Origin of the sequence: Vibrio sp. A11, from assembly GCF_013048705.1 — a bacterium.
In the GTDB taxonomy this organism is placed as follows: Bacteria; Pseudomonadota; Gammaproteobacteria; order Enterobacterales; family Vibrionaceae; genus Vibrio; species Vibrio metschnikovii.
Genome location: NZ_VHSI01000004.1, coordinates 230,687 through 275,382, shown reverse-complemented (window position 1 = coordinate 275,382; position 44,696 = coordinate 230,687). Strand labels below are relative to the sequence as shown.

General features: G+C 43.2%; 43 protein-coding genes and 1 tRNA gene (1 of these 44 cut by a window edge). 18 read left to right on the top strand and 26 right to left on the bottom strand.

The annotated features are described in order from the left end of the window. Positions 1-503: 503 nt before the first annotated feature. The gene (locus FKQ60_RS06775) at positions 504-953 is read left to right on the top strand and encodes a hypothetical protein (protein ID WP_170906203.1); all 450 of its coding nucleotides are present in this window, start codon (positions 504-506) and stop codon (positions 951-953) included. 85 nt (positions 954-1,038) lie between these two features. Here the strand turns inward: FKQ60_RS06775 and FKQ60_RS06770 are convergent, their stop codons facing one another. The 3 genes from FKQ60_RS06770 to FKQ60_RS06760 form a co-directional block, all read right to left on the bottom strand. Next, positions 1,039-1,194 carry an AlpA family transcriptional regulator gene (locus tag FKQ60_RS06770; protein WP_170905074.1) on the bottom strand — a complete coding sequence of 52 codons (156 nt, stop codon included), beginning with the start codon at positions 1,192-1,194 and terminating at the stop codon, positions 1,039-1,041. Positions 1,195-1,272: 78 nt separating this feature from the next. Further along, on the bottom strand, positions 1,273-2,508 hold the full coding sequence (locus FKQ60_RS06765; protein WP_170906202.1) for a tyrosine-type recombinase/integrase: 1,236 nt from the start codon (positions 2,506-2,508) through the stop codon (positions 1,273-1,275). Between the two features lie 313 nt (positions 2,509-2,821). Beyond that, positions 2,822-2,909 (bottom strand) — tRNA-Ser (locus tag FKQ60_RS06760). 218 nt (positions 2,910-3,127) lie between these two features. On the opposite strand from FKQ60_RS06760, the gene FKQ60_RS06755 reads away from it, so the two are divergent. Next, positions 3,128-3,703, top strand: a complete 576-nt coding sequence (locus FKQ60_RS06755; RefSeq protein WP_158143734.1) for a UPF0149 family protein — start codon at positions 3,128-3,130, stop codon at positions 3,701-3,703. Between the two features lie 72 nt (positions 3,704-3,775). Here FKQ60_RS06755 and nadA read toward each other — a convergent pair whose 3' ends face one another. The 16 genes from nadA to cysS all read right to left on the bottom strand — a co-directional run bounded on the left by nadA (position 3,776) and on the right by cysS (position 18,436). After that, on the bottom strand, positions 3,776-4,837 hold the full coding sequence (gene nadA / locus FKQ60_RS06750; RefSeq protein ID WP_040904210.1) for a quinolinate synthase NadA: 1,062 nt from the start codon (positions 4,835-4,837) through the stop codon (positions 3,776-3,778). A gap of 272 nt (positions 4,838-5,109) precedes the next feature. Beyond that, entirely contained in the window at positions 5,110-5,892 is a 783-nt protein-coding gene (gene ybgF / locus FKQ60_RS06745) for a tol-pal system protein YbgF (protein WP_170905075.1), read from the bottom strand. Positions 5,893-5,906: 14 nt separating this feature from the next. Then, positions 5,907-6,446, bottom strand: a complete 540-nt coding sequence (pal, locus tag FKQ60_RS06740; RefSeq protein WP_004394967.1) for a peptidoglycan-associated lipoprotein Pal — start codon at positions 6,444-6,446, stop codon at positions 5,907-5,909. Positions 6,447-6,493: 47 nt separating this feature from the next. Next, complete coding sequence (gene tolB / locus FKQ60_RS06735; protein WP_004394966.1) at positions 6,494-7,846, bottom strand: Tol-Pal system beta propeller repeat protein TolB; 1,353 nt, start codon at positions 7,844-7,846, stop codon at positions 6,494-6,496. Between the two features lie 12 nt (positions 7,847-7,858). Then, positions 7,859-8,938: a cell envelope integrity protein TolA gene (tolA, locus tag FKQ60_RS06730; protein ID WP_004394965.1), complete on the bottom strand. Its 1,080-nt coding sequence runs from the start codon at positions 8,936-8,938 to the stop codon at positions 7,859-7,861. Between the two features lie 17 nt (positions 8,939-8,955). Next, a complete protein-coding gene (locus tag FKQ60_RS06725) occupies positions 8,956-9,396 on the bottom strand; it encodes an ExbD/TolR family protein (RefSeq protein WP_004394964.1) in 441 nt (146 codons plus the stop codon). A gap of 3 nt (positions 9,397-9,399) precedes the next feature. Next, a complete protein-coding gene (tolQ, locus tag FKQ60_RS06720) occupies positions 9,400-10,083 on the bottom strand; it encodes a protein TolQ (protein ID WP_004394963.1) in 684 nt (227 codons plus the stop codon). Further along, positions 10,073-10,483, bottom strand: a complete 411-nt coding sequence (gene ybgC / locus FKQ60_RS06715; RefSeq protein ID WP_004394962.1) for a tol-pal system-associated acyl-CoA thioesterase — start codon at positions 10,481-10,483, stop codon at positions 10,073-10,075. The genes tolQ and ybgC overlap by 11 nt, the downstream gene beginning before the upstream one ends. Before the next feature lie 175 nt (positions 10,484-10,658). Continuing rightward, a complete protein-coding gene (ybgE, locus tag FKQ60_RS06710; protein ID WP_050782709.1) occupies positions 10,659-10,970 on the bottom strand; it encodes a cyd operon protein YbgE in 312 nt (103 codons plus the stop codon). Beyond that, on the bottom strand, positions 10,963-11,070 hold the full coding sequence (gene cydX, locus FKQ60_RS06705) for a cytochrome bd-I oxidase subunit CydX (RefSeq protein WP_010319196.1): 108 nt from the start codon (positions 11,068-11,070) through the stop codon (positions 10,963-10,965). The genes ybgE and cydX overlap by 8 nt, the downstream gene beginning before the upstream one ends. Before the next feature lie 11 nt (positions 11,071-11,081). Beyond that, on the bottom strand, positions 11,082-12,218 hold the full coding sequence (gene cydB / locus FKQ60_RS06700; RefSeq protein ID WP_004394961.1) for a cytochrome d ubiquinol oxidase subunit II: 1,137 nt from the start codon (positions 12,216-12,218) through the stop codon (positions 11,082-11,084). Between the two features lie 16 nt (positions 12,219-12,234). Beyond that, on the bottom strand, positions 12,235-13,821 hold the full coding sequence (gene cydA / locus FKQ60_RS06695; protein WP_170905076.1) for a cytochrome ubiquinol oxidase subunit I: 1,587 nt from the start codon (positions 13,819-13,821) through the stop codon (positions 12,235-12,237). A 704-nt stretch (positions 13,822-14,525) separates the two neighbouring features. Continuing rightward, on the bottom strand, positions 14,526-15,530 hold the full coding sequence (gene ruvB / locus FKQ60_RS06690; protein WP_115152648.1) for a Holliday junction branch migration DNA helicase RuvB: 1,005 nt from the start codon (positions 15,528-15,530) through the stop codon (positions 14,526-14,528). A gap of 111 nt (positions 15,531-15,641) precedes the next feature. Next, positions 15,642-16,259 carry a Holliday junction branch migration protein RuvA gene (gene ruvA, locus FKQ60_RS06685; RefSeq protein WP_004394958.1) on the bottom strand — a complete coding sequence of 206 codons (618 nt, stop codon included), beginning with the start codon at positions 16,257-16,259 and terminating at the stop codon, positions 15,642-15,644. A 75-nt stretch (positions 16,260-16,334) separates the two neighbouring features. Beyond that, positions 16,335-16,856, bottom strand: a complete 522-nt coding sequence (gene ruvC / locus FKQ60_RS06680; protein ID WP_004394957.1) for a crossover junction endodeoxyribonuclease RuvC — start codon at positions 16,854-16,856, stop codon at positions 16,335-16,337. 197 nt (positions 16,857-17,053) lie between these two features. Next, on the bottom strand, positions 17,054-18,436 hold the full coding sequence (gene cysS / locus FKQ60_RS06675) for a cysteine--tRNA ligase (RefSeq protein ID WP_154167712.1): 1,383 nt from the start codon (positions 18,434-18,436) through the stop codon (positions 17,054-17,056). Positions 18,437-18,582: 146 nt separating this feature from the next. Here cysS and FKQ60_RS06670 point away from each other — a divergent pair, with 146 nt between their 5' ends. The 4 genes from FKQ60_RS06670 (at position 18,583) to FKQ60_RS06655 (ending at position 21,703) form a co-directional block, all read left to right on the top strand. After that, a complete protein-coding gene (locus tag FKQ60_RS06670) occupies positions 18,583-19,077 on the top strand; it encodes a peptidylprolyl isomerase (RefSeq protein ID WP_004394955.1) in 495 nt (164 codons plus the stop codon). Positions 19,078-19,116: 39 nt separating this feature from the next. Beyond that, a complete protein-coding gene (gene lpxH / locus FKQ60_RS06665; RefSeq protein ID WP_154170623.1) occupies positions 19,117-19,851 on the top strand; it encodes a UDP-2,3-diacylglucosamine diphosphatase in 735 nt (244 codons plus the stop codon). Between the two features lie 122 nt (positions 19,852-19,973). Continuing rightward, complete coding sequence (locus FKQ60_RS06660) at positions 19,974-21,185, top strand: HDOD domain-containing protein (RefSeq protein WP_154167709.1); 1,212 nt, start codon at positions 19,974-19,976, stop codon at positions 21,183-21,185. A gap of 59 nt (positions 21,186-21,244) precedes the next feature. Beyond that, on the top strand, positions 21,245-21,703 hold the full coding sequence (locus FKQ60_RS06655) for a YchJ family protein (RefSeq protein ID WP_083797744.1): 459 nt from the start codon (positions 21,245-21,247) through the stop codon (positions 21,701-21,703). 21 nt (positions 21,704-21,724) lie between these two features. Here FKQ60_RS06655 and FKQ60_RS06650 read toward each other — a convergent pair whose 3' ends face one another. Beyond that, on the bottom strand, positions 21,725-22,393 hold the full coding sequence (locus tag FKQ60_RS06650) for a DUF2057 family protein (RefSeq protein WP_004394952.1): 669 nt from the start codon (positions 22,391-22,393) through the stop codon (positions 21,725-21,727). Between the two features lie 74 nt (positions 22,394-22,467). Next, positions 22,468-23,427 (bottom strand): porin, encoded by a 960-nt coding sequence (locus tag FKQ60_RS06645; protein WP_115152649.1) that lies wholly within the window; start codon positions 23,425-23,427, stop codon positions 22,468-22,470. 549 nt (positions 23,428-23,976) lie between these two features. Between FKQ60_RS06645 and dinG the strand changes: the two genes are divergently transcribed. The 4 genes from dinG to xthA are packed head-to-tail and all read left to right on the top strand — an operon-like array spanning position 23,977 to position 27,672. Then, a complete protein-coding gene (gene dinG / locus FKQ60_RS06640) occupies positions 23,977-26,049 on the top strand; it encodes an ATP-dependent DNA helicase DinG (protein WP_004394950.1) in 2,073 nt (690 codons plus the stop codon). A gap of 2 nt (positions 26,050-26,051) precedes the next feature. Next, complete coding sequence (priC, locus tag FKQ60_RS06635; RefSeq protein ID WP_004394949.1) at positions 26,052-26,684, top strand: primosomal replication protein PriC; 633 nt, start codon at positions 26,052-26,054, stop codon at positions 26,682-26,684. Between the two features lie 17 nt (positions 26,685-26,701). Further along, positions 26,702-26,863, top strand: a complete 162-nt coding sequence (rsmS, locus tag FKQ60_RS06630) for a pleiotropic regulatory protein RsmS (protein WP_040904204.1) — start codon at positions 26,702-26,704, stop codon at positions 26,861-26,863. Beyond that, complete coding sequence (gene xthA / locus FKQ60_RS06625; protein WP_004394947.1) at positions 26,860-27,672, top strand: exodeoxyribonuclease III; 813 nt, start codon at positions 26,860-26,862, stop codon at positions 27,670-27,672. Before rsmS ends, xthA begins: the two co-directional genes overlap by 4 nt. A gap of 109 nt (positions 27,673-27,781) precedes the next feature. On the opposite strand, the gene FKQ60_RS06620 is transcribed toward xthA, so the two are convergent. The 4 genes from FKQ60_RS06620 to FKQ60_RS06605 form a co-directional block, all read right to left on the bottom strand. After that, the gene (locus FKQ60_RS06620) at positions 27,782-28,459 is read right to left on the bottom strand and encodes an ABC transporter permease (RefSeq protein WP_004394946.1); all 678 of its coding nucleotides are present in this window, start codon (positions 28,457-28,459) and stop codon (positions 27,782-27,784) included. A 2-nt stretch (positions 28,460-28,461) separates the two neighbouring features. After that, on the bottom strand, positions 28,462-29,202 hold the full coding sequence (locus FKQ60_RS06615; protein WP_004394945.1) for an ABC transporter permease: 741 nt from the start codon (positions 29,200-29,202) through the stop codon (positions 28,462-28,464). A gap of 62 nt (positions 29,203-29,264) precedes the next feature. Beyond that, positions 29,265-30,041: an ABC transporter substrate-binding protein gene (locus FKQ60_RS06610; RefSeq protein ID WP_004394944.1), complete on the bottom strand. Its 777-nt coding sequence runs from the start codon at positions 30,039-30,041 to the stop codon at positions 29,265-29,267. Positions 30,042-30,189: 148 nt separating this feature from the next. After that, entirely contained in the window at positions 30,190-30,960 is a 771-nt protein-coding gene (locus FKQ60_RS06605) for an ATP-binding cassette domain-containing protein (protein WP_004394943.1), read from the bottom strand. Positions 30,961-31,621: 661 nt separating this feature from the next. On the opposite strand from FKQ60_RS06605, the gene FKQ60_RS06600 reads away from it, so the two are divergent. The 5 genes from FKQ60_RS06600 to FKQ60_RS06580 all read left to right on the top strand — a co-directional run bounded on the left by FKQ60_RS06600 (position 31,622) and on the right by FKQ60_RS06580 (position 38,678). Beyond that, the gene (locus FKQ60_RS06600; RefSeq protein WP_004394942.1) at positions 31,622-33,166 is read left to right on the top strand and encodes a DUF3360 family protein; all 1,545 of its coding nucleotides are present in this window, start codon (positions 31,622-31,624) and stop codon (positions 33,164-33,166) included. 313 nt (positions 33,167-33,479) lie between these two features. After that, on the top strand, positions 33,480-35,756 hold the full coding sequence (gene pflB, locus FKQ60_RS06595; RefSeq protein WP_004394941.1) for a formate C-acetyltransferase: 2,277 nt from the start codon (positions 33,480-33,482) through the stop codon (positions 35,754-35,756). A 223-nt stretch (positions 35,757-35,979) separates the two neighbouring features. Further along, complete coding sequence (locus tag FKQ60_RS06590; protein WP_004394940.1) at positions 35,980-36,972, top strand: lipid A-modifier LpxR family protein; 993 nt, start codon at positions 35,980-35,982, stop codon at positions 36,970-36,972. Positions 36,973-37,162: 190 nt separating this feature from the next. Then, positions 37,163-37,903, top strand: a complete 741-nt coding sequence (gene pflA, locus FKQ60_RS06585; RefSeq protein ID WP_004394939.1) for a pyruvate formate lyase 1-activating protein — start codon at positions 37,163-37,165, stop codon at positions 37,901-37,903. A 274-nt stretch (positions 37,904-38,177) separates the two neighbouring features. Then, a complete protein-coding gene (locus FKQ60_RS06580) occupies positions 38,178-38,678 on the top strand; it encodes a YfbU family protein (RefSeq protein ID WP_004394938.1) in 501 nt (166 codons plus the stop codon). Positions 38,679-38,836: 158 nt separating this feature from the next. Here FKQ60_RS06580 and FKQ60_RS06575 read toward each other — a convergent pair whose 3' ends face one another. Next, complete coding sequence (locus tag FKQ60_RS06575; protein WP_237665945.1) at positions 38,837-39,520, bottom strand: MipA/OmpV family protein; 684 nt, start codon at positions 39,518-39,520, stop codon at positions 38,837-38,839. Positions 39,521-39,892: 372 nt separating this feature from the next. Between FKQ60_RS06575 and FKQ60_RS06570 the strand changes: the two genes are divergently transcribed. From FKQ60_RS06570 to FKQ60_RS06560, 3 genes are all read left to right on the top strand, one after another. Next, positions 39,893-41,827, top strand: coding sequence for a PrkA family serine protein kinase (locus FKQ60_RS06570; protein ID WP_004394936.1), 1,935 nt, complete (start codon positions 39,893-39,895; stop codon positions 41,825-41,827). A gap of 107 nt (positions 41,828-41,934) precedes the next feature. Continuing rightward, positions 41,935-43,203 (top strand): YeaH/YhbH family protein, encoded by a 1,269-nt coding sequence (locus FKQ60_RS06565; protein WP_040904203.1) that lies wholly within the window; start codon positions 41,935-41,937, stop codon positions 43,201-43,203. 12 nt (positions 43,204-43,215) lie between these two features. After that, positions 43,216-44,696, top strand: partial view of a SpoVR family protein gene (locus tag FKQ60_RS06560; protein WP_115152650.1) — the 5' portion only. Its footprint extends 52 nt past the window's final position; only the first 1,481 of its 1,533 coding nucleotides appear in the window; the start codon lies at positions 43,216-43,218; its stop codon lies beyond the right edge, outside the window.

Genomic DNA, 44,696 nt, shown 5'->3' with positions numbered 1-44,696 from the left:
GTTTTGCCATTTGCTTCCTTCAGATTTCACCTCACGATGAACACCCTTGCATAGGCTAACGGTTCCCGCTCGACTGAGCCCGTAGAGGACTTTCACCTCCTAGATCAACGCCATGCTCGGCGCACAATGATGTTAAATTTATTTCATCAAATTTAATTTCTTCATCAATCAACATAGAGTCAATTATAGAAAAATTAAACAACACCGGTGTAATTAAAAGTGATTTACTTTGGATTGACAGTTCTAATATTAGACAATGTTACTATTTAGCATCATGCTTATATCTTTCTAATATTTTTCATCAAATCACAAATGAAATTATACCTCTTGAAGAAAAAGATTTTGACTTTGAACACTTGGTTATCAATAGATCAAATGAATTTGAAAATACAAGTTCCATTAATTTATCCACATTTTCATTTAAAGAACACTTAACCTTAAATATAGAAAGCAGTCCTAATATTATGTATGATCACATCCTACTTGATATAATAGTCAATAGTATGTTGCTAAATAAAAACTATCAACAACAATTAAAAGTTTTTTGGTTAAATGCTAATACAATAAAGTATCAATGGTTAGATGTAAAAAATAAACAACAGGTTGATTGGGCTTATTGCTATCTTAAAAAAAACCATATATCTGGTTGGTTTTTACCAGAGGCAGACAGAGAAGATTATATCCATAAGTATTACTCATCCATCGTGCTATTAGATCTTTGGCCGGCATCACAGAAAATTAACGGGTTAGGAAATAAGTTTGAATTCATAGAAAAAATGAAAAGGTCTTGGTCTCAGCAAAAAAGTCGATTAAAAAATAAAAATAAAAAAACATTCACTTTTTCGATGGAAAGTAATGTTGAACCAAAAATAGAAAAACTCTGTAAAGATAACCATATTAATAAGAGCAAGCTAATAGAGAAACTAATAAATGACGCTTTTGATTCCTTGTAAATCGTATCATAATTTTGCAGGTCAAAATCAACCCGTAAACATGAGTTTAAAGTTCTCTATTAGAAACTCGCTTTCGAATCTAATCCTATACTTCGCTCTCTACCCAAGCCACAGCTCGTCCACCGAGCTGAACTTGGGTAGGGAAGTCATTTTGTTCGATGAAACGGTACATACTCGAACAAGATAAACCAGTTAAAGCCAGCACTTCTCGAGAACGGATCAAGCGAATATTGTTTGGCATATATCACCTCTTGCGCTGGTTAATTTCAAAAAGATGACATATGTCTAATTTTATTTATATTTGATACAAAATAGTTACTTAAGCTTTTACCAAATGTAAATGCTCCATACCAGTAACACTGTAACTTCCATAACTTGATTTCTCAATATGTTCACTCCACCAGCTCATTAGCTTACGGCGAGAGTCTAAATAGTCAGTACGGTTATAAGCCTTACGTATTTGGTTTTTATCCGTATGGGCAAGCGCAGCCTCAATAACATCTGCATCAAAGCCCTGTTCATTAAGTGTTGTACTGGCCAAAGCACGAAGACCGTGAGCTGTCGTCCTATCTTTAAACCCCATCCGCCCTAGTGCTTTATTTGCTGTTTCTGAATCGGTTGGGACTTTCGGGTTACGGCTCGAAGGAAATATATAGTCTCGATGTCCGCTAATTGGCTTGATCGCTTCAAGGAGCGCTAGAGTCTGGGGCGTTAGAGGAACAACATGCTCGCGGTTCATCTTCATTCGCTCTTTCGGGATAATCCATAGCTGGTTTGCCATGTCTATTTCTTCCCAGCGAGCGCCTGACGCTTCATTAGGGCGAACCATGGTATGAAGCTGCCATTCAATCAGAAAGCGCGTCACATGCTGAATATTGGCGGTTGCTACCGTTCGAATAAGCTCATGCATCTCATGAGGCTGTAGCGCTTTCATGTGCACTACTTTGTGCTTCTTGAATACGTCACGGATACCAGATAATGGATTAGAATGAATCACACCGCTGTTTACAGCATAATTCATGATCTCGTTCATCAGTTGGGCGGTACGTTTTACGGTTTCTAGTAAGCCTTGTGTTTCAACGGGACGCAACGCCGCAATAGCGATAGGCGCCGTGATTTTGCTAACGGGTATCGTGCCTAGCTTGGGAAAAGCATAGAGCTCCAGTTTGCGCCAGTTACCATTGAGAGTCTTCTCTTTTATCTGCCCTTCCTTCGTTGCCTTCCACTGCTCAGCGACAAACTTGAACGTCGCATTTTGCTCGACAATAACTTTGGCCTTTTGCTCTTCTTTGGCCAGTTGAGGATCAATACCATCCGCAAGCATCTTTCGGGCCTCTAGCGCTTTCTCTCGCGCTTCTGCCAAGGACATGTCTGGATAAGTACCAAAGGAAAGATAAGTGATTTTGTCCTGACCAGGTCGTTTATAACGAAACTGCCAAGAACGTGAATTGCTTGTACGCACACAGAAGTAGAGATTGCCGCCATCAGATAAGCGATAGAGCTTATCTTTGGGCTTTGCCGTTTGGATTTGCCTAGCCGTAAGATTATTCGCCATTTTGATCCCTCAAGTAATACCTGAACAAAGCTCAATTTTCGAAAAAATCTAGGTATTACTTTTGGTCGATAACTGCTTAACTTACATCAAGTTAAAGATCGAACTGATAGAGAAAATGACAACAAAGTAATACCTGATTTAGTGCTCAAAAGTAATACTAGCATCAAGTAGGAATACTGGGTATTACTTTAGGTATTACTCTAGACAAGCGCTTTTACGACACTTTATGGAACGCCACGAAACCGTAACTCATTGATTTTGATAATTTTTAGATAAGAAAAAAGACGTCCTGAGACGTCTTTAAACTTGAATGTGGCGGTGAGTGAGAGATTCGAACTCTCGGTACGTTGCCGTACACACACTTTCCAGGCGTGCTCCTTCAGCCACTCGGACAACTCACCGTAATGGGCTAGCATCTTGTGCTAACGAGGCGTTAATTTAGTGATATTCATTAATAGGGTCAAGCAGAAATCTTAAAAAAACTCACATCTTGGCTTGTTTGGCTAATTATTACCTCATTTGTTCAAAAAACCTTCATCAGTTCCCTGGATGCTCGCATTGATCGTACGTTTAGAGTTAAGATAACTTCACTTTTTGCTGTTGACTATGAGGCTTTACTTTGACCTTAAACGATATTCTAAGCGCTGCAGATTTAGAAGATAAACTTCTTAATGAAGCGAAAACCCAGGGCTTTATTACTGCCATGGCCCTCGCGCCGAATGTTCTTCCTCCTTCAGAATGGTTGCCATTTTTGTGGGGTGGTGATGATACGGCTCCCTTTAGTGATGCAAAGCAGATGGAAAGCTATTTTGGGTTGATTATCCGTTTATGGAATGAATATCGCCCTGCTCTTTTAGACGGCAGTTGGTCTTGGCCTGAAGGATGTGAACTGGATGAAGAAGATATCGTCACACAGAATACTCGTGATTTCTGTGAAGGGGTTTTACAGGGCTGGCAATTAACGCGTGATGATTGGGAAGTGCTGATGCCAGAAAATAGTCAAGAGAATGCCCTGATGGGGGGGGTGTTGTTATCGTTGAGCATGTTGTACGATCCAGAAACGTCTTTGGCCACCTTAGCTGAACAAGGTATGAACGATTTAGATCAGTTTACTGAAATCTATAACGCGATTCCTGTGATGCTATGTGGTTTGACTCAGCGTGCCGCCGATTTAGCGGAGTCTGATTCTCAATAACCACGCCAGCGATCACAACCATCTAAAGCATCAACTCAAAAAAACCGTCAGTCGCAACTGACGGTTTTTTCATTAAGCGTTCCCTTGTACTTGGCGATTGAGCTGCTCAGCAAAATCCAACATGCGATTTAAAGGCACCAAGGATTTCACTCGTGTCGCTTCATCAACAAACACCTCATGCTCTTCACCGCCATCGCGGAGTGCTTGTTCTATGGCTTTCAATCCATTCATTGCCATCCACGGGCAATGAGCACAGCTGCGGCAGGTGGCTCCTGCACCAGCCGTGGGCGCTTCAATTAATTGTTTCTCTGGCACCATTTGCTGCATTTTAAAGAAAATGCCTTTGTCCGTTGCCACAATCATGGTTGATTGAGGGAGTGTTTTTGCTGCCTTGATTAATTGACTGGTCGAGCCAACCGCATCAGCCAGTTCAACCACACTGGCCGGAGATTCAGGGTGAACGAGAATCGCAGCATCTGGATACAACCCTTTCATTTTGCGTAAGGCATCGGCAGAAAACTCATCATGTACTACGCACTCTCCTTGCCACAAGAGCATTTCTGCTCCGGTCTTTTTGGCAATATAAGCGCCAAGGTGACGGTCTGGTCCCCAGATAATCTTTTTATCTTGTGAATCAAGATGCTCAACAATATCTAAGGCAATGCTTGAGGTAACTACCCAATCTGCGCGCGCTTTAACTGCGGCTGAAGTATTGGCATAAACAACAACGGTGTGCTCGGGATGGGCATCACAAAATTCGGTGAACTTATCAGCAGGACAACCTAAATCAAGCGAACACTCGGCTTTTAAGGTTGGCATCAGAATCCGCTTTTCTGGAGTCAGTATTTTCGCTGATTCCCCCATAAAACGTACACCAGCAATAATTAGTGTGGTTGCAGAATGACGATTACCAAATTTAGCCATTTCTAGTGAATCGCCGACAAAGCCGCCCGTCTCTTCAGCTAAGGCTTGAATTTCTGGGTCAGTATAGTAGTGGGCGATCAGTACAGCATCTTTCTCTTTTAGTAACCGCTTAGTGCTTGCTAAATAGGTAGTTTTCTCCATCTCACTAAGAGGAATAGGCTTAGCTGGGAAAGGGTAAACGGTGTCTATTTTATCCAGTATGTGACTCATTGCTCTGCTCTATGGATCATTATAATAATTCGCATATTGTACACTGTATCGGTCATCGTACACAAAAAAACCAGACTTAAATCAACATACCCTCCCCATTTGAAGCTGCAGCGGTGTTGGCTCCGTTCGTTCACTCCAATCGCATAGTTTCTATGCTCATGGGAATTCACTCATTTGCCGCTTACTTGCAACTCAACGTAGTTGAGGTATAGAGCACTTAATAAAAAGCCACTCATAAGAGTGGCTCAGCATTATCCATTTATATCAATTCGTTACTTTAATTTATCCTGAGCGGCTTTCGCCGAAGCACTATTCGGATATTCATTAATTACTTGCTGATAATATTTCTTTGCTTGCGCCGCATTATTATTACGCGCAGCGATATCACCGAGCTTGACTAAAGCATCGGCGCGTTTATTCGAATCGGAATAACTTAATACCGCCGCAAAGCTTTTCGCTGACTGCTGATCTTGTCGCTTAGCGAAATGTAACTGACCAAGCCAGTAGTGGGCATTTGCCGCAAAACTAGAATCCGGATAATCAGCTTGGAATTTTTCAAATGCTGCTATCGCACCAGCGTAATCACGCTTTTTTAAAATTAAATCCACGGCATTCTGATAAGCCGCTTGCTCGTTTACATCACTACTAAAAGTGCCGAGTGGTAACTCATCACTTTGATTGCTAGCTGTGACATCTGCTACAGATGGCGATTGTTTAGCTGCACTACGTAGATTATCGAGTTCAACAAACAGTTCACGCTGGCGCTGCAACATTTGCTGCATATCGTAGGTATTTCTTTCTAGTTGGCCACGGAGCTCATTAATTTCTAGTGCCATTTCATCGAGTTGCTGCTGCATTTGCAACTGCATACGGTTGCGATTTTCAAGCAATCGTTCTAAACGGGCAACATCACCTTCATTTGACACGCCGCGGTTAGCCGACGTTGAGACTGAACGCTGACTAAGATCGGATACTGGAGCTGGTGCAGCGAGCGTAATGCTCGCTGCACTTGCCAGTAACGTAAGCGTAAAAACTTGCTTTAAGTTACTGAACATGAGGGATACCTCAATTAGTAAACAAGAACAGCTCGGCGGTTCTTCGCGTAAGCTTCTTCAGTTTGACCTAGAACCAGTGGTTTTTCTTCACCATAGCTCACGATCGAAATTTGATTGGCTTGTACACCCAGAGCCTCTAAATATTTGGCTACAGCGTTAGCACGACGCTCACCAAGCGCAATGTTGTACTCTGGCGTACCGCGCTCATCAGCGTGGCCTTCTACTGTCACTTTTAGACTCGGGTTTTTGCTTAGGTAAGCAGCATGGGCAGCAAGCATTTCTTCGTAACTACGTGCGATAGTGGCATTGTCAAATGCAAAGTAAATGGTTTGCGTTTCACGAAGTGCTTGCTCTTTAAGCTCTTGCTCTGACAACTGGCCATATTCACCGATTGGAGAAACAACGGTAGTATCAACACCACCCGCGCTACCAGACGTAGTTTGGTTAGTCTGTGAACCTGACGCTGATGCGGCGTCATCACTTGAGCTACATGCAGTAATAGCTAAAACAGGTAGCGCAATTAGGAGTCCCTTGAGAACTTTATTAAGTTGCATCTTATTTTCCTTACTATGAAATAGTTAGTTGCTAAATTATATGTTGGCTATAAAAACGGAGACCACGCTGGCGATCTAACTCGTCCATTGGTTGCCGGTAACCTTGCTTTAAATCGCCCATCAATAGAAACCATCGATAAGACGTTGGCCTGATTATACATCGAACTATAAATAACCATGCCACCATTTGGAGCAATACTTGGAGACTCATCTAACAAAGTTTGTGTTAATACTTGTAATGCACCGGTCTCAAGATCTTGTTTGGCTATATGAAAGCCTGAATTACTTCGATTCACCATGATCATGAATCGGCCATCCGGGGTAATCTGCCCACCGAGATTCTGCCGTCCTTGCCATGTCAATCGGTCCACCGCCTGATTTGCCAAATTTACTCGATAAATCTGCGGGTTACCACCCCTATCTGAGGTAAATATGAGCGACTTACCATCAGGATGCCAAAATGGTTCGGTATTATTTGAACGGCCATGGGTGATTTGTGTGAGTTTACGAGAAGCTAAATCAAGCGTATAGACTTGCAGCGTCCCAGTTTTCGACAGAACTAATGCCAGTGTTTTACCATCTGGAGAAAACCTCGGTGCACCATTATGTCTTGGATATGAGGTTAATTTTTCACGTTCCCCAGTGTAGATATCCATAATAAATATCTCAGCTTGGCCATTTTGAAAACTGACATAAGCCAACTGACGACCGTCTGGTGACCACGCTGGAGACATCAATGGCTGTTTAGAACGCAGCACCAAGCGCTCATTATAACCATCGTAGTCAGCAACACGTAATTGATAAGGGAAAGAGTCTTTATCATTAACGACAACATAAGCGATACGCGTTAAAAAAGCCCCCTTTTCACCCGTTAACTCTTCATAAACCAGATCAGAGATACGATGCGCATATTCACGCATCCGTGGCGCAGGTATCGTAGCGACTTTGTTAAATAACACATGATCTTTAGACAGCACGAGCTGCCCATCAGCACTTAACGCTCGGCTTTGCCCTTGGGTCAACTGACCACGAACCACGTCAACCAACTGATAATTAATAACATAATTACCTTGTTGATTGAGAGTAATTGAACCGGTCAGTAATGCATCAACGCCAATTCGAGTCCATGCATCAAACGTAACCTCAGTTTCACTGTAAGGCGTTTGTGGCATTCTATCGGTGGCAATGGGACTAAACTTGCCACTGCGTTGTAAATCGGAAGCAATCACCGCCGAAATATCTTCCGGTAGTGGTGTTTTTCCTTCCCATTTAAAAGGAACAATGGCAATTGGACGAGCAGAATTAATACCGTCGGTAATCACCAACTCTAGTGCCCCATAGGCAAGTTGCATACTACTGGTGAAAACCAGTAACCATCCTATTATTAATCGCTTTAACACAAACGGTTCCTTTTACTCAGGTGCTACAGTTAAATTAATGTTTTTCAGCCTTTCAATAAGATCCTTTTCATCGGCGGTAGGAAGAGGGAAACTACCAACTTTTGCTACCGCTCTCTTAGTCGCTGCGCATAGCCGATTATCGCCATTGAGTACTTGAACGTCACCTACTATAGCATCTGTGCCAGTAGGGATGAGACGTAAATTAACTCGACACTGTCGTCCTCGAAAACTATCCTCAAGCAGCAAGTTTTGTTGGATCATTTGGGTATAGATAGCTCCCCAACGCTGCGCTTCATTGGCAAGATGCTGTGATCGCGCTGCGGAAATGCTTTGCGCTTCACTTTCCAGACCAGAAAAAATGCTGTTCATCGCCGCTTCTTGCTCTTTGCGCTCACGCTCTAGTCGAGCCAAACGTTGCTGCTCTTGTCGAGCTTTTTCTGCCGCCTCTTTAGCGGCTTTTTCTTTGGCAATTCGTTCTTGTTCAGCGCGCTTTGCTGCTTCTTGTTCTTGACGCGCCTTTTCTTGCGCGGCCTGAGCTGCTTTCTCACGAGCAATACGCTCTTGTTCTGCTTTCGCTGCCGCGGCTTCTCTTGCTACTCGCTCCGCTTCGGCTTTTTTGGCTGCTTGCTCTGTAGCTTTACGTTGCGCTTCAGCTTTTGCAGCACGTTCTTGCTCTTGACGCGCTTTTTCTTCAGCCACTTGACGCTGTTGTTCTTGCTGTTGACGAACCCGCTCAGCTTCTCGAGCCGCTTGTGCCTCTCGCGCTTGCTGCTCTTTCAGTTGACGAATGCGCTCTTCTTCGGCTTTTCGGTTACGTTCGAGCTGTTCGGTTTCACGACGCAGCTTATCTAATCGCTCTTGCTCTTGTTTTGCCGCAGCCTCACGCTGATTACGTATCTGCTGTGCTTGTTGTTGAATCAAGCTAGGATCAATCACGACCGCTTGCATCATCGCTCCAGCAGAAGGCGTTTCTGGTTTTGACTGTGTAAAATCCGCACCCCAAAAAAGCACCACAACTAAAAGAACATGAAGGGCAACCGAAATCAACCATGGTTTATTATCGGCACGTTGCAATGTTTTTTTTGCTTTCATTAGCAATGGCAAACCTATTATTTTATGTCTGTTAATAGACCGACTTTTGCAACACCGGCTCGACTCAATTCATCTAAAACTAAGACAATTTCCGCATATGGTGTCGCAGCATCTCCCCCAACGGCAACGGGTGAATCCGGTTTTAATGATAACTCAGCTTTTACTCGAACAATCAAATCTTGCAATGAGAGTCCACGTTGCATCTCTTCATCATTGACGCTTAGTCCTAAGTTACCCGCTTGATCAACCTCAACAATGATAAAGCTTGCTTCACTGTCTCCAGCAAGCTCTGCCGTTGATTGAGCGATGGTCGTTCTCGGCAACTCAACCTCTACCCCTTGAGTAATGAAAGGTGAGGTCACCATAAAGATGATCAACAACACCAACATGACATCGATATAGGGTACGACATTGATCTCTGCTGTCATCTTCCGTTTCTTCGGTTGATAGCCAGTCATGCGTTATTCCCTACCCGCCATCGCTTGGCGGTGTAAAATACTATGAAACTCTTCGGAAAAAGTAGCGTAAATATGTTCTAGCTTAGTCACTTTACTGCTGAATCGATTATAAGCAATGACGGCTGGAATGGCAGCAAACAGACCCATTGCTGTTGCGACCAAAGCTTCGGCAATACCAGGAGCTACCATGGCTAACGTCGCCTGCTTAACAGCACCTAAGGCGATAAAGGCATGCATAATCCCCCAGACCGTTCCAAATAGGCCGATATATGGAGTAATTGAGCCAACTGTCGCTAAAAAAGGCAAATGCGCTTCTAGCTCATCAACTTCACGAGCGACGGTCACTCTCATCGTCCGCCCGGTACCTTCCATAATATAATCTGGTGCATTGGCGTTACTTTTGTGTAAACGAGCAAACTCGGTAAAACCGCTGTAGAAAATCTCTTCGGTACCTTCTAGCGTATCTTTACGCTTTTTGACCTCTTGATACAAAATAGACAGGTCGGTGCCTGACCAAAATTTATCTTCAAATTCTTCGGCTTGACGTTCCGCTTGTGCCAATGCTTTATGACGTTTAATAATCACTGCCCAAGAAGCAACTGACATAGCTAAAAGAATTAACATCACCAATTTAACCAGTAAACTGGCTTGTAAAAATAGATCGAGCATTGAAATATCAGCAGTCACTATGAGTAAACTCCAAAATCATTGATTGAGGCAATCCAATCGGCCTCATTTTCTGGTTATCGATACATGCTACCTTAACTAAGGCTTTACACAATAGCTGTCCGTTAGGATTGACCAGCTCTTGACAGAAAGTTAAAGAGACTTTTTTAAGTTCAACGACCGAGGTTTTCACGGTTAATTGATCATCCAAACGTGCAGCACGGATGAAATCAACACTCGCACTTCGGACCACGAAACCGATATTTTGTTCCAATAATTGCTGTTGAGAAAAACCCAACGAACGCAATATTTCGGTACGCGCACGTTCAAAGAACTTCAGATAATTGGCATGATAAACCACACCACCCGCGTCGGTGTCTTCATAATAGACCGTTATCGGCCAATCAAAAATTTGCCCCATAATGCCAAGTCGCCTCAGTCATGGTTAAGATGAGTTGATTACTATACCGCATCTCGGCAGCGCGAGTACAAGAAGAAGCGTAAGATTTTGTTGGAATGTGCTAAAAAAATAGCGCTATCTGATTAAAAGATAGCGCTATCGTTACTTTGCTGTCGTGTCAGTCTTATGAATGACTTTACGATACTCCTGAAAAACGCAAGAACAAGAACCCAACGAGGATTGGCAGTGAAAAGTAAGGACTAAAAACGCCTTGCCATAACCAATAACGTGGCTTGAAACCAACCCCGTAAACCATACTTGAACACATTGCCCAAATCAGTAATGGACCAATAATGGCATTGAACCCACCAATACTCACTGCATAGGCTTCAGGATCCCACATGACCATTGCAACATGGTAAAACCCTAACACCATAACTAATGCTCTAAGAGCACCTTTATCTAATGGTTGATGCAGTCTAGTGAGTCGTTCAGACCAATCACTCACGGTCTTTATCCATCATTTCAGAGTGCTCTAACCAAAGAGCATTGATGATGCCAAACGCACAAGCCAGCAATACACCAAGAATCCATGCAAAATACCACATTGTTTCGCTCCTTAGTAAAGTGAGTTGTTGTTATCTTCGATGTACTTGTTATCCAAGCGACCGAACATTTTATAGTAAGACCATACCGTGTAACTCAAGATAATAGGGACCATAACAAAAGCTACCCCAGTCATTAAGTTCAGAGTTAACTCACTCGATGTTGCATCCCACATGGTTAGGCTATGACTTGGTACTAAGTCTGAAGGCATGACAAATGGGAACATCGCAAAACCAGCGGTTAAGATGATCCCAGCATTACCAAGACTTGATACTAAAAACGCCAAAGCGCATTTTTCAAAACGTGACGCTAAAACAGCCAGTAGCGGCATAACCACCCCAAGCGCAGGAGCCAACCACAAGATAGGATACTGTTGGAAATTATGCATCCAAGCACCCGCTTCACGAATTACTTCTTTATTTAGCGGATTAGAGGCAGCCGAAGTATCAATTGCACTGACAATCACATAACCATCAATATGTTGAATCCAAAAACCACCCAACACAAACAAGACAAAGGTTAACAAACCGGCTAATTGTGCGGTATTGCGTGCACGAGTATGCAAATCGCTGGTGGTTTTCATTTGTAACCACGTGGCACCTTGCATCAAGATCATAAACAAGCTAACTAATCCGCACACTAAAGCAAAAGGATTGAGCAAACCAAAGAATGAACCGTGATAACTTGGCATCATCAGTTCGTTCAATTGGAAAGGAACGCCCTGTAACAAGTTACCAAACGCGACACCGAAAATGATTGGTGGCACAAAACCACTGATCGAGATACAAATGTCCCAGGTATTACGCCATTTTGGATCTTCTATCTTAGAGCGATAGTCTAAGCCCAGAGGGCGTAACCAAAGCGCAGCAAGAGTGACCATCATCGCCAGATAAAATCCAGAGAATGATGTGGCATAAACCAAAGGCCAAGCGGCAAATAGTGCACCACCAGCGGTAATGAGCCACACCTGGTTACCATCCCAGTGAGGGGCAATCGAGTTAATCATCACTCGACGCTCAGAGTCGTTTTTACCCAAAATAGGGACTAATGCTCCAACCCCCATATCAAAGCCATCGGTGATGGCAAAACCGATAAGTAGGACACCAATCAGTACCCACCAAATCAGTCGTAAGATCTCGTAATCAAACATATTGCTTTCTCCTTGCCTAGGCTTCGACTTGACGGTTGACTTTGTCTTCCAACGAGCTGCCATTTTGTTCGAAATGGTAGCGGCCAGTTTTCAAGCTACTTGGGCCTTTACGAATGAACTTCAGCATTAAATACACTTCAGCAATAAGGAATAACGTATACAGCGCTAAGATCGCAATCAGTGATGTCCAAATTTGTCCCGCCGTCAATGCGGATGCCGCAACGTTAACCGGAAGTATTTCACCGACCGCCCAAGGCTGACGACCGTATTCAGCGACAAACCAACCCGCCTCAGCAGCAATCCATGGTAATGGAATACTCCATAGTGCCGCTTTGAGTACCCACTTTTTCTGCTCGATTTTTTGGCGACAAGTTTGAACAAACGCCGCGCCGAACACAAACAACATAATAAAGCCACAGACCACCATGATACGGAAAGACCAGAATAGCGGCCATACCGTAGGGATAGAATCGTCTGCTGCGGCTTGGATTTGCGCCTCTGTGGCATCAACAACATTCTCAGTGTATCGTTTTAGCAGTAAGCCATAACCGAGATCTTGCTTAACCTCATTAAAGGCCAGCATGTTCTCTGCCGATTTATCACCGGCACGAAGTTGCTGTAATAGGTCGTAGGCATACATACCATTACGGATACGATCTAAATGCTCTTCACGTAGATCACGTAAACCGGTGACTTCTTTATCTAATGAACGAGTCGCGATAATCCCCATCAGATAAGGAATTTTGACCGCATAATCCGTTTGCATCGTTTCTTGGTTAGGAATACCAAATAGGGTAAACGCAGCAGGAGCAGGTTCAGTGTGCCACTCAGACTCGATAGCCGCTAGTTTTACCTTTTGTACATCACCCAGCTCATAACCTGATTCATCACCAAGTACAATTACAGACAGGACTGCGGCAATACCAAAAGAGGCAGCGATAGCAAATGAGCGACGAGCGAACGCAACATCACGTCCCTTCAGTAGGTAGTAAGCGCTGATACCAAGAATAAACATCGCCCCGGTGGTGTAGCCAGCAGCCACTGTATGAACAAATTTAACTTGTGCGACCGGGTTGAGTACCACATCAGCAAAGCTAACCATCTCCATACGCATGGTTTCAAAATTGAACTCAGCACCTACAGGGTTTTGCATCCAACCGTTAGCAACAAGAATCCACAAGGCAGAGAAACTAGAGCCTAAAGCAACCAGCCAAGTTACGGTAAGGTGTTGGCGTTTAGAAAGCCTATCCCATCCAAAGAAGAACAAACCGACAAAGGTTGATTCTAAAAAGAAAGCGACCAGCGCTTCAATGGCGAGCGGCGCACCAAAAATATCGCCGACGTAGTGGGAATAGTAAGACCAGTTAGTTCCGAACTGGAACTCCATGGTCAAGCCAGTCGCCACACCCAGTGCAAAGTTAATCCCGAAAAGCTTACCCCAGAACTTTGTCATGTCCTTATAGATTTGCTTATCGGTCATTACATAAAGTGACTCCATAATGGCGAGTAAAAACGCCATGCCCAAAGTCAATGGAACGAATAAGAAGTGATACATCGCTGTCAGTGCAAACTGCAACCGCGATAGCTCCACTACATCAATCATGGTAACTCCTTTGTGTCGGCTGAATGACACTTATGACATAACGCCCAACGTATACGTGAATTAAACGTAAGATCACCGCTTAATTTCTTGTAATGAATTGTTGCAATTATGTGCCGTTGTGGTTAGTAAATCGTTAAGCTCTAGCTAATATAGCTGCGACTAATACTACTGCCAAAGACCCTGAGTTTCAAAGGGTTTGTTTGGGAAAGCGCTTTGATTTAAATCAATTTCCGTGATACATCAATGCGCAAAAAAACAACAAAATGATACAAATCAAGAAAAGGTCAGATTGGGTGTTTTAATAAGGTAAAAAAAAGCAGAGTGGATACGGATATTAAACACAATCAGTTAACAATAAACTCAATTAGTCTATTTTTCGTCATTTTAAGTAATGTGTAAAAATGTGACCGAAATAAAAATATTTTGAGCTTATTCCGCTTTTTCTATCGTGGAGTATTAAGCACTCTCCTCACGTCGGTTCATGTCGCCACTCAATAGCCAGCTAGGCTCTGACATAAACACACATAAATCATACAGAGCACGTATGACATGGTCATAAAGGAATCACAGGAGATATTTTGCAGATAAGGTAACCTCAATACTGCCGATAGTTGAAGCGTTCGACAGTATTGAGTTTATTGATCAGAAAAGCGAAGCTTTACCTCGATTGATGATGAAATAGCGTATCGAATTGAAATCAGAGACTACTTTTCTATTCCAAAATGCAGATAAGCTCGATCGGTTGCAATACGTCCACGAGGGGTACGCTGCAAATAACCTTGCTGAATAAGGAAAGGTTCTAATACATCCTCAATGGTATCTTTCTCTTCGCCAATCGCCGCGGCCAAGTTATCAAGCCCAACGGGACCACCAGAGAATTTTTCCATGATCGCCAACAGTAGCTTTCTGTCCATATAATCAAAACCGAGATGATCGACATCAAGCATATCGAGCGCTTTACCCGCCGTATCCAGACAGATATGTCCATTTCCTTTCACTTCTGCATAATCTCGCACTCGGCGCAATAAGCGGTTAGCAATCCGTGGTGTACCTCGCGCGCGGCGCGCGACCTCTAATGCCCCATCCGCATCCATTGATAGTCCAAGGCATTGCGCGCTGCGCTGCACAATATTCTGTAAATCAGCGACATTGTAATATTCTAGACGTTGGACAATACCAAAGCGGTCGCGTAATGGTGAAGTGAGCGATCCAGCGCGGGTGGTAGCTCCAATCAGGGTAAAAGGCGGCAAATCGATTTTAATTGACCGAGCAGCAGGACCTTCACCGATCATAATATCTAATTGGTAATCTTCCATGGCAGGATAGAGTACTTCTTCGATCATTGGACTCAGACGATGAATTTCATCAATAAATAGGACATCATTTTCATCCAAATTGGTCAGCAACGCGGCAAGATCACCGGCTTTTTCCAATACTGGACCTGAGGTAGTACGAATATTCACGTCCATTTCGTTAGCGACAATATTAGCTAACGTAGTTTTACCCAGTCCAGGAGGACCAAAAATTAATAAGTGATCGAGAGGTTCACTGCGTTTTTGTGCCGCTTGGATAAAAATTTCCATTTGATCACGAACATGATCTTGTCCTTGATAGTCGGCAAGTTTTTTCGGTCGAATAGCCCGATCTATCACTTCTTCCTCTTTAAAAGCAGGACTGATTGGGGCAATAAGGCGATCGGCTTCGATCATAACAGAGATTCCCATGGTGTAATGATAAGGGCGACAGAGTCAGTATTAATTAGCATAGTTTAAGGTGGTAAGTGAGACGCTGCAGCCAAGCAGACAATAAACCTATCATCATCAGACCATTGATTTTAATGCTTCTCTAATTAATTGCTCACTGGTCATTCCCGGTTTTGCCATTTGAGAAACCACTTTAGAGGCTTGGACGGGTTTATAACCTAAAGAAAGTAAGGCACTGATCGCCTCTTCTTGAGCATTTTGCTCTGCAGTTACAGGGGAATGATCTAATGGTGCAGCATCCGTCGCTGGGGTAAATAAGTCGCCGCTTCCCCAGCCTTTAAGACGGTCTTTCATCTCAACTAATAATCGTTCGGCGGTTTTTTTACCTACTCCAGGCAGTTTAATCAAGGTTGAGATATCCTCACGTTCAACGCAAGCCACAAACTGGCTTGCCGTCATACCGGATAAAATCCCCAGTCCCATCTTCGGACCAACCCCATTGGCTTTGATCACTTCTCGAAATAAAGCCCGCTCGCTCACCGTATTAAAACCATACAAAAGTTGGGCATCTTCGCGGACCACAAAATGCGTGTAGATGATCGCTTCTTCATTAATGTTCGGCAGTTCATAAAAACAACTCATCGGCATTTGTACTTCATAACCAACGCCATTGACTTCAATCACGATTTGCGGAGGTTGTTTTTCTATTAATAGGCCACGCAGACGTCCAATCACTGGAATTTCCTTGCTGATAACTAGGAGAGAATGAGTTAGATAATAATAAATAACTGGATGGATAGCCAGTTAAACTCAGCGATAACGTCCACGCCGAGCATGGGTGGCTTTACCAGCTAAAGCCAATAACGTTTTATTGGTGTTGGCATGGCAGATAGCAACCCCTAACGCATCCGCGGCATCCGCTTGAGGCTTTGCTGGTAATTTTAACATTTGTTGCACCATATGCTGGACCTGAGTTTTATCCGCCCCCCCTGTCCCAACTACCGCTTGTTTAATCAAGCGCGCCGCGTATTCATAAACGGGTAAATCAGCATTCACGGCGGCGACAATGGCACTACCACGAGCTTGACCCAGTTTTAACGCTGAATCGGCATTTTTCGCCATAAATACTTGTTCAATAGCAAAAGCATCTGGCTGAAATTGAGTGATGATTTCACTCACTCCAGCGTAAATTTGTTTGAGTCGTAAAGGAAACTCCTGCTCTGAGGTACGAATACAACCACTACCAAGATAAATAAGCTGACGGCCTTGTTGACGAATAACGCCATAACCAGTAATGCGTGATCCGGGATCGATGCCCAGAATTATTGACATGTTTTATTCCTAGTTGAACGACTTAAACAACGTGTGATTATCACTAGTCCGTGAAGATAAACCATTAACATAGCTAAAAATATCGTGGACAAGGCATAAAGTGTCATTCATCACTCGCCACGTTAGATAAAAAGATAATACTCAGCAGAAAAGAATACAGCGGGCCATAAACCCGCTGTGTCGTAGACATGGTTCGCTTATTTGCGTCGCCAAGTGGTTCCGTTCGGACCATCCTCTAAAATAATGCCCATCTCTGTCAGCTTGTGACGAGCAAGATCCGCATTAGCCCAATCTTTATTCGCGCGTGAGTCATTACGCAGTTTGATCAACGCTTCGATTTCCTCGGCTTGGTCATCATTTGCAACCGAACTTTGCAAAAAGCGTTCTGGCTCTTGGTATAGAATACCAATCACATCCGCTAACTCGCGCATTAATGCCCCTAAAGCACTCGCCTGAAGCATATCTTCTGTTTTAAGTCGGTTAACTTCACGTGCCATATCAAATAAGACCGAGTAGGCCTCTGGGGTATTAAAATCATCATTCATCGCGCTGGTAAAGCGGCTGACATACTCTTCACCACCAGCCGCTGCGACCGTCATATCCAAACCACGCAAGGCAGTATAGAGACGCTCTAAAGACGCTCGAGCTTGAGTGAGGTTTTCTTCACTGTAATTTAATTGGCTACGATAATGCCCAGACATTAAGAAATAACGTACGGTTTCTGGATCATAATGTTGCAACACATCACGAATGGTAAAGAAATTACCCAGCGATTTTGACATTTTTTCTCTGTCTACCATCACCATGCCACTGTGCATCCAAGTATTCACATACTGGGTATCATGAGCGCAGCAAGATTGGGCAATTTCATTTTCATGATGAGGAAACTGTAGATCCGAGCCACCACCATGGATATCAAAGTGATTACCCAAGATAGAAGAATTCATCGCTGAACACTCAATATGCCAACCAGGACGTCCAGGCCCCCATGGGGATTGCCACGTGGGTTCACCCGGCTTAGACATCTTCCATAATACAAAATCGAGTGGGCTACGTTTTGCAGTCTCAATATCAACGCGAGCACCGGCCTGCAGTTGGGTTAAATCTTGCTTGGAGAGTCGGCCATACTCTTTAAATTTGCTGACTTCAAACATAACATCGCCATTGTCTGCAACATAAGCAAAACCGCGATCAATTAGCCGTTCTACCAAAGCAATGATTTCTTCAATATAAGCCGTGGCACGTGGTTCTACATCAGGACGCAATATATTGAGCGCATCAAAATCGGTGTACATCTCTTGAATAAGTCGTTCCGTCAACGAGTCACAAGATTCTTCATTCTCAGCGGCACGTTTAATGATTTTGTCATCAATATCAGTAATGTTGCGCACGAAAGTTAAATCATAACCCAAATAGCGTAAGTAGCGTGATACCACATCAAAAGAGACAAAGGTACGACCGTGACCAATATGACAGAGATCGTATATGGTGACTCCACAGACATACATGCCAACTTTTCCGGCTGTAATGGGTTTGAATTCCTCTTTCTGTCTTGTGAGTGAGTTATAAATCTTCAGCATGATCTCTATCTACTTACCGTTAATTACTAAAATGATGAACGAGTATAACAACTCTATTATCACTAGGTCATCCATTTGGTGTTTTGAATGCGCAAAAAGTTAGGCTAAAATCAGCCATTCATACAAAACAAGTAAAGGTAATAGCTATGATCACCCTACATACCAATTTTGGTGACGTAAAAATTCAACTGAATACCGAGAAAGCCCCTGAAACCAGTGCTAACTTTTTGCAATACTGTCGTGATGGTTTTTACGATAACACGCTTTTTCATCGTGTGATTGATGGCTTTATGATCCAAGGTGGTGGTATGACTTCTGGTCTCCGAGAAAAAGCCACTCGTGCGCCAATCCGTAATGAAGCAAACAATGGGTTAAGCAATAAAACAGGCACACTGGCAATGGCACGTACCATGGATCCACATTCAGCCAGCTCGCAATTCTTTATCAACGTCAATGACAACACTTTCCTTGATTTTAAATCTGAAAGTCGTGACGGCTGGGGATACTGCGTCTTTGGTGAAGTGATTGAAGGTATGGATATTGTTAATAAGATCAAAACCGTTAGTACCGGTTCTTATGGCATGCATCAAGACGTCCCACTGGATGAAGTAGTGATTACTCATACCACTATCGCAGAATAATCAATGGATGGAGCGCGGCTGCGCTCCATTAACGGCCTTATGCACACACTGTTTATCTCAGATCTTCATCTGACCCCTTCGCGCCCCGATATTACGGATTGTTTCATTCAGTTTATGCGCAAGGACGCCATACAAGCCGATGCTCTCTACGTATTGGGGGATTTATTCGACTTTTGGATCGGAGATGATGATCCCACCCCTTTTAGTCAGCAAATTAAACAAGAGTTTCAACAACTGACGTCTGCTGGTGTACCGTGTTACTTCATCCATGGTAATCGCGACTTTTTAGTGGGTAAACGTTTTGCTAAAGACACTGGCGTGACCTTACTTGAGCAAGAGGCACGGATCAACTTGTACGGCACATCCGCGGTGGTATTACATGGTGATACCTTATGCACCGAAGATGTTCGTTATTTAGCCTACCGTGAAAAAGTCCATCAACCTTGGCTACAATGGGTATTTAACCGACTCCCTTATTGCTTAAAAAAACGTATTGTTCGCCGTGTACAAACCGATATTCGCAGCGATAAAGTTCATAAAGCCATGGAGATCATGGATGTCACCCCTAGCGAGGTGGTCAATGTAATGAACAAACATCAAGTGGCGCTGATGATCCATGGTCATACCCATCGACCAGCCATTCATCATATCGATAAAGATGGGACAAAAATCCGGATCGTTCTTGGCGATTGGCATCATCAAGGATCGGTACTGCGCTATTCTCCACAAGGCTACGCTTTAGAAACGCTCCCTTTCATCACAAGGGTTGATTAGCTTTCAATAATCAAAGACTCTTTTCAAGAGCATCCATTGGGTTAGCTTAACAGACGTACTACTATTAATGGTGGTACGTTAAGACGATAGACAACGGATAGATAATAAAGAAGGGCACGCTATTGAAGTATTCCTATATTGCTAGGCAACCGATTTTAGATCGAGATCGTAACACCGTCGGTTATGAACTACTGTTTCGTGATGGTCCTAACAATACCTTCCCACAAATCGATGCTGAACTTGCCACCAGCCGATTGTTATCAGACCACTTTTGGTCAGTACAATATCGTGCCGGGAAATTATGGGAATTTGTTAATTTTCCTTATCAAAGCTTAATTAACCTCGTACCAACCCTATTTCCTTCCAGTAACTTAGTTATCGAGGTACTGGAAGGCTGTACACCCACCGAGGAACTCCTTAATGCGATCATTGAGCTCAAAAAGCTCGGTTATACTATTGCCCTCGATGATTTTGTACCCAGTAAAGAGTGGGCAGCTTTTTTACCTCATGTCCACATTATAAAATTTGATATTCATACTGTTCCTATTGAAAAAGCACGCCTATTTATTAAAAAAAATCAAAAATATAATATTCAATTTTTAGCCGAGAAAGTTGAAACTTATCAAGAGTTTGAGCTAGCAAAACAAGCAGGGTTTTGTTACTTCCAAGGTTATTTCTTTAGTCAGCCAGCGTTAATTCAACGAAAAGCACTGGAACCCGCATTTTTAACCATCGTGCAACTATGCAAAGAAATTGCCAAGGAAGAGATTAACTATCAAGAGTTAGGAAGATTAATCAGTAAAGATTTGACGCTCTCGTATAAATTGCTGACCTTTGTCAATTCTTCGGTCATGGTGAGCTCAAAAATACGCTCCTTTAAACAAGCCCTAGTTTATCTGGGTGAGACAAGATTACGTCGCTTTGTCTCTTTAGTCGCGATTGCCTCCACTCATAAAGATAAGCCTGATGCACTGTATGGTTTATCCATTCAGCGAGCTCGTTATTGTGAATTATTGTCTCTCAATATTGCCAATGCCGACCAATCAGGTAATGCTTTCCTAACAGGAATGTTTTCACTGATTGATGGCTTACTCGATCAACCCTTGGCAGATATTATTGAAGAGATGCCGATTGAACAGCAAGTCAAAGACGCGATTGTTTCAGGGTCAGGTCAGTTAGGTAAGGTATTGCAACTGATTAAAGCGTATGAACAAGCCGAATGGCAAACCGTGAACGACCTTGCTCACCAGCTCTCATTACCTGAACAAACCATCAGTGATTGTTATCATCAAGCCGTTCATTGGACTGCAGATTTGTTCAATAGCCATCAGTAGACAGCTATCTCCATTATCCTTAAACTTCGTTGATTATTTTTCTATGATGGTTTTATTTTATGGATATCTGCTATTGTCAACGCCAAGTTGAATATGCCAAATGCTGCCAACCGATTCATTCTGATCCTACTAATGCACAGACTCCAGAGCAATTAATGCGAGCTCGCTATAGTGCCCATGTATTAGGTTTAGTCGATTTTGTCATCAATACTTATCACCCCTCTTGTGACGCCGAGCTTCAGCGAGATGCCATCGCAGATTCAATCAATAGCCAATGGACAGGATTAGACGTCGTACGAACGTGGTTGGGGAATAATCCCAACGAAGGCTTTGTACACTTTAAAGCCTTCTTTATTGATCAGCAGCAAACGCTTTGCCTAGAAGAACAATCACGTTTTGTGAGGGAAAAGAAGCAGTGGTTCTACATTGACGGCATCTTTCCAAAGCACAATAAAGTCGGACGTAATGAGCCATGTCCCTGTGGGAGCGGTAAAAAACTCAAGCAATGCTGTGGGTAAATTGTTTTTCAGTCTTCCCAATTACTCTTGCTGACTGATCCATTGACGAAAGACGGCTTTCTGCTGCTGATTCGCTTGCAAATAGAGCTGTTGCAGTTGACTGACAAGAGAGTCTTCATCGGCAGTCGGAAGCGGCTGAGAGTGACTAGGTATCGATTTAGCGTGATTATCCACCGTCAGATAGCTCATGCTAATTGACGCTTTGCCGGATTGTTTATTGTATTCTATCACATTATCAATAAAATTTTGTCCGAGTACAAAGCCGCTGATGGCGATAATGTCACTGGTCTGTTCAACTGGCCGTTGGTTGGTAGTATCAATCAATTGCCAAGTAAAGTGATCAATCTCTCTTCGCGCTTGCTGGGCGTTGCGATAATCGGGTAACTGAAAAGTTAGCTTTTGATTTTCAGCATTAAACTTCAATATGACTAATTCACTGCTGACCGCCTCTACCGTATCGCGATTCACAAATGGCTGGGAGTAACGAAAAGCGATTTGATGCGTCCCATTAGGCAAAATCAGCGTTTTATTGCTGCTAAATAGCCCACCTTCGAGCCGCGGTTTTTCTAAATTAACTACGGATAAGTTAATCGCCTCAGGCACCACCAATTGCACTTGCGCATGAGCCAGACTAACCATACTGCAAACCAGTAAGCATCCCCGCCAGATTAGATTGATATAAATCGTCATTACAATCGTTTCTCCCATAAAAACATTAAAAAAGCCCAGCTATGCTGGGCTTATAGTAACGATAACGTTATGAATTACCAGTAAACACGAGCACCGATAGCAAGGCTGCTTACGTTTTTCTCGTTGTCAGTATCGTTGAAACCGTATTCAACATAAGTACGTGCCCATTTAGCAAACATATACTCAGCACCTAGGTATAGGTTAGTAATGTCAGCCGCATCATTCTTACCGTCGATAAATTGTGCGCCGCCGTAAAGCGACGTTTTTGGAGCAACTTCGTACTTAGCACCTAGGTGGAAACCATTAGATTTCACTTTACCATCAGTCAGCTTGTTCTTATCTTCGTTATAAGCATAAGTAAAACCAACTTTACCTTTACCTAGTAGATACTCAGCTGTCGCTTCAAAGTAAGTTGACTCAACATTTTTCACGCCAACTTTGTCAGTCATTGAAGCGCCACCAATATGTAGAGCCCATGAATCATAAGTGGTACCAGCATAGATCTCGAACAACTCAGCATTGGTGTTGTTCTCAGCTAGGTTGTATTGTGCTTTCACCCAGCTATTGTCTAGATCCAATTGGTATTTAATTGCACTGCTTTGCCAAAAGTTTTCTTTAGTATCCAGACCACCACGATATGGCGCCAAACCATAATGGTACGAATATTCCGCACCGTAAACATCATCATAGATTGGGATCTGTTTACCGTAGGTCATTACACCGTACTCTGAACTCATACCGATGTAGTGCTGACGCAATTCCCAGCTTTCACCAACACGGTACTCAACTTTAGCAACAACGTCCAAACCTTCTTCAAGAGCTTTGTAAGTTAGGTTTACCCCAACACGTGAAGAGCCTTGCTCGATTTTAGGATCAACACTGTTACCGTTTGCATCTTTTTTGTTTGTAAACTCAACGTGCTGACGAAGTTGACCGTAGAAATCAACAGTCACGTCGTCCGATTTATAGATATCTGCTGCGTTTACTGACGTTGCTGCTGAGGCAACCAGTAGTGCGACTAGAGTTTTTTTCATAATAATCCACTGCCTTTTCTTAGTATGGGAATTCCGTTTCGGTTCCCTTAGTTTTAGAAGATGGTCGGCTAACTCTGCGGTTAGTTACCATCGCCACTAAATTCGAGCTTTAGATTGCAAAAGAATACGGCACATGTCAAATATGAAAAAAAATATTTATAAAAACAACATAAATAATTAAATAACAACAACTTAAGTAAAAATTTTGTTCTATTGATAAGCGTTAAAGCTGCAAAACATAATTAATAATAAATGTTAAATAGTTTAACATTACACCAATAATCAGAACTTAAATCTAAATTAAAGGAAATTTTCAGATTAGTAAACCAAAACTAAGAAAATAAAAAGGCTTAAAAACCAAAATGCATCTTGAACATCTTAAGTGTATGAAGGTTCAGTTTTTTTTTGTGAGCAAGATCTAGAATTGATTTAAAAGCAGGCAATTATCGAGCTTATGGCTCCAAAATTTTCGATTTCATCCGACAAAATTCCCCACCGCTCATCTAAAAAGCTGTGTTACTATCCGGCTCCTGCTACTTAGGTCCCGTTATGTTAACCACAAAAATTCAACAATCGATTCGTACCAGTTACCAAAATCTGCACCATCAGTTGGATAATTTTATTCCTCGTCGCGCACAAAATTTTCTGGTCGCAGAAATTGCTAAAACTCTCTGTGGTCAATATCACGCTTCAACCCGCATGATCGTCGCAGAAGCAGGAACCGGGATTGGTAAATCACTCGCTTATCTAATGGCCGTCATACCCGTTGCACTGCTTAATCAACGTAAGGTGGTGATATCCACCGCAACCGTGGCTTTGCAAGAACAGCTAATGCACAAAGATTTGCCGCTGTATCGCCGTATCACCGATCAAAACTTTTCTTTACTGATCGCCAAGGGCAGACAGCGTTATTGCTGTACTGAAAAATTAGCGGCAGCTTGTGGTAACGATGACAACCAGTTAGCGATGTTTGAAACCAAACCAGCAGCAAAAGAGATTGAACAATTACAAACACTGTATCTGCAGCTAAAAAACGGTCAGTGGGATGGCGATAGAGACAGTTGGCCAAGTCCTATCTCTGATTTGGTGTGGTCAACCATTGTCAGTGATAAACACAGTTGTAATGGTAGCTTCGCCGCTCATCGAGATTGCCCTTTTCAAAAAGCTCGATCAGCAATGGATAAAGCCGATGTCATTATTGCCAATCACAGCTTGGTGATGGCCGATGCCGACTTAGGTGGAGGCGTAATTCTTCCTGAACCTGAAAATACCATTTATGTGTTTGACGAAGCGCACCATCTGCCTCATGTGGCCCGTGAACATGCCTCAGCCTCAGCCAGTATGAAAGGCAGCGTTAGTTGGTTAGAAAAGCTCAATCAAGCGCTCGCGCGCGCAATATCGCTAGCGGATGCCAAACGAGTCGCACGCTTTGAAAATGAAGCGCGTAACGCCTTACAACAACTGATCCCGCTCCTCAATCAACTACCAAATCAGTTTGATTCCAGCGCTTTTGAAGAGAATGTGCTGCGTTTTGAACATGGTGAGCTGCCTAACTGGCTTGAAGAACAAGCTAAAGAGCTTAAGCTGCATTCTCAAAAAGCCAACCAAGCCGTGAGCAAAATTACCGATTTAATCGCCGAACGCGTCAAAGACGGTGAACTGGCCAGCCGTTTAGCTGAGCCTGTTCTCGCCGAATTAGGTTTCTTCTTACAACGTTTAGAAAAACTCGCCCAAGTTTGGCAATTAATGGCTGAGCCTAAACGAGAAAAAGGAGCCCCACTCGCACGCTGGTTAGCAATCCATAGTGAACGAGAAGGCGACTATATTGTTAATGTCTCACCTCTTGAAATTGGTTGGCAGTTGGATCAACAAATTTGGAGTCGCTGTGTTGGGGCCATTTTGGTCTCTGCGACGATGCGAGCCTTAAATTCATTCAGTTTCTTTTGTCGTCAGGCTGGGATCAGTGAAAAACCAGAAGATGGCGTACGATTTTTAGCCTTATCATCTCCGTTTGATTATCAAAACCAAGCCAAGCTATTGATCCCTAAGATGGATTATGAGCCGCAAGCGGCACAATATACCGATCATCTCGTCGACAAGATTCATCAGTACATTGTCCCTAATCAAGCCAATTTGGTCCTGTTTGCTTCTTACTGGCAAATGAAAGAAGTTGAGCAAAAAATCAGCAAAAAATTTCTAAAAAAAGCTTGGGATTGGCAAATGCAAGGTACAACATCCAGAACTGAGCTGCTCAATAAACATAAAATGCTCGTGCAATGCGGCAAAACAAGCATCCTTTTTGGTACTGGTAGCTTTTCGGAAGGACTGGACCTTCCGGGTGAACTTTTACAAAACGTCATCATAACCAAAATTCCTTTTGCTGTGCCTAGCTCCCCCGTTGAACAAGCCCATGCTGAATATATTCAGCAACGCGGTGGTAATCCCTTCTTGCAAATTAGTGTCCCTGAGGCGAGTAAAAAATTAATTCAAGCCGTGGGGCGATTATTGCGTAAAGAAAGTGATTCTGGCCGAGTAGTGCTGCTTGACCGACGTATCGTCTCTAAACGCTACGGTAAAGCTCTTTTGGATGCGCTTCCCCCTTTTCAACGAATTATTGAATAATCATGGTGAAACCGTTATTCCCCGCTCGCTCTAAACGATTGACTCACAGTAAACCTATCACTAACGATGACCGGTTCGGATCAGCGACTAAACGGCTGCAACGCTTAATGCGTCACGCCGAGCTTATCGACACGCAATATCGTCATCACACTAGGCGCTGGTTTGATAATCAATTGTTCAAAAAAAATGTCTTCTCATTAAAGTCGTGTGCGCATGAAGCGGAACAGACGCTCTCTCAATTACACCACATTTGCCATGCCTCCAGCCCCTGTCTGGTGCAAGTCAAACACCTAAGCGATCGTTTATGTGCTCAATTAGAGGCGTTGCAACGCGTGGTGGACGAATGGGAGAATAGTTTGCAACGCGATGGGCTAGATAGCGAACATCCTACTTTAGCTAAGGATATGAGTGAATCTCAATTAGCCGAACAGTTAATCCAGCATCAACGATGGGAGCAGCGTCTATTGACGTTAGTGCTTAACCGACAATATCAACTTGAACAAACCTCAGCACGCTACTATCCACAGGCACAACAAGCGCTATTTTTAGCCAAACAGCGTCTTAACCGTTGCCAACAAGCGAAAGCGATCATTGAAGCACAACTGATTAACCTGCAGAATAACGGCTCACAATAGAACGATGAGAACGAGATATGTCCCCTCTCCCGACTTTAGATGATGCGCCCGATGAAATTAAGTTGGCCGTCGATCTTATCTATCTTCTCGAATCGAATCAGGTGGATCCACGTACTGCCTTACTCGCTCTCGATTACGTAAAACGCGACCTTGAAAGCAAATTAAAGGAAGATAAATGAAAATTGTCAGTTTTAATATCAATGGATTACGAGCAAGACTGCATCAGCTGCAAGCCCTAATTGATAAACATCAACCCGATATTATCGGCTTGCAAGAAATCAAAGTGCACGATGAAGCATTTCCTGTCCAAGCGGTGGAAGCGATGGGTTATCACGTCTATTTTCACGGCCAGAAAGCCCATTACGGCGTGGCATTGCTATGTAAAAAAGCGCCACTGGAAGTGCAAAAAGGCTTTCCAACGGATAATGACGACCACCAGAAACGAATGATTATCGGCACCTTTCTTGATGAGAATGGCGATAAAGTAACGGTATTGAACGGTTATTTCCCACAAGGAGATAATATTCATCACGAAACCAAGTTCCCTTATAAGCGTCAATTTTATCAAGATTTAATGAATTATCTCACCGACTATCACACACCAGATGAAGCGATCATTGTGATGGGTGACATTAACATCAGCCCTATCGATTTAGACATTGGTATTGGTGAAGTGAACCGTCAACGTTGGCTAAAAACAGGGAAATGCTCTTTCCAACCGGAAGAGCGTCAATGGCTACAACGCTTACTGGATTGGGGATTAGAAGATACTTTCCGTAAACTTCATCCCAGCGTTGAAGATAAATTTTCGTGGTTTGATTACCGCTCTAGAGGATTTGATGATAACCGTGGCCTGCGTATTGATACCATTCTCGCGACACCTTCACTCGCTATAGACTGCGTTGAATCCGATATTGATTACCCACTGCGAGCGATTGAAAAGCCCTCTGATCATGCGCCGATTTGGGCAGTATTTAAGCGTAATTAATCATTTACTCGGTGATTTGCTATTAGCTATTAACAGTCACCGAGTACATTATCCTCTGGACAGTAGAGCATCTGATCGACGAAAAGCCTATATCAACATTTATTTAGTGCTAACTGATCGGCCTTAAATAAGCCAAGAAACGTTTTTCGGCACGCTTGAAGCACCATAGAATCAAAAATGTCAGCAATAAATAAAACAGTCCAGCGACTAAAAACGCTTCAAAAGGCGCATAGTAGCGAGAGCTGACTAAACGAGCCGTCCCCGTAAGATCAAGTATCGTCACAATACCGGCCACTGCGCTGCCGTGTAGCATAAAAATGACCTCATTACTGTACGCAGGGAGCGCCCGACGTAATGCACTGGGTAAAACAATCCGCCGATAGGTCAACCATGGACTCATGCCATAAGCTTTTGCCGCTTCAATTTCCCCTTTCGATAGACCATTAATCGCGCCACGGATAATCTCGGCAGTATAAGCGGAAGTGTTTAAAATAAAGGCCACCAAAGCACAGAACCAAGCATGTTCCCACCAGGTATCCTTCACTGGGAAGAATTGATCCATACCGTAATAGATCAAATACAGCTGCACTAACAGTGGAGTGCCACGAAAGAAATAGATATAACACCAAGCAGGTAGCCATATCACCCACAGTGAGCTATTACGAGCAATCGCTAAGGGAATAGCCACAGCTAAGCCGATCACTAAAGATAACCCCACCAACCAAACGGTGGTCCATAAGCCAGAAAAATACAGAGGTAAGCTTTGTAAAATGACTGAAAAATCCATCGCTACCTCGTTTGAATAGTAAATTTACGCTCAACCCACTTCAGTAATCCGGTGGAAACGCTGGTGAAAAATAGGAAAATCAAGGCAACAGATAAATAGAAAGTAAAAGGCATTTGCGTTGAACCGGCGGCTAATGAACTGACTCGAACCATGTCTTCTAAACCAATAATCGAGACCAATGCAGTGGTTTTTAACAACACTAACCAGTTATTACCAAAACCAGGCAGTGCATGTCGTATCATCTGCGGCAACAGAATTCGGCGAAAAGTGAGCAACCCGCTCATACCATAGGCTTTAGCCGCTTCTAGCTGACCTTTATCAACCGCCATCATCGCGCCGCGAAAGGTCTCTGCCATGTAAGCCCCAAAGATGAATCCTATCGTCAACACTCCTGCAATAAATGGGCTGACATTGATATAGTCCGGTAGGTAAGAGACCCACCGATGATCGGGATTGCGTGATAATAAGAGTGAATTAAGCCATTCATTGATGGCAAATAAACTGTTATTTAATAAGATTTGCCCACCAAAGAAAATCAGCATCATTAAGACTAAATCGGGGATACCTCTGACTACCGTGGTGTACAATGTGGCAATACTTCTTGCAAAACGGTATGGCGCTAACTTAGCTAATGCACCGAGCATGCCCAATATCATCGCCAATAACAATGACCATAATGCCACTTGAATCGTCAGCCACGCGCCTTGCAAAATAGCCGTTTCATATCCTTGAAGATCGAGCATTTACGCCTTCCTTGCTCAAAATATGGGGGCGAATTCACCCCCAATTACGTAGGTTTTCGTGGTTACTCACCATACACATCATAACTAAAGTATTGTGCCGCGATTTGTTGATAAATACCTTTTTCTCGCAGCGACGCTATCGCACGGTTAAGTTGTTCGGTTAGGGCTTTATCTTGTTTACGAACTGCAATCCCCATCCCTTCTCCAAACCATTTAGGATCGGTTAATGAAGGTCCGACAAACTCATAACCGTCGCCTCCTGGTCGATTAAGCATCCCTTCTTCTAGCGCAGAGGCATCACCCAATACCGCTGCGATTCGCCCATTCGCTAAATCAAGATACGCATCATCAAATGATCCATATCGAACGATATTGACTGAACGACCATAGTTATCGGTTAGGTATTTATCATGCGTGGTGGCTCGTTGGACACCGATACGTACCCCTTTTAGGCCTTCTGGCGTAAAATCAAGATTAGCGTCTTTTTTAGCAATGAAACGATTCGGGATTTGTGCGTATTTCTTTGTAAAATCAACACGTTTTTTACGCTCTTCAGTAATGGACATCGCCGCAATAATGGCATCGTAACGACGAGCCAATAGTGACGGAATGATGCCATCCCAATCTTGTGGAATAATCACGCATTCCACTTGCATTTCAGCACAAAGCGCATTAGCCATGTCCACATCAAACCCACGCAGTGAGCCATCCGCCTCTGTCCAACTAAAAGGAGGATAAGCGCCTTCAATGCCAAAACGCACCGTTTTCCATTCTTTCGCTTGCGCAATACCCGACAATGCTGAGGCTGCTATCGCTACGATTAATAACCACTTTTTCATTTCCCTACTCCTGTGATGGTATGGTTGCCCTGCTCTTTTTCTCCTCAAGGAGGATTAAGAAACAGTGACGATATAACACGTTGAAATCCCTATCTGAGTTACCGTTCAAACCAAGGGGTTAACCAAGGTAGCGCGATACCCTCAGCGTTTAATAAATCGATGAGATAAATTGCTTTAACCGAGGAGAGTTTGGCTGAGTAAACAATTGGCGAGGATCGCCTTGCTCTTCAACCACACCTTGATGCAAAAACAGCACATGATTAGAAACATCTCGCGCAAAGGCCATTTCATGGGTGACAACCAACATGGTTCTGCCTTCTTGCGCTAAATCTTTCATCACCCCAAGCACTTCGCCGACAAGCTCCGGATCCAATGCCGATGTGGGTTCATCAAACAGTAATACTTCTGGTTCAACGGCTAAAGCTCGAGCAATCGCTGCGCGTTGCTGCTGACCGCCAGATAAATGACCGGGGTAATAATCACGGCGTTCATATAACCCGACTTTTTTGAGCAGTTTTTCTGCACTCGCGATGGCTTGATCTTTACCGAACCCCAGAACATGAATGGGAGCTTCAATCACATTTTCTAATACCGTCATATGTGACCAGAGATTAAAGCCTTGAAACACCATGGCAAGGCGCGAACGAATTCGTTGCACTTGCTTTTCACTAACGGGTAATGATGCGCCTTGTCGGTTAGTTTTCATTTGGATTAATTCATTGTTCACCCAAATTTCACCGGAAGTCGGTATTTCCAGAAGATTGATACAGCGTAGAAAGGTACTTTTTCCTGATCCCGATGAGCCAATAATCGAGATCACATCCCCTTTGTGAGCTTGTAATGAAATGCCTTTTAACACCTCATTTTGTCCAAAGGCTTTGTGGAGATTTTTTATATCCAGCGCGGGTACATCATTCATGCGCTTTCGCTCCCTGTCATGAATCAACACTGAGCAATCCTGCTCATTTTTGGTACAAACTAGCATTCAAATTGCGAGCACGCAACAAATTGTTAACTATAGGTAATTTGGATTTTTATTTTATTTATATGCATTTAAAGTCAAATAAAGCCATTGAAAAATCATATTTAGGAATAAAAAACCACCAGCAGTGAAAATCACCCATCTGGATAAGTGTGTTTTTTGTTAACAGAAACCGCTTTTTTGTGTCCTGAGTCCCTCTTTGTTAACAGTTTTCATTTAATGATAAGCGCATTTTCAATACTATTTCTCAACCCACAGGCCGTATCGAAGCATCACACCCATGATTTTAAGCTATGTTGCAAATTCTATTTTGTGTAAAAACATTTCAAACAAGTAGGCACTATGTGGCTGATTTTTGGGATTTTATGTAGTTTTATTTCATATAATATCTTAAAGTGATCAAGATCAATCATCCTAGTCGATTAGCACGTTAAACTCGCCAACAAATAAAAAGATTAATAATGCTCTATAGTCATAATGTTAGTTAACACAATGGCATAACAAAACTAACGTTATCACTACGCAAATAATCGCTTTCCCAATCGCCAGTTACATTGAATTCAACCAGAATTATTAACTTTATTAATATGAGGAATCTATGTCAGACGTCATCAATCAAGAGCGTTCAGACATCGAGACGAAGAGTTATCAAGAACTGCATCGTCCATCATCTGAGTTTGCTAGCCGCTCCGATTATCTAGACCATGAACTGCAAATCATGAAGCCTCGTCGCTTCGCGTTGAACCTTCCTGGTCGTGACTTCCGCTTTGAATGGGAAGATTTGGTCCCAGCTCTCGCTGGAACCATTGGTATTATAGCCATGTACTCTGCGGTAATGATGTCTTGGGCCGAAGGATTAACCGCCGCTTGGGATCATATCGAACTGGGTAAAGAGTTTGCGATTGAGGTCGCTCGGGTTGAAATGCTGATCCCCGCGCTTTTGTTCTGTATTCTTTCTTCTGGATTTTTTAATCCGCGCGCTAACCTTGCTGGCAACCACGGTCCAATGATCCCCCTCATTGCTACCATCGCCCTAGCAGGTGCTCACCCACTTGCTTTAGCCATTTTATTGGGGGTATTTGGTCTATTACTCAGCTACTTTAAAGGTGGCTCTAAGCTGGTCAACCTGACATCGGAAGGCACCGCTGGCGGACTATTAATCTTCCTCGGTTTTACCGGTGCGATGAGTCAAATTGGCTCCATTCAGACCTGGGCAACCGGTTTGGAATCTGCGACTATCGAAGCGGGTAGCCTTGGTTATATCGGTTTAATCGTATTGGGCATTAACATTGTTATCTATGCACTTTTAGCTAAATACGGTAAACGCTGGTTAGCCATTCCTATCTGTGCTTTTTCTGGTTTACTGATTGCTTTAGCACTCGGGGCAGGCTTTGATTTAACCTTTCAAACTGAAATGGGGCTACCAAATTTAAATCCTGTTTACTGGTGGGGCTCAACCGAACAAGGCTGGATGCTTGGTTTACCTAACTTAGAGCACTTTATTGCTTCGCTACCTTTCGCCATCCTTGCTGTGGCAATGTGGTCACCGGACTTCTTAGGCCATCGAATTTTCCAAGAGCTTAACTATCCGCGTAAAACAGAAAAAGTCTTAATGGATGTGGATGACACGATGACCATGTGCTCGGTTCGTCAAATGGTCGGTACAGCCGTTGGTGGTGGTAACATTACATCGTCTTGGGGAACCTATATGATCCCGGCAGCCATCGCGAAACGTCCGATCCCAGCAGGCGCGATTTTATTGGGTTCATTGTGTATTATCGTCGCGATTCTTGGCTTCCCAATGGATGTTGCGGTATGGCCACCCGTTATGCGTATTGCACTATTAGTCGGCGTCTTTCTTCCACTACTAGAAGCAGGCATGCAAATGGTCAGAAATACCAAAGATGCACAGGCAGCGGGGATCTGTATCTTTGGTTCTGCGGTCGTCAATCCGGTATTGGCTTGGGCATTAACCATGTTTTTGGATAATAATGGTTTCATCGGTGATAAAGAACGCGCCTCACGCTTATCTTTCATCGATAAAATTATCATTCCTTGTGGGGTATTAATTATCTGTTTAGTCGCTATGCTAGCGGTCGGTATGCTTGAGAGCCAATACGGTCTTAAGGCATGGCTACATTAAGCAAGATACCAAAATTGAGTCTACAATGATTCACAAGTCTTGGTAGTACCTTGGGTAGTGTTTAAACACTACCCAAACTTTATCTGAATTTTTGAAGTTTTATTGATTTAGTTTAAGGTTTGCAATTTTTTTTTAGCTTACATTGGTTATTAAAGGGAACGAGTAATCCTATTTATACTCAAACAGATGAGTATATCGGTTTAACGATAAATAAGGTTATTCATAGAGTGTACTGCCTCTTGTGTGACACAAGATAGCTGGCTCAACGGCGAAACAGTACGTGTTTTTTCTACTATATAAAGGTAGGTATGTCATGGCAGAGCAATTTGCTAAAGCTTGGGAAGGTTTTGCTGCAGGTAACTGGCAAAATGAAGTTAACGTTCGTGATTTTATTCAAAAGAACTACACACCGTATGAAGGTGATGAATCTTTCCTAGTTTCTGAAGGTACTGAAGCAACCAATAAGCTTTGGGCACAAGTAATGGAAGGCATTAAACAGGAAAACGCAACTCATGCGCCTGTTGATTTTGACACTTCTGTTATCTCTACCATCACTGCTCACGATGCAGGTTACATTAACAAAGATCTAGAGACTATCGTTGGTCTTCAAACTGAGAAGCCTCTTAAGCGTGCACTGATCCCTAACGGTGGTATCCGTATGGTTGAAAGCTCATGCAAAGCCTACGATCGTGAGCTTGATCCTCAAGTTAAAAAAATCTATACCGAATACCGCAAAACGCACAATGCTGGCGTGTTCGATATTTACACTCCAGAAATCTTAGCCTGCCGTAAATCAGGGGTATTGACTGGTCTTCCTGATGCTTATGGCCGTGGTCGTATTATCGGTGACTATCGCCGCGTTGCGTTGTACGGTATTGACTTCTTAATGCAAGATAAACTGGCTCAGTTCACTTCGCTGCAAGAGAAATTTGAAAATGGCGAAGATCTGCATATGACCATGCAACTTCGTGAAGAAATTGCAGAGCAACACCGTGCGCTTGGCCAGATGAAAAAAATGGCAGCAAAATATGGTTTCGATATCTCTCGCCCAGCAGAGACCGCGCAAGAAGCCATTCAGTGGACTTACTTCGGCTACCTTGCCGCTGTTAAATCTCAAAACGGCGCAGCGATGTCTCTAGGTCGTACCTCTACGTTCCTTGACGTCTATATCGAACGCGATATGAAAGCAGGTAAAATCACTGAAGCTCAAGCTCAAGAGATGATTGACCATTTCGTGATGAAACTACGTATGGTTCGCTTCCTTCGTACCCCTGAATACGATGAACTCTTCTCTGGCGACCCAATTTGGGCAACCGAATCTATGGGTGGTATGGGTCTTGACGGCCGTACGCTAGTCACTCGTACTAACTTCCGTTTCCTAAACAGCCTATACACTATGGGACCATCTCCAGAGCCAAACATCACTGTGCTTTGGTCTGAAAAACTGCCTGATGGTTTCAAACGTTTCTGCGCCAAAGTATCGATCGATACTTCATCGATTCAGTACGAAAACGATGACTTGATGCGCCCAGACATGGACTCTGATGATTACGCAATCGCTTGTTGTGTATCGCCAATGATCGTCGGTAAACAAATGCAATTCTTTGGTGCTCGCGCTAACTTAGCGAAAACCATGCTTTACACCATTAACGGTGGTGTCGATGAGAAACTGAAAATCCAAGTCGGTCCTAAAATGGACAAGATCACTGGTGAGTATCTTGACTATGATGAGCTATGGGACAAGATGGACCACTTCATGGATTGGTTAGCTAAACAATATGTCACCTCATTGAACGCTATCCACTACATGCACGATAAGTACAGCTATGAAGCGGCACTTATGGCGCTGCATGACCGCGATGTACGCCGTACTATGGCTTGTGGTATTGCTGGTCTATCTGTTGCTGCCGACTCCTTGTCTGCCGTGAAATACGCGAAAGTGAAACCGATTCGTGATGAAGATGGTATTGCTATCGACTTCGAAATCGAGGGTGACTATCCTAAATTTGGTAACAATGACTCACGCGTTGATGATATTGCTTGCGAACTCGTTTCTGTGTTTATGAACAAAATTCGTAAACTAAAAACTTACCGTGATGCGATTCCGACTCAGTCTATCTTAACCATCACCTCTAACGTGGTTTATGGTAAGAAAACGGGTAACACACCTGATGGTCGTCGTGCTGGCGCGCCATTCGCTCCAGGTGCTAACCCAATGCACGGCCGTGATGAAAAAGGGGCGGTAGCTTCATTGACTTCGGTTGGTAAACTGCCATTTGCTGATGCAAAAGATGGGATTTCTTATACTTTCTCTATCGTGCCAAATGCACTAGGTAAAGATCAGGATTCACAACGTGCCAATCTTGCTGGTTTGATGGATGGTTACTTCCATCACGAATCAGGCATTGAAGGCGGTCAGCATTTGAACGTTAACGTGCTTAACCGTGACACGTTACTTGATGCGGTTAAACACCCAGAGAAATACCCACAGTTGACTATTCGTGTGTCTGGCTATGCGGTACGTTTTAACTCGTTAACGACAGAGCAACAGCAAGACGTTATCGCGCGTACGTTTACTGAATCACTGTAAGTTATTCGGACAATCGATCGATATTAATCAAAAACCTCGCTCTCTGAGCGAGGTTTTCTTTTGCATGGCATAAATCGTTGCAATATCACATCATCTATCGCTACATGAAAAAATCTGCTTACCTACTGAAAAATAAGCGTTACACTAGGGTCTAATGGATCTGAATGATAGGCATGCCCATCTCTGACCTACTCTTGTATTTACTACGGACAACGAAAAACGTATGGCTTTAACATTATTACGTGTACTCCCGCTGATTCTTTTTGCTCCATTTGTGTGGTCATCCACCCAATCGACCCTTTCCCTCAAAGTCGATAATGACGGTGTTTATGGCATGGATAGGGAATACACCAGTGGGCTTTTTCTTTCCTATACCTCAAGACCGATTACCCCCTATTGGTTTGCCAAGCCATTCAGTCTTTCACTCTGGGGAGCCTCAAGTATCGATAAATGGGAGGTGATGATTGGTCATAAAATGTGGACGCCTTCTGATATTGAGCAATATACCCCTGCCCCGAATGAACGTCCTTATGCGGGATTTTTACACAGCGAGTTTAATTACATCAGTTTACATCCCCAGCAAGCACAACGATTTAATCTAACGATAGGTACCACTGGAGATAGCGCGTTATCCGAACAAGCGCAAAAAATCGTTCACAGCATCACTAAGTCTGGCGATCCTAACGGCTGGGATTACCAAATAGACGATAAAATCGCCGGTAGTATTGGTTATCTTAGTCACTTCAATCTCTATCGCACCGCCTACGATCCGCACTATGCTTGGGAACTGTCTGCGATTGGCGAAGTGAACGTTGGTAATTTTCGCAGCGATATTTCCTCAGGTATGATGCTGCGCTGGGGGACTGATTTAGCGGCTAACTTTGGCAGTGCGCAAATTGATAGTGAAACTCCTTTTCGCGCAGGGATGATCGGGGCTTCGCGCTCCGCTTGGTTCGTTTTCGCAGGCCTCGAAGCACGTTATCGATTTAATGATTTAACCATTGAAGGAGATAGGCCATTAGATGGATTACCTCTACAGCCCAGTGCCTATCAGGTGACTCTAGAACCTTTGCAAGCGACCGCGGTACTTGGCGTGGTATGGTATGGACCTCATGTCGGCGCAAGTTTTACTTTAACCACAAGTAATGCTGAGTATAAAGAAAGTAAACACCGCACCCACGGCACTGGAGCACTGTCTTTATTTGCCTTTTTCTAAATTAAGATAGTGACTCTTACTGATTGAGGATTAAGCTTCACCTTACTGATCTTAATCCTCTTTGGTACTTTAACACCCCGTCCTCAGTACAAAACTCATCCAACAACACTTAACTTACCCGAAGAAATCCTATTTAAACCCTACCTTTTGTAATAAAATAGTCGGTAAATTCAGCAAATGAGAGCAACTTATGTCTACTACTGGTCGTATCCATTCATTTGAGTCTTGCGGTACAGTTGATGGCCCCGGTATTCGATTTATCCTCTTTCTGCAAGGTTGCTTATTTCGTTGTAAGTATTGCCATAACCGAGATACATGGGATACCCATTCAGGTAAAGAAGTCTCTGTTGAAGAGATCATCAAAGAAGCGAAATCTTATCGACATTTTATGAACGCTTCAGGCGGCGGGATCACCTGCTCCGGTGGTGAATCGATGCTCCAACCTGAATTTGTACGAGATGTCTTTCGCGCGGCTAAAGCCGAAGGGATCCACACTTGCCTTGATACCAACGGTTATATCCGTAAATACACCCCGGTGATTGATGAAGTCTTGGACGTCACTGATTTAGTGCTACTGGATATTAAACAAATCAAAGATGATGTTCATCAAGACTTAATCGGGGTATCCAATAAACGTACGTTAGATTTTGCACGCTATCTACACACGATTGGCAAAGCAACTTGGCTGCGTTATGTGGTCGTTCCGGGTTATACAGATGATGAAGAATCGGCCCATCTACTCGGACAATTTATTCAAGAGATGGATAATATTGAAAAAATTGAGTTATTGCCTTACCACAAGTTAGGCGCTCATAAATGGGAAGCGATGGGAGAAACTTATCCTTTAGAAGGTGTGAATCCGCCCAGTAAAGAAACCATGGATAAGATTGTTGATGTGCTAATGCAATATCATCACAACGTAAAATACTAAGCTTCCCTTCTGCAAATCCAACACCAGCATATGGCTGGTGTTTTGCTTTTGATTGACTCATTCACCTATCGGCTATAACACCCAGAAGCTAACGACACAGAAATAAACGTGCTAGAATTGTCGATAATTTACTCGGTTAAGATTAAATCTGTGTTGAGATCATGTTTCACAATCACCCATTGCTGTTAACCTAATCTTAAGCAAATTTATACCCAAAATACTTGGCAGTTCAGGTAGGAAGGGAATACCAACATCGATTACAGTGAGGTCAATAATGGAAATGACTAATGCACAACGTCTGATCCTATCTAATCAATACGTTTTAATGTCCCAGCTTGATCCGGCCAACGCCGAACAATATAAACGGCTACAAACGATTATTGAACGGGGTTATGAATTACAAATGACTGAGCTCAATAAAGAATTTGGGGCAATTTCTGAAGCGCAATGCCGAGAAGTGATCGATGTCATGGAAATGTATCATGCCATGCAAGAGTCATACAAAATGCTCGATAGCAAATTGAGTAGTGACGTTGATGCTCGTCGCTTGAATTTTCTTGGTTATGATAGTGCCTCTGAAGCTCAACTGGTCAACTACGTGCGTTTTCTAATCAATACTGAAGGTTTATATCCTCAATTTGAACGGGGTGAGCACCACTTCAACAGCCAAGTGGCTATGGGTGAAAAATACCGACGCATGTTAACCACATGGCGAAATTGCCCAAGGCAATATCACTTATCAGCCAACGAACTCAACAAAATTATTAACGCTTAGTCCTGATACAAAAATAGAGAGGGTTTGTAAGCTCTCTCTATATCAATATATTAATCCTTGTATACCAATCCTTATTACTGTCCATTACATCATACCTTTCGATGCTGATATAATTTGAGATAACATCATTTTAAGCACAGCAAAAACTCACTCTACGATTAAAATAGGTAAACCACACCAAGGGTGCCCACGGTTGATGAATCACGGCCAATCACAGGGCTGGAAGAAATATCACTATCGAGATTGGTATAACGAAGACCGCCTGATATTCTAACATGCTGAGAAACCGACCAATAAGCCATCGCGCCAATAAAGTACTGCCCACTCCAACCAGCGTTGTATTGTTCTAAGCCACTACTCAGCGACTCTTGAGCTGACACACCATAAAAATGGTTATTGAGCTTATCAGAATTATAAGCATAACCCACCGAAGGCGTGATGCCCCAACGTTCAAAACGCAATGGGAAACGCCAAGCCACTTCTGCATAAACACCATCATGTCGCCCTGCGATATCCGAGCCAATCGTTGCTTCCCATAAACCCACTACCGTACGATGTTGATAGCTCGCCCCTCCTAAAATCGTTGACTTACGTTTATTGAGCTGGCGTATCTGTGGATCATCAGAATCATTAGGCTGTAATGTGCGAGGATCATAAGCCAACCGCAAGATTAGGTTTTGCTGAGAACGAATCGGCAACAGGCGATATCCCGCATCAAAACCACGAAAAAAGAGATGCTCGCCTTCATAACCAATGATGGGGATCACGGTACGGTTGGAGGGCGTATCTTTATAAACGGCAGGCGAATAGGCGGCAGCGACACCCACTGACCATTGAGACATTTCAGCGTTAACATACCAAGGTGTAAATAGTATCGTTAACCCACTAATGGTTTTGACTATCGAATCTCTCATTCCTCACCTATTTTATCGATTATATTGCAAAGATAACCATCATAGAAGTTCCCCTTAAGAGAAACAATCTTTGTTGTTCAATCACTTCTTGCCACTTTGCTTTGTTAATAATCATAAGACTGATAGCAACAATTCATCAGCACAATACTTCTTAGCCAGAGACGTAATTTACGTCACGATTTGTAAATAAATACATAATCTTTAAGCAAAATCATCAATTGCGATCTAGGCTTAACGTATTAGGGATTTGTGTGTTTAAGCGGTTGTATGTCGAAGAGACATTTTTAGAGGGGAACTACCATGAGTATTTTTAACCACTTTCAGGCACGCTATGAAGCAGCCAAGGATGAAGAGATATCGATTCAAACGTTTTTGGATCTCTGTAAGGAAGACAAAAGCGCTTATGCTAACGCGGCAGAACGCTTATTGCTGGCAATTGGCCAACCTGAATTGGTCGATACTGGCAAAGATCCTCGTTTGAGTCGGCTCTTTTCTAACCGAGTCATTTCACGTTATAAACCGTTCCAAGACTTCTATGGCATGGAAGAAGCGATTGAACAAATTGTTTCTTATCTTAAGCATGCAGCGCAAGGCTTAGAAGAACGGAAACAGATTCTTTATCTACTCGGCCCTGTCGGTGGTGGTAAGTCATCGATTGCTGAAAAACTCAAAGCATTAATGCAGCAATGCCCGATCTACGTATTATCAGCGAATGGTCAGCGCAGCCCGGTCAATGACCACCCATTCTGCTTGTTTGATGTCAATGAAGATGGCGACTTGCTCAAGCAAGAATACGGGATTGAAAAGCGCTATTTGCGCTCCATCATGTCACCTTGGGCAGCAAAACGTCTGCATGAATTTGGTGGCGATATCACGAAGTTTAAAGTCGTTAAAGTCCGACCTTCTATCTTAGACCAAATTGCGATTGCCAAAACAGAGCCGGGCGATGAAAACAACCAAGATATCTCATCGCTGGTCGGTAAAGTGGATATCCGTAAGCTAGAGCACTACTCACAAGATGATCCCGATGCCTACAGCTACTCTGGGGCACTCTGTCGAGCCAACCAAGGCTTAATGGAGTTCGTCGAGATGTTTAAAGCACCGATCAAAGTGCTTCACCCACTGCTTACTGCGACTCAAGAAGGCAACTACAACGGTACCGAAGGGCTCTCCGCCCTACCCTTTGACGGCATGATCCTCGCTCACTCCAACGAATCAGAGTGGCAGACATTCCGCAATAATAAAAACAATGAAGCGTTTTTGGATCGAGTTTATATCGTGAAGGTGCCTTATTGCTTACGCGTCTCTGAAGAAGTTAAAATTTACGAAAAACTGCTTGAGCACAGTGAACTGACCAAAGCGCCACGTGCACCAAGTACACTTGAGTTACTGGCTCAATTTAGTGTGTTATCGCGACTAAAAGTGCCAGAAAACTCGTCCATTTTCTCTAAAATGCGCGTTTATGATGGTGAAACACTGAAAGATACTGATCCGAAAGCGAAAAGCTATCAAGAATACCGTGATTATGCTGGCGTTGATGAAGGCATGTCCGGTCTCTCGACTCGTTTTGCCTTTAAAATACTCTCACGAGTATTCAACTTTGACCAATCAGAAGTCGCTGCAAACCCCGTACACCTGTTTTATGTTATCGAACAACAGATTGAACGCGAGCAGTTCCCGCAAGAGGTTGCTGAGCGTTACCTAGAATTTGTCAAAGGCTATCTGGTTCCGCGTTATGTCGAGTTTATTGGCAAAGAAATTCAAACCGCTTATTTAGAATCTTATTCTGAATACGGTCAGAATATTTTCGACCGTTACGTCACTTATGCTGATTTCTGGATTCAAGATCAAGAGTATCGTGATCCAGAAACTGGCCAACTGTTTGATCGCTCAGCGCTTAACAGTGAGCTAGAGAAGATCGAAAAAACGGCAGGGATCAGCAATCCGAAAGATTTCCGTAACGAAATCGTTAACTTTGTACTTCGAGCTCGGGCTAACAATAGTGGTAAAAACCCAGTTTGGACGAGCTATGAAAAACTGCGCACGGTTATTGAGAAGAAAATGTTCTCCAATACTGAAGAATTACTGCCAGTTATCTCTTTCAATGCCAAAACCTCATCGGAAGATCAGAAAAAACACGACGATTTTGTCGCCCGCATGATGGAGAAAGGTTATACCGAGAAACAAGTTCGATTACTGTCTGAATGGTATTTACGCGTGCGTAAATCCTCTTAGCAAGCCCTTGGTTGCGACTCTGACCCAGAGATTCTGGGTCAGAAGCTAACTTGCCAAAGCGTATGAGTAGTTAGAACTCATCGAGTGACGTTTAGAGGGAGAATCTCATGGCGCAATTTATCGACAGAAGGTTGAACGGCAAGAACAAAAGCGCCGTTAATCGGCAGCGCTTCTTACGCCGTTATAAAGAACAAATTAAAGAGTCCGTTGCGGATGCGGTTAATCGCCGATCCATAACCAATACGGAGTCTGGAGAAGATGTGGCGATTCCTCATCGAGATATTAAAGAGCCCATTTTCCATCAAGGTAAAGGCGGCGTTCGCGAACGCGTTCACCCTGGTAATGATCAATACATACGTGGTGATAAAGTAGAACGGCCAAAAGGTGGTCAAGGTGGTGGTTCAGGCGAAGGGGATGCCAGTCAAGACGGTGAAGGCGAAGACGATTTTGTATTTCAAATATCCAAAGATGAATATTTGGATATCTTGTTTGAAGATTTAGCATTACCTAACCTGAAGAAAAATCAAGTCAACAAAATTAAAGAGTGGAAAACCCATCGCGCAGGCTTCCAAACTGCTGGCGTTCCCGCCAACATTGCGATTGTCCGCTCTTTACAACAATCGCTTGCCCGACGCACGGCGATGACATCAGGCAAGCGGCGCCTTATGCATGAGCTTGAGCAAGAGCTGGAAAATATTCGCAACTCTGAGCCAGCGCAACTACTCGAAGAGAGACGTTTAAAAGAAGAAATAGCTGAACTACGCCGGAAAATAGACAGTGTACCGTTTATCGATACGTTTGATTTACGTTTTAAAAATTACGAAAAACGCCCGATCCCTTCTAGCCAAGCGGTAATGTTTTGCTTAATGGATGTGTCAGGGTCGATGGATCAGCCCACTAAAGATATCGCAAAACGATTTTATGTCTTGCTCTATCTGTTTTTAACTCGCACCTATGAAAATGTTGAAGTGGTGTTTATTCGCCACCACACCCAAGCCAAAGAAGTGGACGAACACGAATTTTTCTATTCACAGGAAACTGGCGGAACGATTGTCTCTAGTGCATTAAAATTAATGCATGACATTATTCAACAACGTTACCCTCTCGGTGAGTGGAATATTTATGGCGCACAAGCCTCCGATGGCGATAACTGGGCTGACGATTCGCCTCGCTGTAAAGAGTTACTGGCGAACAAACTGCTGCCTGAATGCCAGTATTATGCTTACATCGAAATTACGCGTCGTTCTCATCAAACCTTGTGGCACGAGTACGAAAAACTATCCGAAAGCTTTGATCACTTCGCCATGAAGAATATTCGTAGTGTGGACGATATTTTCCCTGTGTTTAGGGAGCTATTCCATAAGGAAACGGCATAAGGGGATAAGACTATGACAGTCAAAACAGCCACCACGCAAAAGCGTAAGAAAAAAAACAAACGTCTGGCTGATGGTCCAGATTGGACTTTTGATCTTTTGCATCAATACCACCAAGAAATTAAACGTGTTGCCGAGCATTATCGGTTAGATACCTACCCTAATCAGATTGAGGTGATCACTTCTGAGCAAATGATGGATGCCTACTCCAGTATTGGCATGCCGATCAATTATAACCATTGGTCATTTGGTAAAAAGTTTATTCATACTGAGAAAAACTATAAGCACGGTCAAATGGGGTTAGCCTATGAAATTGTGATTAATTCAGATCCCTGTATTGCTTACTTGATGGAAGAAAATACCGTCACTATGCAGGCTTTGGTCATGGCTCATGCCTGTTACGGACATAACTCCTTTTTTAAAGGAAACTATTTATTTCAAACCTGGACTGACGCCAGTTCTATTATCGATTATCTACTGTTTGCTAAAAACTATTTAGCCAAATGTGAAGAAAAGTATGGGGTCACCGAAGTCGAGCAACTATTGGACTCATGCCATGCGTTAATGAACTACGGCGTCGATCGTTATAAGCGACCAGAAAAAATTTCGATTGCTGAAGAAAAAGCACGCCAAGAAGAACGCGAAGCTTATTTACAATCACAGGTTAATGCCTTGTGGCGAACCGTGCCTAAAAAAGCCAAGGAAGCCGAGTTACAACGACGTTTTCCTTCTGAACCACAAGAAAACATTTTGTATTTCATTGAAAAACATGCGCCTCTTCTAGAGTCTTGGCAGCGTGAAGTCGTGCGTATCGTGCGTAAAATCAGCCAATATTTTTACCCACAAAAACAAACGCAAGTCATGAATGAAGGTTGGGCCACTTTCTGGCATTACACAATTCTGAATCATCTTTACGACGAAGGGCTACTGTCCGATAAATTTATGCTCGAATTTTTACATAGCCACAGTAGTGTGGTGATGCAGCCTGCGTATAACAGCCGTTACTACAGTGGTATTAACCCGTACGCGCTTGGGTTTGCGATGTTTCGAGACATAAAGCGAATTTGTGAAGAGCCAACGGATGAAGATAGACACTGGTTCCCTGAACTCGTCGATACCAACTGGCTGGATGCCGTGCACTTTGCTATGCATAACTTTAAAGACGAAAGTTTTATTAGCCAATATTTGTCACCAAAGCTTATCCGTGACTTTAAATTGTTCGCCATTTCTGACGATGATCATAAAAACTTCATTGAAATCAGTGCGATTCATGATGAGCTGGGATATCGCCAAATTCGTGAAAAGCTCGCGGCACAATATAACTTGAGCAATTTAGAACCCAACATTCAAGTTTACAATGTCGATGTTCGGGGTGATCGCTCATTGACGCTGCAATATGTGCCTCACGATCGAATTCCACTCGATCCAAGCTACGATGAGGTGCTCAAACATATGCATCGTCTGTGGGGCTTTGAAGTGAAATTAGAAGAACGTAA

Excerpts from the sequence above, each read along its gene's own strand:
- FKQ60_RS06775 (WP_170906203.1), top strand. The coding sequence starts at position 504 with ATGTTGCTAAATAAAAACTATCAACAACAATTAAAAGTTTTTTGGTTA.
- FKQ60_RS06770 (WP_170905074.1), bottom strand. The coding sequence starts at position 1,194 with ATGCCAAACAATATTCGCTTGATCCGTTCTCGAGAAGTGCTGGCTTTA.
- FKQ60_RS06765 (WP_170906202.1), bottom strand. The coding sequence starts at position 2,508 with ATGGCGAATAATCTTACGGCTAGGCAAATCCAAACGGCAAAGCCCAAA.
- nadA (WP_040904210.1), bottom strand. The coding sequence starts at position 4,837 with ATGAGTCACATACTGGATAAAATAGACACCGTTTACCCTTTCCCAGCT.
- ybgF (WP_170905075.1), bottom strand. The coding sequence starts at position 5,892 with ATGTTCAGTAACTTAAAGCAAGTTTTTACGCTTACGTTACTGGCAAGT.
- pal (WP_004394967.1), bottom strand. The coding sequence starts at position 6,446 with ATGCAACTTAATAAAGTTCTCAAGGGACTCCTAATTGCGCTACCTGTT.
- tolA (WP_004394965.1), bottom strand. The coding sequence starts at position 8,938 with ATGAAAGCAAAAAAAACATTGCAACGTGCCGATAATAAACCATGGTTG.
- FKQ60_RS06725 (WP_004394964.1), bottom strand. The coding sequence starts at position 9,396 with ATGACTGGCTATCAACCGAAGAAACGGAAGATGACAGCAGAGATCAAT.
- ybgC (WP_004394962.1), bottom strand. The coding sequence starts at position 10,483 with ATGGGGCAAATTTTTGATTGGCCGATAACGGTCTATTATGAAGACACC.
- cydX (WP_010319196.1), bottom strand. The coding sequence starts at position 11,070 with ATGTGGTATTTTGCATGGATTCTTGGTGTATTGCTGGCTTGTGCGTTT.
- cydB (WP_004394961.1), bottom strand. The coding sequence starts at position 12,218 with ATGTTTGATTACGAGATCTTACGACTGATTTGGTGGGTACTGATTGGT.
- cydA (WP_170905076.1), bottom strand. The coding sequence starts at position 13,821 with ATGATTGATGTAGTGGAGCTATCGCGGTTGCAGTTTGCACTGACAGCG.
- ruvB (WP_115152648.1), bottom strand. The coding sequence starts at position 15,530 with ATGATCGAAGCCGATCGCCTTATTGCCCCAATCAGTCCTGCTTTTAAA.
- ruvC (WP_004394957.1), bottom strand. The coding sequence starts at position 16,856 with ATGTCAATAATTCTGGGCATCGATCCCGGATCACGCATTACTGGTTAT.
- cysS (WP_154167712.1), bottom strand. The coding sequence starts at position 18,436 with ATGCTGAAGATTTATAACTCACTCACAAGACAGAAAGAGGAATTCAAA.
- FKQ60_RS06670 (WP_004394955.1), top strand. The coding sequence starts at position 18,583 with ATGATCACCCTACATACCAATTTTGGTGACGTAAAAATTCAACTGAAT.
- lpxH (WP_154170623.1), top strand. The coding sequence starts at position 19,117 with ATGCACACACTGTTTATCTCAGATCTTCATCTGACCCCTTCGCGCCCC.
- FKQ60_RS06655 (WP_083797744.1), top strand. The coding sequence starts at position 21,245 with ATGGATATCTGCTATTGTCAACGCCAAGTTGAATATGCCAAATGCTGC.
- FKQ60_RS06650 (WP_004394952.1), bottom strand. The coding sequence starts at position 22,393 with ATGACGATTTATATCAATCTAATCTGGCGGGGATGCTTACTGGTTTGC.
- FKQ60_RS06645 (WP_115152649.1), bottom strand. The coding sequence starts at position 23,427 with ATGAAAAAAACTCTAGTCGCACTACTGGTTGCCTCAGCAGCAACGTCA.
- dinG (WP_004394950.1), top strand. The coding sequence starts at position 23,977 with ATGTTAACCACAAAAATTCAACAATCGATTCGTACCAGTTACCAAAAT.
- priC (WP_004394949.1), top strand. The coding sequence starts at position 26,052 with ATGGTGAAACCGTTATTCCCCGCTCGCTCTAAACGATTGACTCACAGT.
- rsmS (WP_040904204.1), top strand. The coding sequence starts at position 26,702 with ATGTCCCCTCTCCCGACTTTAGATGATGCGCCCGATGAAATTAAGTTG.
- xthA (WP_004394947.1), top strand. The coding sequence starts at position 26,860 with ATGAAAATTGTCAGTTTTAATATCAATGGATTACGAGCAAGACTGCAT.
- FKQ60_RS06620 (WP_004394946.1), bottom strand. The coding sequence starts at position 28,459 with ATGGATTTTTCAGTCATTTTACAAAGCTTACCTCTGTATTTTTCTGGC.
- FKQ60_RS06615 (WP_004394945.1), bottom strand. The coding sequence starts at position 29,202 with ATGCTCGATCTTCAAGGATATGAAACGGCTATTTTGCAAGGCGCGTGG.
- FKQ60_RS06610 (WP_004394944.1), bottom strand. The coding sequence starts at position 30,041 with ATGAAAAAGTGGTTATTAATCGTAGCGATAGCAGCCTCAGCATTGTCG.
- FKQ60_RS06605 (WP_004394943.1), bottom strand. The coding sequence starts at position 30,960 with ATGAATGATGTACCCGCGCTGGATATAAAAAATCTCCACAAAGCCTTT.
- FKQ60_RS06600 (WP_004394942.1), top strand. The coding sequence starts at position 31,622 with ATGTCAGACGTCATCAATCAAGAGCGTTCAGACATCGAGACGAAGAGT.
- pflB (WP_004394941.1), top strand. The coding sequence starts at position 33,480 with ATGGCAGAGCAATTTGCTAAAGCTTGGGAAGGTTTTGCTGCAGGTAAC.
- FKQ60_RS06590 (WP_004394940.1), top strand. The coding sequence starts at position 35,980 with ATGGCTTTAACATTATTACGTGTACTCCCGCTGATTCTTTTTGCTCCA.
- pflA (WP_004394939.1), top strand. The coding sequence starts at position 37,163 with ATGTCTACTACTGGTCGTATCCATTCATTTGAGTCTTGCGGTACAGTT.
- FKQ60_RS06580 (WP_004394938.1), top strand. The coding sequence starts at position 38,178 with ATGGAAATGACTAATGCACAACGTCTGATCCTATCTAATCAATACGTT.
- FKQ60_RS06575 (WP_237665945.1), bottom strand. The coding sequence starts at position 39,520 with ATGTCTCAATGGTCAGTGGGTGTCGCTGCCGCCTATTCGCCTGCCGTT.
- FKQ60_RS06570 (WP_004394936.1), top strand. The coding sequence starts at position 39,893 with ATGAGTATTTTTAACCACTTTCAGGCACGCTATGAAGCAGCCAAGGAT.
- FKQ60_RS06565 (WP_040904203.1), top strand. The coding sequence starts at position 41,935 with ATGGCGCAATTTATCGACAGAAGGTTGAACGGCAAGAACAAAAGCGCC.